The 57671-nt window shown below is 34.7% G+C and carries 52 protein-coding genes (2 of these 52 cut by a window edge); 50 read left to right on the plus strand and 2 right to left on the minus strand.

From position 1 onward, the window contains the following. The 8 genes from BCL90_RS19275 to rfbA all read left to right on the plus strand — a co-directional run. Nucleotides 1-831: the final stretch of a peptidylprolyl isomerase gene (locus BCL90_RS19275; protein WP_121285990.1), read on the plus strand. Its footprint begins 1254 nt before the window's first position; 831 of the gene's 2085 nt are visible here — the last part of the coding sequence; its start codon lies off the left edge, out of view; its stop codon occupies nt 829-831. 65 nt (nt 832-896) lie between these two features. Then, nucleotides 897-1412 (plus strand): DUF2480 family protein, encoded by a 516-nt coding sequence (locus tag BCL90_RS19280; RefSeq protein WP_121285993.1) that lies wholly within the window; start codon nt 897-899, stop codon nt 1410-1412. Nucleotides 1413-1511: 99 nt separating this feature from the next. Beyond that, nucleotides 1512-2285: a DUF3108 domain-containing protein gene (locus BCL90_RS19285; RefSeq protein ID WP_121286247.1), complete on the plus strand. Its 774-nt coding sequence runs from the start codon at nt 1512-1514 to the stop codon at nt 2283-2285. A 2-nt stretch (nt 2286-2287) separates the two neighbouring features. Then, nucleotides 2288-2851 (plus strand): DUF3109 family protein, encoded by a 564-nt coding sequence (locus BCL90_RS19290; protein WP_121286249.1) that lies wholly within the window; start codon nt 2288-2290, stop codon nt 2849-2851. Nucleotides 2852-3709: 858 nt separating this feature from the next. Next, a complete protein-coding gene (gene rfbB / locus BCL90_RS19300) occupies nt 3710-4762 on the plus strand; it encodes a dTDP-glucose 4,6-dehydratase (RefSeq protein ID WP_121285999.1) in 1053 nt (350 codons plus the stop codon). Next, a complete protein-coding gene (gene rfbC / locus BCL90_RS19305) occupies nt 4762-5310 on the plus strand; it encodes a dTDP-4-dehydrorhamnose 3,5-epimerase (protein ID WP_121286002.1) in 549 nt (182 codons plus the stop codon). Before rfbB ends, rfbC begins: the two co-directional genes overlap by 1 nt. After that, nucleotides 5307-6164, plus strand: coding sequence for a dTDP-4-dehydrorhamnose reductase (gene rfbD, locus BCL90_RS19310; protein ID WP_121286005.1), 858 nt, complete (start codon nt 5307-5309; stop codon nt 6162-6164). Before rfbC ends, rfbD begins: the two co-directional genes overlap by 4 nt. 66 nt (nt 6165-6230) lie before the next feature. Then, nucleotides 6231-7091, plus strand: coding sequence for a glucose-1-phosphate thymidylyltransferase RfbA (rfbA, locus tag BCL90_RS19315; protein ID WP_121286008.1), 861 nt, complete (start codon nt 6231-6233; stop codon nt 7089-7091). 59 nt (nt 7092-7150) lie between these two features. On the opposite strand, the gene BCL90_RS26275 is transcribed toward rfbA, so the two are convergent. Continuing rightward, on the minus strand, nt 7151-7357 hold the full coding sequence (locus tag BCL90_RS26275) for an NAD-dependent epimerase/dehydratase family protein (RefSeq protein WP_166792081.1): 207 nt from the start codon (nt 7355-7357) through the stop codon (nt 7151-7153). A 505-nt stretch (nt 7358-7862) separates the two neighbouring features. On the opposite strand from BCL90_RS26275, the gene BCL90_RS19325 reads away from it, so the two are divergent. After that, nucleotides 7863-9143: a nucleotide sugar dehydrogenase gene (locus tag BCL90_RS19325; protein WP_121286014.1), complete on the plus strand. Its 1281-nt coding sequence runs from the start codon at nt 7863-7865 to the stop codon at nt 9141-9143. A gap of 39 nt (nt 9144-9182) precedes the next feature. Here BCL90_RS19325 and BCL90_RS19330 read toward each other — a convergent pair whose 3' ends face one another. Continuing rightward, entirely contained in the window at nt 9183-9860 is a 678-nt protein-coding gene (locus BCL90_RS19330; RefSeq protein WP_121286016.1) for a type 1 glutamine amidotransferase family protein, read from the minus strand. A gap of 323 nt (nt 9861-10183) precedes the next feature. Between BCL90_RS19330 and BCL90_RS19335 the strand changes: the two genes are divergently transcribed. The 41 genes from BCL90_RS19335 to BCL90_RS19535 form a co-directional block, all read left to right on the plus strand. Continuing rightward, a complete protein-coding gene (locus tag BCL90_RS19335) occupies nt 10184-12679 on the plus strand; it encodes an SLBB domain-containing protein (protein WP_121286252.1) in 2496 nt (831 codons plus the stop codon). 54 nt (nt 12680-12733) lie between these two features. Continuing rightward, entirely contained in the window at nt 12734-13840 is a 1107-nt protein-coding gene (locus tag BCL90_RS19340) for a Wzz/FepE/Etk N-terminal domain-containing protein (RefSeq protein ID WP_121286019.1), read from the plus strand. Between the two features lie 203 nt (nt 13841-14043). Continuing rightward, on the plus strand, nt 14044-15321 hold the full coding sequence (locus tag BCL90_RS19345) for a flippase (protein ID WP_121286022.1): 1278 nt from the start codon (nt 14044-14046) through the stop codon (nt 15319-15321). A 3-nt stretch (nt 15322-15324) separates the two neighbouring features. Then, entirely contained in the window at nt 15325-16278 is a 954-nt protein-coding gene (locus BCL90_RS19350) for a nucleotide-diphospho-sugar transferase (RefSeq protein ID WP_121286025.1), read from the plus strand. Continuing rightward, a complete protein-coding gene (locus BCL90_RS19355; protein WP_121286028.1) occupies nt 16279-17388 on the plus strand; it encodes a glycosyltransferase family 4 protein in 1110 nt (369 codons plus the stop codon). Then, nucleotides 17385-18350 carry a GDP-mannose 4,6-dehydratase gene (locus BCL90_RS19360; protein WP_121286031.1) on the plus strand — a complete coding sequence of 322 codons (966 nt, stop codon included), beginning with the start codon at nt 17385-17387 and terminating at the stop codon, nt 18348-18350. Before BCL90_RS19355 ends, BCL90_RS19360 begins: the two co-directional genes overlap by 4 nt. Continuing rightward, the gene (locus tag BCL90_RS19365; protein ID WP_121286034.1) at nt 18334-19068 is read left to right on the plus strand and encodes a glycosyltransferase family 2 protein; all 735 of its coding nucleotides are present in this window, start codon (nt 18334-18336) and stop codon (nt 19066-19068) included. Before BCL90_RS19360 ends, BCL90_RS19365 begins: the two co-directional genes overlap by 17 nt. Continuing rightward, the gene (locus BCL90_RS19370) at nt 19065-20384 is read left to right on the plus strand and encodes an O-antigen polymerase (protein ID WP_121286037.1); all 1320 of its coding nucleotides are present in this window, start codon (nt 19065-19067) and stop codon (nt 20382-20384) included. The genes BCL90_RS19365 and BCL90_RS19370 overlap by 4 nt, the downstream gene beginning before the upstream one ends. Next, nucleotides 20374-21273, plus strand: coding sequence for a glycosyltransferase family 2 protein (locus BCL90_RS19375; RefSeq protein WP_121286040.1), 900 nt, complete (start codon nt 20374-20376; stop codon nt 21271-21273). Before BCL90_RS19370 ends, BCL90_RS19375 begins: the two co-directional genes overlap by 11 nt. After that, nucleotides 21267-22397 (plus strand): glycosyltransferase family 4 protein, encoded by a 1131-nt coding sequence (locus BCL90_RS19380; protein WP_121286043.1) that lies wholly within the window; start codon nt 21267-21269, stop codon nt 22395-22397. The genes BCL90_RS19375 and BCL90_RS19380 overlap by 7 nt, the downstream gene beginning before the upstream one ends. Then, nucleotides 22394-23329 carry an NAD-dependent epimerase/dehydratase family protein gene (locus BCL90_RS19385; RefSeq protein ID WP_121286046.1) on the plus strand — a complete coding sequence of 312 codons (936 nt, stop codon included), beginning with the start codon at nt 22394-22396 and terminating at the stop codon, nt 23327-23329. Before BCL90_RS19380 ends, BCL90_RS19385 begins: the two co-directional genes overlap by 4 nt. Then, nucleotides 23322-24143: a glycosyltransferase gene (locus tag BCL90_RS19390; protein ID WP_121286049.1), complete on the plus strand. Its 822-nt coding sequence runs from the start codon at nt 23322-23324 to the stop codon at nt 24141-24143. Before BCL90_RS19385 ends, BCL90_RS19390 begins: the two co-directional genes overlap by 8 nt. Next, a complete protein-coding gene (locus tag BCL90_RS19395; protein WP_121286052.1) occupies nt 24140-25033 on the plus strand; it encodes an NAD-dependent epimerase/dehydratase family protein in 894 nt (297 codons plus the stop codon). Before BCL90_RS19390 ends, BCL90_RS19395 begins: the two co-directional genes overlap by 4 nt. Nucleotide 25034: 1 nt before the next feature. Then, nucleotides 25035-26162 carry a GDP-mannose 4,6-dehydratase gene (gene gmd, locus BCL90_RS19400; protein ID WP_121286055.1) on the plus strand — a complete coding sequence of 376 codons (1128 nt, stop codon included), beginning with the start codon at nt 25035-25037 and terminating at the stop codon, nt 26160-26162. Nucleotides 26163-26213: 51 nt separating this feature from the next. Continuing rightward, nucleotides 26214-27146: a GDP-L-fucose synthase family protein gene (locus BCL90_RS19405; protein WP_121286058.1), complete on the plus strand. Its 933-nt coding sequence runs from the start codon at nt 26214-26216 to the stop codon at nt 27144-27146. Nucleotides 27147-27559: 413 nt separating this feature from the next. Then, nucleotides 27560-28753, plus strand: coding sequence for an acyltransferase family protein (locus tag BCL90_RS19410; RefSeq protein WP_121286061.1), 1194 nt, complete (start codon nt 27560-27562; stop codon nt 28751-28753). Nucleotides 28754-29000: 247 nt separating this feature from the next. Further along, nucleotides 29001-29990 (plus strand): MraY family glycosyltransferase, encoded by a 990-nt coding sequence (locus BCL90_RS19415; RefSeq protein ID WP_244094971.1) that lies wholly within the window; start codon nt 29001-29003, stop codon nt 29988-29990. Between the two features lie 258 nt (nt 29991-30248). Further along, complete coding sequence (locus tag BCL90_RS19420; protein ID WP_121286067.1) at nt 30249-32189, plus strand: polysaccharide biosynthesis protein; 1941 nt, start codon at nt 30249-30251, stop codon at nt 32187-32189. A gap of 6 nt (nt 32190-32195) precedes the next feature. Then, a complete protein-coding gene (locus BCL90_RS19425; protein ID WP_121286070.1) occupies nt 32196-33809 on the plus strand; it encodes a gliding motility protein RemB in 1614 nt (537 codons plus the stop codon). 382 nt (nt 33810-34191) lie between these two features. Continuing rightward, on the plus strand, nt 34192-34926 hold the full coding sequence (locus BCL90_RS19430; RefSeq protein ID WP_121286073.1) for a tyrosine-protein phosphatase: 735 nt from the start codon (nt 34192-34194) through the stop codon (nt 34924-34926). A 104-nt stretch (nt 34927-35030) separates the two neighbouring features. Continuing rightward, the gene (locus BCL90_RS19435; RefSeq protein ID WP_121286076.1) at nt 35031-35825 is read left to right on the plus strand and encodes a polysaccharide biosynthesis/export family protein; all 795 of its coding nucleotides are present in this window, start codon (nt 35031-35033) and stop codon (nt 35823-35825) included. 18 nt (nt 35826-35843) lie between these two features. Continuing rightward, complete coding sequence (locus BCL90_RS19440; RefSeq protein WP_121286079.1) at nt 35844-38189, plus strand: GumC family protein; 2346 nt, start codon at nt 35844-35846, stop codon at nt 38187-38189. 26 nt (nt 38190-38215) lie between these two features. Next, nucleotides 38216-39247, plus strand: coding sequence for an acyltransferase family protein (locus BCL90_RS19445; protein ID WP_121286082.1), 1032 nt, complete (start codon nt 38216-38218; stop codon nt 39245-39247). 33 nt (nt 39248-39280) lie between these two features. Beyond that, on the plus strand, nt 39281-40396 hold the full coding sequence (gene gmd / locus BCL90_RS19450) for a GDP-mannose 4,6-dehydratase (protein WP_121286085.1): 1116 nt from the start codon (nt 39281-39283) through the stop codon (nt 40394-40396). Between the two features lie 21 nt (nt 40397-40417). Beyond that, a complete protein-coding gene (locus BCL90_RS19455) occupies nt 40418-41689 on the plus strand; it encodes an MATE family efflux transporter (RefSeq protein WP_121286087.1) in 1272 nt (423 codons plus the stop codon). A 472-nt stretch (nt 41690-42161) separates the two neighbouring features. Next, nucleotides 42162-42596 carry an acyltransferase gene (locus tag BCL90_RS19460; RefSeq protein ID WP_121286255.1) on the plus strand — a complete coding sequence of 145 codons (435 nt, stop codon included), beginning with the start codon at nt 42162-42164 and terminating at the stop codon, nt 42594-42596. Continuing rightward, complete coding sequence (locus BCL90_RS19465; protein WP_121286091.1) at nt 42597-43712, plus strand: glycosyltransferase family 4 protein; 1116 nt, start codon at nt 42597-42599, stop codon at nt 43710-43712. Between the two features lie 81 nt (nt 43713-43793). Further along, a complete protein-coding gene (locus BCL90_RS19470) occupies nt 43794-44909 on the plus strand; it encodes a glycosyltransferase family 4 protein (protein ID WP_121286093.1) in 1116 nt (371 codons plus the stop codon). Nucleotides 44910-44933: 24 nt separating this feature from the next. Next, complete coding sequence (locus BCL90_RS19475) at nt 44934-45998, plus strand: acyltransferase family protein (RefSeq protein ID WP_262707553.1); 1065 nt, start codon at nt 44934-44936, stop codon at nt 45996-45998. 8 nt (nt 45999-46006) lie between these two features. Beyond that, nucleotides 46007-46603 (plus strand): acyltransferase, encoded by a 597-nt coding sequence (locus BCL90_RS19480; protein WP_121286098.1) that lies wholly within the window; start codon nt 46007-46009, stop codon nt 46601-46603. Continuing rightward, nucleotides 46603-47709, plus strand: a complete 1107-nt coding sequence (locus BCL90_RS19485; RefSeq protein ID WP_121286101.1) for a glycosyltransferase family protein — start codon at nt 46603-46605, stop codon at nt 47707-47709. The genes BCL90_RS19480 and BCL90_RS19485 overlap by 1 nt, the downstream gene beginning before the upstream one ends. Nucleotide 47710: 1 nt before the next feature. Continuing rightward, complete coding sequence (locus tag BCL90_RS19490; protein WP_121286103.1) at nt 47711-48304, plus strand: acyltransferase; 594 nt, start codon at nt 47711-47713, stop codon at nt 48302-48304. 8 nt (nt 48305-48312) lie between these two features. Further along, nucleotides 48313-49482: a glycosyltransferase family 4 protein gene (locus BCL90_RS19495; RefSeq protein ID WP_121286106.1), complete on the plus strand. Its 1170-nt coding sequence runs from the start codon at nt 48313-48315 to the stop codon at nt 49480-49482. Continuing rightward, on the plus strand, nt 49460-50842 hold the full coding sequence (locus BCL90_RS19500; protein ID WP_121286109.1) for a hypothetical protein: 1383 nt from the start codon (nt 49460-49462) through the stop codon (nt 50840-50842). The genes BCL90_RS19495 and BCL90_RS19500 overlap by 23 nt, the downstream gene beginning before the upstream one ends. Continuing rightward, nucleotides 50839-52014: a glycosyltransferase family 4 protein gene (locus tag BCL90_RS19505; protein WP_134380348.1), complete on the plus strand. Its 1176-nt coding sequence runs from the start codon at nt 50839-50841 to the stop codon at nt 52012-52014. Before BCL90_RS19500 ends, BCL90_RS19505 begins: the two co-directional genes overlap by 4 nt. A gap of 67 nt (nt 52015-52081) precedes the next feature. Further along, nucleotides 52082-53041: a GDP-mannose 4,6-dehydratase gene (locus BCL90_RS19510; protein WP_208529766.1), complete on the plus strand. Its 960-nt coding sequence runs from the start codon at nt 52082-52084 to the stop codon at nt 53039-53041. Next, on the plus strand, nt 53016-54047 hold the full coding sequence (locus BCL90_RS19515; RefSeq protein WP_121286115.1) for a glycosyltransferase family 4 protein: 1032 nt from the start codon (nt 53016-53018) through the stop codon (nt 54045-54047). Before BCL90_RS19510 ends, BCL90_RS19515 begins: the two co-directional genes overlap by 26 nt. Nucleotides 54048-54197: 150 nt before the next feature. Next, the gene (locus tag BCL90_RS19520; RefSeq protein WP_121286118.1) at nt 54198-54755 is read left to right on the plus strand and encodes a WcaF family extracellular polysaccharide biosynthesis acetyltransferase; all 558 of its coding nucleotides are present in this window, start codon (nt 54198-54200) and stop codon (nt 54753-54755) included. 1 nt (nt 54756) lies between these two features. After that, entirely contained in the window at nt 54757-55602 is an 846-nt protein-coding gene (locus BCL90_RS19525; RefSeq protein ID WP_121286121.1) for a glycosyltransferase family 2 protein, read from the plus strand. A gap of 16 nt (nt 55603-55618) precedes the next feature. Continuing rightward, on the plus strand, nt 55619-56830 hold the full coding sequence (locus BCL90_RS19530; RefSeq protein ID WP_121286125.1) for a WcaI family glycosyltransferase: 1212 nt from the start codon (nt 55619-55621) through the stop codon (nt 56828-56830). Nucleotides 56831-56867: 37 nt separating this feature from the next. Beyond that, nucleotides 56868-57671, plus strand: partial view of a UDP-glucose dehydrogenase family protein gene (locus tag BCL90_RS19535; protein WP_121286128.1) — the 5' portion only. 510 nt of this gene lie beyond the right edge of the window; the window shows 804 of its 1314 coding nt (coding positions 1-804); the start codon lies at nt 56868-56870; the stop codon falls past the right edge of the window.

The following is a 57671-nucleotide window of genomic DNA, read 5'->3' on the forward strand; positions in this document are numbered from 1 at the left end:
ACAGGAGATATTAAAGTTGTAAAATCTCAGTTTGGTTACCATATTCTTAAAATTGAAAAACAGATCGGTTCATCTAAGGTAGCTAAATTGGCTTATGTAGAAAAAGCATTGGCAGCAAGTAGTAAAACCCAGGCAGCTGCTTATAAAGCGGCAAGCAGTTTCTTAACAGATGTAAAAGGTAATGATTTTAGTAAATTTGCAACCCAAAAAGGATTGAAAGTAGCTGTAGCTGATAAGGTAGCTGCAACACAAGGATTTGCTGCAGGTTTAGATAACCCACGTAAACTAATCCAGGATGCTTACGCGGCAGATAAAGGTGATGTTTTACCTGAAATTTATACCATGAGCAATGCTTACGTGGTAGCCCGCTTAACCAACATCAGCCCGAAAGGTATTTTATCATTAGCTGATGTGAAAAAAGAAATCGAACCGATGGTAATCAATGCGGTTAAAGCAAAACAATTGAAAGAAAAATTAGCTAGTGCAGGTAAAGGAAGTATCGATCAGATTGCGGCTAAAGTTGCCCGTCCGGTTAATCCAGTACAGAACGTAGTATTTGCCAATCCTGTAATTCCAGGTGTTGCACAAGAAAATGCATTGGTAGGTAGTGTATTTGGTTCACAACCAGGCAAATTATCTGCTCCTGTTCAAGGTGAGCGTGGTGTATATGTATTTACTGTTGATGGATTTACAAACCCTGCACCAATTGCAAATATGTTTAAACAAAAAGAAAGCATGTTGTTAAGTTTAGGTCAGCGTTCATTGGGATCAGCTTTCCAGGCTTTACAGGAAAATGCCAAGATAAAAGACAATCGTGTGAAATTCTATTAATTAGAAAATACGTAATTTTGTAACCGTTCCGATGATCAGTCGGGACGGTTTTTTTATTTAAGGCCATGGAAATTCAGGAAAACATCATAAATAAAGTTGCCAATAGCGGTTTAATTACTTTAAACCTCGAAGATTTTTATCCTAAAGGCGAAAGGGTAGTTTACGATATCGTAGATAATTTGTTTCACGGATTAATGCTGAGGGAAAAAGATTTCCGGGCATTTATAAAGGAGCACGATTGGGCGCAGTATCAGGATAAGAATGTGGCCATCACCTGCTCTGCAGATGCCATTGTACCTACATGGGCATATATGCTGCTGGCCAATAAGCTAAAGCCCTATTCGAATGAAGTAGTATTTGGAGACTTAAATACATTAGAAGCTGTTTTGTTTACCAAGGCATTAGCTAAAATCAATCCGCAGGATTATGCGAACGAACGTGTGGTAGTAAAAGGGTGTGGCGAAATTGATGTGCCGGTTGCTGCTTATGTAGAAGTTACCAATTTGCTTACCCCGGTAGTTAAAAGCATTATGTTTGGAGAGCCCTGCTCTACTGTTCCTGTATATAAAAGAAAAGATTAAATTTTGGATTGCTTTTTGTATATCTTCATACAGGAAAGAACTTATTCTGGTTTTAGGAAATGGTTTTCCCTGCAACACACACAAATGCATACAAAAGCAATGAAAAAAATATTTTTAACTGTTACGGCTGGATTATGCAGTCTCTTCACCATGGCTCAGGAACTGCCCGTGAAGAAAGAAGCTATATTTCAGGAAGGCGAAGTTTTGCAATATAAACTAAGGTATGGGTTTATCACAGCCGCAGAAGCGACTATTAAGGTGGCTAATTCTGATTTAAAGTTTGATAACAGGCCTACCTATAAACTTACCGTTGATGCGCAAACTTCGGGAACTTTTGATGTTTTTTATAAGATAAGGGATCATTACGATTCGTATATCGATAAAACCAGCCTTTTGCCGTACTTCTACCAGGAGAATATCCGTGAGGCCAGTTATAAACGCCAGGATAAAGCGCGTTTTACGCAAAGTGCTAAAAAAGTAGTTTCGAACAGGGGGACATTTAACACGCCAACCGATCAGACTTTTGATCTGGTTTCGGCTTATTACTTTGCCCGGAGCCTGGATATGAGCAAAATCAAAGTTGGCGATAAGTTTAAACTGAACTATTTTTTGGGCGATGAAATTTCGGCGCTTGAAGTAGAGTATGTAGGCAAAGAAACGGTTAAGAGTAAATTGGGTAATATCCGCTGTTTGAAATTTAGCCCGTCTATTAAGCCTGGGCGTATTTTTAAAAAGGATAGCCGGTTATACCTTTGGGTAACCGATGATGGAAATCGGGTGCCTGTAAAGGCACAGGTTGAAATATTGGTGGGAGCAGTTACGATGGAATTAAAATCGGCCAATGGGCTGAAATATGCTTTAGCAAAAGAATAATGATGATAGAAGTTGAACAGGTGCTGGTGCACGAAGATGTATTGAAGGAAAACTTTGTTTGTAATTTAAGCAAATGTAAAGGAATCTGCTGTGTGGAAGGTGATTCTGGCGCACCTTTGGATCATGATGAAAAGGCTGTTTTGGAAGAGATCTATCCCAAAATAAAACACTTGTTAAACGAAAAAGGCATTAGAGCGATTGAAGAACAAGGCGTTTATGTAGTTGATGAAGATGGTGATTTAACCACCCCTTGTGTTGATAAAAATAAAGAATGCGCTTATGTGCTTTTTGAAGGCGGCATTACCAAATGCGCTATCGAAAAAGCATACGAGCAAGGTATAGTAGACTGGCAAAAACCAATTTCCTGCCACCTCTACCCTATCCGGATAACCAAATATCCGGAATTTGAGGTCCTCAATTACGATCGCTGGCATATCTGCCATGATGCCTGCACTTTTGGCCGCGAACTTAAGGTTCCGGTATATAGCTTTTTAAAAGGACCGCTTATCCGTAAATACGGAGAAGAGTGGTATAAAGAACTGGAAAGTTCAGTAGCTGCGATGTAGGTTTTCTTCCTGTGTTTGTCAGTATGAGTTGAGTAATAGTAATTATTTGCTGGGCTTACGACGCTCTATCAGACTTTTGCTTTGCATCAATTTAAATACATATTTCATTGGATTTTTTACTATATCCTTCTTTTGAAACGGTATTCTCCTGTTAAACTAAAGTAATAAGAATCTCGAAACTAATTTTCAATTTATAGGTTTATAGTTTAACTTTGTATTTCTAACTGAATATTTATGAGCAATATCTCTGATCCTAAACCGGTGAAAAAGGGTAAAAGGATGGGCAATGAACATAATAAATTTGAAGCATCTTACACTCCTTTTTCAAAACACAAATTCGAAGGGTGGCCTATTTTGTGGATTTTAATTGCCATATTTTTTATTTCTGCAATTTTATGGTATACAGGAACTGCGCCCCACCTAATTAAGTGGATAGACAATAAATAAAGATGTATTTTAAAAATAATAGAGGCTAAATTCAGCAATATGAATCATTGCGTTTCTGTAAAAAAAAGTTCAATGCATTTAAGAGAAGGTTAATTTGAGAACTGATCTTGGAGTCGATCATTTATTAATTTTTTATTATACTCTTGGTCTATTAATGATTTCTATCCGTTTGTAATATCTGAATATGCGGTATAAAGAAATTTTAATGTTTTGATGTTCATTTTATTCTTTGCTCATTCAGGAGCGTAAAGATAATTAAGATGCATATCATCTGTTAAATATAAAAAATCAATAAGTGCGTTGCTATTTATTTTTTATATTAGAGAGGAGATTAGATGTTATGAATGCCAAAATTAGTTGTATTTCAGTTAAATCTAACTTACTTTAGCAGTTGAAAAACATATAATAACTGTGAAGAAAATCTTAATCACCGGTGGTGCGGGCTTTATAGGCTCTCATGTAGTCCGCCGTTTTGTAAATAACTATCCTCAGTATGAAATTGTCAATTTAGACAAACTTACCTATGCTGGTAACCTGGCTAATTTAACTGATATTGAGAATAAGCCCAACTATAGGTTTGTAAAACAAGATATTACGGATGCTAACGCAATGTTCGATCTGTTTAAAACAGAAGATTTTGATGCCGTGATTCACCTTGCAGCAGAAAGCCATGTAGATCGCTCAATCAGCGATCCAACAGCTTTCGTAATTACCAATGTAATCGGCACAGTGAATTTATTAAATGCTGCCCGCGAATACTGGAAAGGTGATTATGACAGAAAACGTTTTTACCATGTAAGTACCGATGAGGTATATGGTGCTTTAGGTGAAGAAGGCATGTTTACCGAAACTACTGCTTATGATCCACATAGCCCCTATTCAGCGTCAAAAGCCAGTTCAGATCATTTTGTAAGGGCATATCACGATACTTATGGTATGGATTGTGTGATTTCCAATTGCTCAAACAATTATGGTTCTCATCATTTTCCAGAGAAGCTGATTCCCTTGGCGATCAATAACATTAAAAATAATAAGGCTGTACCTGTTTATGGTAAAGGTGAAAATGTGCGCGATTGGTTATGGGTGGAAGATCATGCCAGGGCAATTGATGTAATTTTCCACAATTCGAAAACCGGTGATACTTACAATATTGGAGGACATAACGAGTGGAAAAATATCGATCTGATCAATTTGCTTTGTACGATTATGGATCAAAAACTTGGTCGCGAACCAGGAGAATCAGCTAAATTAATTACTTATGTTACCGATCGTGCCGGTCATGATTTGCGTTACGCCATCGATTCCAGTAAGCTGCAAAGTCAATTGGATTGGGTGCCAAGCTTACAGTTTGAAGAAGGTTTAGCCAAAACGGTTGATTGGTACCTGCAAAATGAAGATTGGTTAAACAATGTAACTTCGGGCAATTATCAATCCTACTACGAACAACAGTACAGCAACAAATAATGGAAATTGAACAAACAGGATTAAAAGACTGTCTGATTATTAAACCCAGGGTATTTGAAGATCCAAGAGGTTATTTTTTCGAAAGTTTTAATCAATATACCTTTGAAGAGAAAACAGGTTTATCTGGCAGGTTTGTTCAGGATAACCAATCTTATTCTTCCTATGGTGTAATCCGTGGCTTACATGCTCAAACAGGAGAGTTTGCACAGGCAAAACTGGTGCGTGTAACCAAAGGTGAAGTACTGGATGTTGCCGTTGATGTACGCCCGGGTTCACCGACTTATGGCAAACATATTGCCGTACGTTTAAGTGCCGAAAATAAATTACAGTTATACATTCCCAGAGGGTTTGTACATGGCTTTTCTGTTTTAAGTGAAACCGCAGAGTTTTTATATAAATGCGATAACTTTTTCAATAAAGCATCAGAAACAGGAGTAATTTATAATGACAAGGATTTGAATATCGATTGGTTAATCCCAGAAAAGGATCAGGCAATTTCGGATAAAGATCTACTTTTAAAACCATTTGCCGAACTCCAGCATATATGAGTAAGATATTAGTAATTGGCGCTGGCGGACAGCTGGGCCAGTGTTTAAAGGTTGTAGCTGAACGAAGAGGAATTACGGAAATTGTTTTTCCTGCGGAACAGGATGCCAACATTCTAAATGAAAGTGCTTTGAACGATCTTTTGGCGAAAGAGCAACCAGGTTTTGTAATCAATTGTGCCGCATATACTGCTGTTGATAAAGCAGAAGACGAGGTTGATCTTGCTAAAGCCATTAATGAAACTGGCGCTGCTTACCTGGCTTCGGCCTGTTTGGCAAACAGTGCTACTTTAATCCATGTTTCTACAGATTTCGTTTTCGAAGGAAATGAAGTAAAATTGCTAAAAGAAAATGACGAGGCTAAACCGATCAATGTTTACGGCTTAACGAAACTTGATGGAGAAAAAGCTGTTACTTCAATATTACCGACCCATTTTATTATCCGCACGAGCTGGTTATATTCTGAATATGCCAATAACTTTGTGAAAACCATGCTTAAACTTGGAGCTGAACGTGATGAACTAAATATCATCGCCGATCAGGTAGGCACACCAACTTATGCCATTGATCTCGCAAACACCATTTTTGAAGTGATTGCTTCTTCATCAACTGCTTATGGCATATACCACTACAGCAATGAGGGAGTAACTTCATGGTTCGATTTTGCGAAGGCTATATTTGATATTAGCGAAACTGTGGTTAAAGTTAATCCAATACCAGGTTCTGCCTATCCAACAAAGGCAACACGTCCGGCATTTTCGGTAATGGATAAAACTAAAATTAAAGAAACTTTTAATTTAGAAATCCCTTATTGGAGAGATAGTTTGGTGGACTGCATAAAACAAATTAATAAATAAAAGTAATATAGATGTTTAGATAGAGTTATTAATCTCAAATCTAGTGTCTAAAATCTCAAATCTAATATGAAAGGTATAATCTTAGCCGGCGGAAGCGGAACACGCTTACACCCTTTAACTTTAGCTTGCAGCAAACAAATGATGCCGGTTTACGATAAGCCGATGATCTATTATCCTTTATCTACTTTAATGTTGGCTGGGATAAAAGAAATCCTCATTATTTCTACCCCACACGATCTGCCAAATTTCGAGAAATTATTAGGTGACGGGGCTTCTTTAGGTTGCAAATTTAGTTATGCAGTCCAGGCAGAGCCAAATGGTTTAGCCCAGGCTTTTGTAATCGGCGAAGAATTTATCGGTAAAGATAAAGTTGCTTTAGTTTTAGGTGATAATATTTTTCATGGTGATGGTATGGCCAAATTATTACAAGCCAGTTCCGATCCGGATGGTGGAGTAGTATTTGCCTATCAGGTATCAGATCCTGAGCGTTATGGCGTGGTAGAATTTGATGCAGATAAGAAGGCCATTTCTATTGAAGAAAAGCCCCTGCAGCCAAAATCTGACTATGCAGTGCCAGGTTTGTATTTCTATGATAACGAAGTGGTAGAAATTGCAAAGAACATTAAGCCTTCTCCTCGAGGTGAATATGAAATTACTGATGTTAACCGCATTTATTTAGAACGGGGTAAGCTTAAAGTAGGTGTATTAAGCCGTGGTACAGCCTGGTTAGATACGGGTACATTTACCTCATTAATGCAGGCCGGGCAGTTTGTGCAGATTATTGAAGAAAGACAAGGCTTAAAAATCGGGTGTATTGAAGAAATTGCATATAGAATGGGCTTTATCAATGCAGAGCAACTTACTGCAATTGCTACACCTTTGGTTAAAAGCGGATATGGAAGTTACTTATTGAAGCAGATAAAATAACCATACTGCCACATTTATTTTTTGTAATTGTGTTAAAAGGCCTGTATTATACAGGCCTTTTAACTTATAGACATTCGTTTCATTATAACATGAGTTCGATTAATATTTTCCATTAAGAAATAACAGGCTTCTGCAAGGTCGTCCGCAAATAAGAATTCGCGGATTGGCGATCCTGAACCCAAACCACCACTTCTTTTTCGTTGTTTACTTTTTGAATGGCTAAATTTTCTTATAAAAATATGCCTGGTAAGTATTATTGGCCACAATGCCCCAACTTTAGCTACTGCTAAAATACATAATCAGGTTTTCTTTAAAGAAAAAGTCAGCAACTGCCTGTTGGTTGCGGAGATCAAGTTCTGCTGATGTTTTGGTTAGCAGGTTCTATAACCTTCTTTTTTAAGTTTACGGTAAATAGCCGAACCAACCATACCCCCAATGTCTTAAGATAAGAGTTTTTAACCACAGATGAGCACAGATAAACACGGATTTTCATATCTGTGCGCATCCTTCCTATCTGTGGTTAAATTATTATCTTGTGCCGTGGCTTAACTTAATGACATTGACCATACCCCTTGCCGTCAATGTTAATTTTGCCGCTCTTTTCCAATGTTATTATTTTTAATGCGTGCCAAATACAATAGGTTTCTAATACAGACAGAATATGCTGATTAAAAATAGTTTTAAATTCTCATCCACTCACTTGGTTATAGAATTTCAATATTGAAGGTCTAATAACGATTTTGTATATCTTTGCCACATCATTAGAAAGATATGGATCAAGATAAGCAGATTGCAGTTATTGGACTGGGTTATGTAGGATTGCCTCTTGCAATAGCATTTGCTAAGAAATATGCTGTAAAAGGTTTCGATATTAACGAAAGCCGTGTGGCAGCGTTACAACAACTTGAAGATGGCACCCACGAAGCTAACCTGACAGATTTAAATGCTGTTTTAAAGGGAAAAGTAAATTCAGGATTGTATCTGACTTCAAACCTTGCGGATATCAGCACTTGCAACATTTATATTGTAACTGTTCCTACCCCTATTGATCACCTTAAGCAACCTGACCTTAAACCTCTTTTAGAAGCGAGTAAAATGATCGGAATTGTACTAAAAAAAGGAGATGTTGTTATTTACGAATCTACGGTTTATCCCGGTTGTACAGAAGAAGACTGTGTGCCGGTATTAGAAAAAATATCCGGATTAAAATATAATGTTGATTTCTTTTGCGGTTATTCGCCCGAGCGGATCAATCCGGGCGATAAAGTAAATACCTTAACCAAAATTAAGAAGGTTACTTCTGGTTCTACACCTGAAATAGCGATTAAAATAGATCAACTTTACAACTCCATCATTACAGCTGGTACGCATCTTGCACCCAGTATTAAAGTTGCAGAGGCGTCAAAAGCTATCGAAAATGCACAACGTGATGTGAATATATCATTCGTAAACGAACTAGCCCTTATTTTCGATCGGATGGCAATTGATACAACTGATGTATTGGCTGCCGCTTCTACAAAATGGAATTTTCTCAATTATAAACCAGGTCTGGTAGGTGGACATTGCATAGGGGTAGATCCCTATTACCTGGCGCATAAATCAGAAGCATTGGGTTATAAACCAGAAGTTATTCTGTCAGGTCGCCGCGTAAACGACAATATGGGCATGTTTGTAGCAAATAAGGTAATTAAGATGCTGATTGCAAAAGACAAAATGATTAACGGCGCTAAAGTATTGATTTTAGGTTTTGCCTTTAAAGAAAACTGTCCGGATACCCGTAATACCAGGGTAATTGATATTTACAAAGAACTTAAATCCTTTAGCTTAGCTGTTGATGTTTACGACCCCTGGGCAAATGCTGCTGAGGTTAAGGCTGATTATGGTTTTGAACTCATACAGTTGAATAAATCTGAAATTTACGATGCCATAATCCTTGCCGTAGCACACCAGGAGTTTCTGGATTTGGATTATCTTCAATATAAAAATAATGGCACAGTAATTTTCGATACCAAATCTTTTATCAATCGCGATTTGGTTAATGCCAGATTATAATCTGAAAGATTGTTTACCTATCCAGATAATTAAACTGTGCTAATTCTTGTTGCTCAGGCTAAACTGAATGCCAGCAGATACAGGATTTAATAACGACTCTAGCTTTTTGTAGGTTGTTACATCTCTTGATGCTCCATTCAGTTGCGTAATGTCTTGTTTTTCATAAGAAAAGAAGAAATCAAGACTGCTTTCTGCAAAAATGGACAGTTGTGGCAAAACATTTAGCTTAAAGCCAATTACCGGACTTACAACTAAGCCACTTTTACTGGCATCGGTCGTTTTTCCGGTGTTATTCGCCATTATATTTTTTGATGCTAAGCTGCCGGTAAACCGATTGTAGCGGTAGCCTAAGTCGAAAGCAAAATATGGCTGTATTTTAGTATAGTTAAAGCTTTTCTCAAATCCGATCTTAAAGGAATAATCGGTAACCTTTCCACTAGCGATTTCGCACGTAGCACATGTATTATCAAATGTCAGATCATCGCGGTAATAGGTTCCAGCCAGGCGGTAGCTGATTTGGTTGTCGTTGAACTTAAACATTGCCCCATGTCCGAATACTTTAGCATAGTTCTGGGAATTTGTCTGATCCAATACTTTTGGCATCTGCATAATGGTAAATGCCCTGATACCGATGGTGTAATTGTAATCCGCACTGGTTTGAGCAAATGCAGTTAGCTGTAAAAATAAGATACTAAGGATAAATAGGGATTTTCTCATGCAAACTTTGGGATGATATATTTAAATGAAACTTTATAGCAAGAAATGGGCCTAATTTTGAAGATATTTAAAATATAACTTTAAATTAATCGTTTCGTTTGAGTAAATAAAATAGAGCGTGTGAAAAATGTGATTAAGCCTGACGTTGTGAAGATAGTGGTTTTTTTAAAAATAATTAGAGTATAAGTTAACTGCTTTTTTAGTAGTTTCTGCATCAGGAAAACGTAAATGTTGCCTATATTTAAAACTCTGAATAATTTTGAATAGTTTTGCATTCTCAATACGGCTATATTAAAGTTGATAAAAGCCTGCCAGTTGCACCCATGAAAAAAAGAATATATTTATTTTTAAGTTTTTTAACCCTTATTTTCCTTTGCCATTTATCGGCTTCCGCACAAAACTATACTAACGTTAAAGTAGATGATCTTTCTGACGCACAGATTAGACAGATGATCCAGCGTGCCGAATCTGTTGGCTATAGCGATGCACAATTAGAGCAAGCTGCTGCTGCGCAAGGGATGAAAGCCGAGGAAATTCAGAAATTACGCACCCGGGTAGAAAAAATCCGTAAAGAATCGGGTACCACTGATAACGGTCAAAGCAATACAGATATAAATAGCGATGGGGCAGTTCGGAAATACAATAATCCCGACAAAGATAAAAGTGATTCTCTTGTTAAGAAAAATACACCGAAAATTGATGTCCTGGAATCTTTAAAACCAAAAATTTTCGGTGCCGACCTGTTTAAAAACAGTAATATTACCTTCGAGCCTAACTTAAGGCTGGCCACGCCCCGCAGTTATATCATTGGCCCTGATGATGAATTGCTGATTGATATTAATGGCGATAACGAAGCTAATTATAAACTTAAAGTTAGCCCTGATGGTACTATCCGTTTACAATACGTAGGTATAGTTTCGGTGGGTGGATTGAGCATCGAGCAGGCTTCATCAAAAATTAGATCTGCATTATCTACAACCTATCCGGCGCTAAGATCGGGCAGATCTACAGTCGCCATTAATTTAGGGAATATCAGGAGTATTAAAGTAGTAATGACTGGTGAGGTTGTTAAAGCCGGCACCTATACTTTATCTTCTTTATCAACCGTGTATAATGCACTCAGTGCGTCTGGAGGGCCAAATGATAATGGTTCGTATCGTAAAATTCAGGTAATCAGAAATAATAAAATTATCAGTACTATTGATGTATACGACTTTGTAACCGGTGGCATCCAACGCGGAAATATCCGTTTACAAGATCAGGATGTGATCAATATCCCGGTTTATGAAAATAGGGTGGAGATGGTTGGCGAGATTAAACGCCCCGCACTGTTCGAAACCATTAAAGGCGAAAGTTTACAAAACGTAATCAATTTTGCTGGTGGTTTTAATAATCAGGCTTATACTGCTAAAATTAAGGTTTTTCAAAATACAGATAAAGAACGGAAATTAACGGATATTTCTGCGTCGGAATTTAGTACCTATGAACCCAAAAATGGCGATCGGTTTGTAGTTGAAGCCATTTTGGATCGCTTCGAAAACCGGGTAACTATAGCGGGGGCTGTTTTCAGACCAGGGCAATACGAACTGGATAAAGGATTAACCCTGAAAGGTTTGATCAATAAGTCTGATGGTTTAACTGAAGATGCTTTTTTAAATCGTGGATATATCAACCGCTTAAATATGGATAATACACCCGCATTGATTTCTTTTGATGTGGCTAAAATTATTGCCGGTACTGAGGCAGATATTCCATTGCAGCGTGAAGATAAAGTTACTATCTCATCGATATTCGATTTAAGAGATGAATATAAAATAAGTGTTCAGGGAGAAGTGAGAGCTGCGGGTACATTCGAATACGCAGAGGGGATGACACTTGAGTCGGTAATACAGATGGCCGGAGGATTTAAAGAAGGTGCAACACCAAACCGGATTGAAATTGCCAGACGTGTAAAAAATAGTGATGCTACATCTGTATCTGCCCGTGCTGCAGAGGTTTTTATTGTGAATGTAGATCAGGATTTGAAATTATTGGGAGATCCTTTTATCTTAAAACCCTTTGACATTGTTTCGGTAAGAAACTCTGAGGGATATACGGTACAAAAACAAGTGAAGATAGAAGGCGAAGTATTGTTTCCCGGTACTTATACACTAACCAGAAAAGATGAGCGCATTTCAGAGGTAATTAAAAGAGCTGGAGGTTTAACACCATCAGCCTATCCTGATGGTGCATCGCTGAAAAGACAGGGAGCAGAAAAAGTAAATCCTACGGATAAAAATGCGATTGACAATAAAGAAGAAGAAGACAGGAAATTCTTGAATTTAAAAAGAGCCCAGGAAGCAGGTGTAAAAGATACTTTAACCTCAAATGTTGAACAAAAATTAATTCAAAGCGATTTAGTTGGTATCAGTTTGGTTAAAATTTTAAAAGATAGCCTTTCGAGATATAATCTTATCGTAGAAGATGGTGATGTAATCCGGGTTCCCAGAACTTTGCAAACTGTTAAAGTAACCGGCGAAATCTTAAATCCAAATAGCATTGTTTATTTGCCTGGCAAAAGTTTAAGGCAATACATCAACGGTGCAGGTGGCTTTACTGCTAATGCAAGAAAGGGTGGAGTGTATGTTAAATATGCCAATGGTTCTGCCGCTGCTGTAAGTAAATTCCTGTTTTTTAATAATGATCCCAAAATTAAACCCGGTGCAGAGATTCTGGTTCCGAAGCGTGCCGATAGAGAGCGCTTGACTGCACAAAGCTGGATAGGAATTGGCACGGCTGTTGCTTCATTGGGAGCAATTATTGTAAGTTTGTTACGTTAATAAGTTACCACGTTTCCTGAGTATATTTGAAGAATATTGTTTATCAAGTAGATTATGACTAACGAAAGTCAACAACCAAATATCAATCCTCAAAACGATGAGGTTTCATTAAAAAATCTTATACTTGTATCTATAGAATGGTTACGTTACTTAATATCTAGGTGGCTGATTATATTATCTATTGGTATTGCTGGTGGCGTTTTGGGCTTTACTTATGCTTATTTCAAAAAGCCAGTTTATACTGCTACAACTACCTTTGTATTGGAAGAAGAAAAAAATAGCGGTGGCTTAAGTAATTTAGCAGGCATAGCTTCAATGGCTGGAGTTGATTTAGGAGGTAGTGGTGGTGGAATATTTCAAGGAGATAATATCCTGGGACTATATAAATCCAGAACAATGATTGAGCAGACGCTCCTAACACCAATAGAGTACGACAGTAAAAAGGAGTTATTAGTAGATCGTTATATTGAATTTAAAAAGCTAAAAGACCAATGGAAAGGTAATTCAGAACTATTTAAATTGAACTTTTCAATTGGAGTAACATCTAATTCAGCAAATTTATCAAAAGAAGGCCGTTTACGAGATAGCATTCTAGGTGTAATAGTTCAGGATATCAATAAAAATTTGCTTTCTGTTGTAAAACCCGATAAGAAGCTTAGTACAATTCAAGTGGATGTAAAAGCTACAGATGAGCTATTCGCAAAGGCTTTTAATGATGAGTTGGTAACAAATGTAAATGACTTCTACATTACGACAAAAACTAAGAAAACTCAGAAGAACATTGAGATACTTCAACATAAAACTGATTCAGTTCGAAATGTAATGAATGGTGCAATTTATAGATCGGTAGAAATCTCAGATGCAACCCCTAATTTAAATCCAACCAAACAAATTCAGAGAGTTGCTCCAACTCAAAAAGCCCAATTTTCAGCTGAAACAAATAAAGCCATTCTTAGTGAAATGGTTAAAAATTTGGAAATGACTAAGTTAGGTCTTTTGAAAGAAACTCCATTGGTTCAGATTATCGATAAACCAATTTACCCATTGCAAAAAGAACAGTTAGGGAAGTCTAAAGGAATTGTATTGGGAGGTTTTTTATTCGGATTTATGGCGATTATGTCCCTTATTGTTAAAAGGACTTTTATTAGGATTTTGAAGTAAATATTGCCTTACAAATTTTAGGTCACAATTATTTTAGTATTGATTTTAATCGGTTCCAAAGATTATTAAAGTAATGATTTTTTGATCAGAATATCTCACTAATTAATGATGAGTTTTGGATTACCTGAAATATTTGGACTCAAAATATTAAAGTTAATTCGCAAATTTTAAAAACGCACAAAAAGTAGATATTAATAGGTGCAATGAAAGAAAAGATAGCAGCTTACTTAAAACTTGATACTTCCAAAAATGCATTCTGGCTATTTTTGGATAAAATTATCAGGTTAGGAATCGGAATGATTGTCGGGATTCTCGTTGCTAGATATTTAGGCCCTGAGCTTTTTGGAAGATGGAATTATGTGATTGCCTGCATAGCCCTAGTGAGCGCATTTGCAACGCTTGGATTAGACCAAATTATTGTAAAATACCTTTTAGATAAGAAACTAGATGAATTTACCCTATTAGGAACAGCTTTTTATCTGAGATTATTTGGATCTTTCATAAGTACATTAATTATTGCGTTTTATTTTTATTTTTTCAAAAACGAAAATAAACTTTTATTTATTGCTCTCCTCACAGTTTCTAATCTCTGGTTTCAAAGTACTGATGTTATAGACTTAAAGAACCAATCGATTTTGCGTTCTAAAAAAACAGTGATTGTAAAAAATATTGTTTTTATCTTAACATCCATAATTAGAGTGTTACTTGTTTACTATAAGGCGTCTTTGATGATATTCGTTATTGTAGCTTCTTTAGAATATGTACTTGCTGCTTTAGGTATGGTGTTATATTATGGTGCCAGCAAAGTCTTTAATTGGAAGTTCGACCTTAGCTATTGTAAAATATTATTACTTGAGGCGTGGCCATTAATATTATCTGGTATAATAATTATGATGTATATGCGGCTTGACCAAGTAATGATAGGGAATATATTGGGAGAAGAAAGTACAGGCCTATACTCTGTTTCTACAAGGTTTACAGAGCTATGGTACTTTATACCTAGTGTATTCGTTACTTCGTTTTTCCCCAGATTGGTAGAAAAATTCAAAATGGATAAGAACGAGTACCTTAAACTCAGCCTAAAATTATTTAAATTATTGTTTTTCATAAGCTTGTCCATTTCTTTGTTTTTTCTATTTAGTGCTGAGATTATTATTGAAACTTTATATGGAAAAGGATATGTTATGGCCATACCTTCTTTACAAATAAGTATTTGGACAGGCATTTTTGTTTTTTGGGGAGTTGCAGCCGGAAATATGCTGGTGATAGAAAATTTAAATAAACATAATTTAATTAAGTCAGTACAAGGTTTAGTTCTTAACATAATATTAAATTTTATATTAATTCCTAGATATGGCATTAATGGAGCGGCTATTGCTACATTAATATCACAGTTTTATGCATCTTATCTCTATTATATTTTGTTTAAAAAAACAAGACACATTTTTTTATTGCAAACCAAATCAATATTATTTGTTTAAACTATGTATAAAGTAAAATCACCTATACTTTTTCTGTTTTTTAATAGGTTGGAGGAGACTAAACGTGTTTTTCAGGCAATTAAAGATAGTAAGCCTGAGCAACTTTTCTTAGCTTCCGATGGTCCACGACAAGGGCAAGAGAATGAAGCCAGTACCGTTGAATCTATAAGAGAATATATTATTAATAATATTGATTGGGAATGTAATATCTTTACTTTATTCAGAGATGAAAATCTTGGTTGTAAGAAAGCTGTGAGCCAGGCTATAACCTGGTTCTTCGATCAGATAGAAGAAGGCATAATTCTTGAAGATGACTGTTTGCCAAATAATGACTTTTTCAGGTTTTGTGATTTACAATTGAATCAATATAGGTACGATGATCGTATTGGCCATATATGCGGATGTAATTTTCAGGACGGTATCAAAAGAGGAGGAGCTGATTATTATTATTCGAAATTAACGCACGTATGGGGATGGGCAAGTTGGAAGAGAGTGTGGAGTGTGTATGACATTAACATGGCTGAATTGCAAAATGCTTATAAAGAAGACATTTTATCAGCTGTAACCGATAACCAATTTGCCAAAGCAATCCTTTACGAGTCTTTTTTTAAAACAAGAAACGGTTTAATAAATACTTGGGATTTTCAATATTTTTTCTCTAACCTAATTAATGGATACTTCTCTATAATACCAAATTATAATATGATAAGTAATATCGGATTCAATGCAAACGGTACTCACACTTTTAATTCTAACAGCTTACAGGCTAATATTGATCACGAAAATTTACCATTACTAGTTAAAGAACCTTCAGTTATTTATCAGAATAGGATGGCAGATGAATATACTTTGACTAAGGAATTACCAAAAAGATATATCTTTATTACAAACAAGCTTAAACAACTCATTAAGCTGTGCTTAATCAAATCGGGACTTTATAAATCAAAATCTGCTTAAATGAAGGTATTATTTGATCATCAAACATTTACCCTTCAGAATTATGGAGGAATATCTAGGTATTACTATGAGTTATTTAGAAGATTTGAAGGTAATGCTGATGCCGATGCCGAAGTCTCTCTTTTATTAAGTAACAATGCTTATTTAAATAAAAATACTTGTACAGGTATATCTAATTTTTTTCCAAAACTTAATTTTAAAGGTAAATATAGAATTCAAAATGGAATTAATCAATTTAATAGCGTTTCTAAATTAAAAGCCAGAAATTATGATGTTTTTCATCCTACCTATTACCATCCTTACTTCCTGCCATATTTAAAAGGAAAACCTTTTGTTGTCACTTTTTTAGATATGATTCATGAAAAATTTAATGATAAATATTCAGAATTGAAGCAGGATACTAAAATATATGACAATAAGAAATTATTGCTAAAAGAATCTTCGAAAGTTATCGCGATATCGGAATCGACCAAAAATGATATTATAGAAATCTTTAACGTCAATCCTGAAAAAATAGAAGTTATATATTTAGGCAATTCTATGTTATTAGATGCCAATGGTAGCAAAATTAATAGAGTAGTTAATGATGATTATATTCTGTATGTTGGAAACCGCTCACTATACAAAAATTTTAGTTTCTATTTATCTTCCGTAGCAGAAATTATTAGACAAAAAAGAATAAAATTAATTTGCGCAGGAGGCGGAGAATTTAATTCTGAAGAAATTTTGTTGATTAGTGAACTTAAATTAAGCGAATTAGTTGAATATATTTCTATCGATGATAGTATACTCTCTAATTTGTATGCCAACGCCCTCGGATTTGCTTTTCCTAGCTTATATGAGGGGTTTGGTATACCAGTTTTAGAAGCTTTTGCTTGTAAATGTCCAGTAATGCTTAGTAAGCAAGGCTCCTTACCAGAAGTTGGCGGTGATGCAGCAATTTATTTTGACCCTGAAAATAAGGAGGAAATTAGAAACGCCTTGTTAACTTTAATTGAAAATCCAATTTATAGAGAAGAACTGATATCAAAAGGGAACAAGAGGCTGCAAAAATTTTCTTGGGATAGAACATTTGAGGAGACTGCAAATCTTTATCAACAAATATTATGAAAGTAGCTCTAATCACAGGTGTTAGTGGACAAGATGGGGCATACCTTTCTAAACTTTTAATTAGTAAAGGGTATATAGTAATTGGACTGACCAGAAGTAATCATTATATAAATCTTGATAAGCTTAGATATCTAAATATTGACAAGCGTGTAACTATTGATGAATGTGATTTGCTAGATTTATCTGCGGTTATCAATATAATAACAAAATATGAGCCAGATGAAATTTATAACTTAGCTGCACAAAGCTCGGTTGGTTTATCATTTAAGCAACCAATTGGTACTATAAATTTTAATATTATTTCAGTGCTAAACTTACTTGAAGCAATCAGGATCGTAAAAAACAATGCAAGGTTTTACCAAGCATCTAGCAGTGAAATGTATGGTAAGGTCAATATACTACCAATTACGATAAATACTCCAATGCATCCATTAAGTCCCTATGCAATTTCGAAAGCTTCAGCAAACTGGACTGTAGTAAATTATCGTGAGGCTTATGGATTATTTGCATGTAATGGTGTACTGTTTAATCATGAATCATTTCTTCGAACTGAGTCTTTTTTTGTAAAAAAAGTAATTAGTGAATGTGTCAAGAATAAAGATAATGACAAGTGGATATTAAGCGTCGGCAATATTGACATTAAAAGAGATTTTGGATATTCTCCTAAATACGTAGAAGCGATGTGGTTAATGTTACAACATAATACACCAGAAGATTTTCTCATATGTTCTGGTACAAGCATTACCTTAAGATCAATTATCGAATATGTATTTTCCAAACTTAATATTTCATTAGAAAAACTTTCCATTTCTAGCGATTTAATGAGACCGACAGATATAGAGGATATATATGGAGATAATACAGATGCTACGGTTAAGTTAGGTTGGAAGAATGATGGCGATTTCTTTAATATACTTGATATACTTATAAGTGAAGAAATTGAATATGCAAGACAAAAGTGAGAATGCTCCTTTGATTTCAATTATCATTGTATGCTATAATTCTTATTCTACAATTCGCGAAACATTTGATTCAATCATTTGTCAAGTTTTTAAAAACTATGAACTCATAGTAATTGACGGTGGTTCAACGGATGGAACTTTAAATATCTTGAAAGAATACCAAGAGTATTTTAGGTATAGTATTAGTGAAAAGGATGATGGGATATATGATGCTATGAATAAGGGAATAGTGAAAGCTAGAGGGAAATACATATATTTTATCGGTAGTGATGACGTTATCTATAATTCAAATTCATTAAATGAAGTAAGTAATCATCTTAAAGATTCTTCAACAATATATTATGGAGACGTTTTGTTTAAAACTAGAAATGTAATTTATGATGGTGCTTTTAATATTTTCAAAATAGCAACAAGAAATATCAGTCATCAAAGTATTTTCTATCCAATAACTGCTTTCCACAACCAAAAATTCGAAGTTAAGTACAAAATTTATGCAGATTACGCATTTAATTTAAAGTTGTATGGTTCTGGTGCTTTCGGATTTAAATATATTCCAGTTATTATTGCTAACTTCAATGATCTTGGTGCGTCGGGGTCGCTTACACAGGATGAATGCTTTCAAAAGGATTTTCTTTCAATAATAAAAAAAAACTTTCCCTTTTATATTTATATATATAGAATTGTTCGAACGAAAATTTCTAAACTACTTGGTAAATGAACAACTATGAGTTTTACGGTATAGCTCTAGAAAACGTATTTTTGTTTTTCGTTATACTGGCATTTTCCTTTCTATTGCACATTGTAGTATTTTCAAGGCGTGTCAGATCTGTGCTTGATCCATATTTTTTACCCGTTGTTTCGTCAGTATTTTGCTTCACAGTTGTTGGATTGTTATATTTTACAAGTAATATTTCCACTTATGTCTTCTGTAATTACCTGCTAACTCAATTTACTTTTATATTAGGTTTTTGTACGTTTTCAAGAGTTAAATTTACATCGGGTTCACAAAAAAGCTTAACTCAACCACGAAATTATCTAATAGCATTCTATTTCTTCTCAATAGTATATTTGATAAGTCAGATATCAATTTATATCCTTAAAGGAATACCCTTACTTATGGAATCTAGGTTAGAGACGTTTGCAAGTGGCGGCGGTACTGGCGTAATCGGACGTATTAGTGACGTAAGTTCAGTTTTTTCACTTTATTCCTTTTTTTTGGTTATTAAAATTGATAAGTTACGTATAAGTGAATTTCCAAAATACATAATATTAGTACTTATTTTTTTAACATTTATTTTAAGTGGGAGTAAAAGTACCTTTCTTCTTGTTCTTCAAGTTTTTTGGTGTTTTATTTTTTTCTCCAAATTAAAAGGGTGGGCTTATCTAGGTTTTCAAGAACTCTTACGTAAGAATATTAAATATTTATTAATCCTGTCTTTAATAGTTGTTACAGCCATAATATCCATACAAAGCTCAAATGTTGAACCTGATGTTGAAAATAAGCTTAACCCATTATTAGCTTTAATGCTTCGCTTTGTTCATAGTGGTGATGTATACTGGTACGCATATCCGAATGATGTATATTTATCCATACCAAGCAACCAGTGGTTTGCCGCATTATTTAATGATACCTTGGGGTTGTTAAGAATTATGGATTGGGGATCACTCCCAGAAGCTGTAGGTATAACATTAAAAGATATTCATCATCCCAGCGATATACCCCAGGGGCCTAATGCAAGACACAATGTCTTTGGCTTAATATACTATGGTTTTTTTGGAAGTTTGATCTTTTCATTTTTTATTGGATTTGTAATAAGTTTTGTCCGTAACTTATTGCCAAAGCTTTTACCCTCTACCATGTTGGGAGGATTTTTATTTACATATTTAATATGTAAGATATCAGCCTTTGACTCAGATCCTATGTTAACAATAACTTATATAAATAACTTATTTTTTATTTTTCCGATTTTATACATTATGTATCTTCTAGTTAGTGAATGCCTTAATTTGATAAAAATTGCTCATGAAAATTAGCATAATAATTCCATACTTTAGAGGAGAAATTTTATTCGAAAGGTTGTTATTATCAATAGTTAAGGCAATAACTAAATTAGATAAAGTATCAGACAACTTTGAAGTGATTACAATCATAGATTCAGTTGAAACACCTCGAGCAGAGATTGAAGAAATAAAACATACGTGTTTTGCTTCACTAAAAAATACTAATTATAAAATAATAAAAAATGAAAGCAATCTTGGCGTAGCAGCATCGCGTAACGCCGCATTGAAAATCGCTAAAGGAGAGTTCATTCATTTAATTGATCAGGATGATGAAGTTCATGAAAATTTTTATAGCAACGTACAACCAGTTTGGAGCAAATTTAATTTTATACTAAACAATGGTGTGGTGTTTTATGAAAATAAAAAGTTTAATAGCCACAAACTTTATTATGTGAAGCCCGAGTTAACATTAAAGGGTTTTCTCAAAGATGATTTTATACGATCACCAGGGCAGGTTCTTTTTAAGAAAGATTTATTAAAAGGATTCCTTTTTCCTGAGCCTAAAAGATTTAAAGGAACAGATGATAGGTTTTTTTGGATAAAAATGTTTACGGTAAATAAAAACATTAAGCCTTACTACCTTGCATATCCAGGATATATAGCCTATATCCATGAGCACAATTATAGTGCAGATTTACAAAATATGAAGATGAGTGAGCTAGAAAACTGGCTATCTTTCCCAGTAAATGAAATCCCTAAAGAATTTAACAATTTAGTAAAGAACGATATATTAAGAATAAGATTAACACTAGGTGAAAAACTTATTGTTTCGGAAAAAATAACTGCAATATATACTAAACTGTTATACTTTTGCAGGCTTAATAAAATTATAAGGTTTATAAATAAAAGAAAAAAATGGTAAAAATTTTGTATGTAATTTCTACATTAAAAAGAACAGGGCCAACAAATGTGCTGTACAATTTAATTTCGGAATTAGATAAAACTAAGTTTGAGCCATTGGTTCTAACTTTATCAGTCGAAGACGAGAGGTTTCCGAGCTTATATGAAGATTTTAAAAAATTGAACATTAGCATAAACTCGCTTAACCTCACAAGATTATCTGGTTTTTTGAGTGGTAAAAGTATGCTTAAAAGATTCGTCGATAAGCATCAAATTAACATTGTTCATTTGAATGGTTTCAGGGGGGATATATTGGTAAAGGCTGCTGACTACTCTAAGTTACAAGCGATAGTAAGTACAATCAATAGTAACATCTACGATGATTATACCATGTTATACGGTAAGCTTAAAGGTTCAATTATGGCTTGGCTACATATGAGATCACTGAAAGATAAGATTGCAATTGGATGCTCAAATTTCGTTGTAAAGGAATTGAATAAAAAATATAATTCACAGCTGACCGCAATTTATAATGGTATCCCAAAATGCAGCTATACCGTGCCTACAATTGATGAAAAAAATCAGCTTAAAAAAGAATTAGGTCTGAATATCGATGAAAAAATATTCGTATTTGTTGGTTACTTGATTTATAGAAAGGATCCATTAACTGCAATAAAGGGTTTTCTTAATGCCAAAATTGATAGTAACACAACATTTCTAGTTATAGGAGATGGGCCATTGATGGATGAGTGCAAGAGTTTGTTAATTACGGATGAGAATAAATCAGTTCGCTTTCTTGGCAATCAATCACAAACATTGAAATATTTAAAGGCTTCAGATTATTATATTGCATCATCGTATTCTGAAGGTTTACCAACTTCTGTCATGGAGGCGATGGCATGTGGTCTGCCAATTATTTTATCAAATATTCAACCACATATTGAACTAACCCAAGCGATCACCTCATGGAACTATTTATTTAACTTGAATGATTCAACAAGCTTATCGAATAAAATTGAACAGATATTAAAAGATGATTATAATAAACTAAGTAATCAATGCCGGGCGATAATTGATGAAAAAATTAATTCTACTGTTATGGCAAGGAAATACGAGGAAGTTTATATTAATGGAGTAATCAAATGATTGGAAAGTGTTTAGTCTTGGGAGGAGGAGGATTTATTGGTTCAAACTTAGTTGAGGGTTTGTTAAAATTTGGATATGATGTTAGGGTGTTTGACATTAAAAATTTCTCAAAAAAAAATATACAAGAATTTGAAAATAGAATAGAGATTGTAGAGGGGGATTTTGGTAACCCTATTGATGTCCAACGTGCGTTAGATGGAATTGATTACGTCTATCATTTGATTAGTACGACCATTCCTTCCAATTCTGTTCTTAATCCAACATACGATATTGAGACCAACGTACTTCCTACTATAAACCTTCTACAGTACTGTGCAACCTCTAAAATTAAGAAGATTGTATATATATCTTCCGGCGGTACCGTTTATGGAATTCCAGAAAAGGTACCGATTGCTGAAGGTCACAATTGTAATCCCATAAGTTCTTATGGAATTGTAAAACGAACTATTGAAAGTTATTTCCAGCTCTATAAAAAAAATTGGGGAGTCGATTGCTGTGTTTTTAGATTATCTAATCCATACGGAGAGCGCCAGAATCCCACAAATGTTCAGGGGGCTATGGCTGTTTTTAGTTATAAATCAATAAAAAATTTCGATATTGAAATATGGGGAGATGGAGAGGTAATCAGAGATTATATCTATATAGGAGATGTCGTTTCAGCCTTAATTAAAGCTATATCTATTGAAACACCTGAAGTTATTTACAATCTTGGTAGTGGTGAAGGTAAATCAATTAACGATATTCTTAATCTCATAAGATTATACTTTAATCCACAACTCAAAGTTAAATATCTAGAAGCACGCAATTTTGATGTCCCAGTAAATATTCTCAATATTTCCTTATTAAGGAAAAGATTTCAATGGGAGCCTGAAATGAAACTTGACCAAGGTATTAAGTTACTATATAATCATATTAACGCCCATAATGGATAAGCTTATTCAGTTTTCTGTATTACTATCTCTTTATGGAGGGGAAGATAGTAATAATTTTATTGATGCTTTAGAAAGCATTGAAAATCAAGTATATAAACCAGATCAGGTTGTGTTAGTTATCGACGGGCCAATAGCTAGTCAATTAGAAAAAGTTGTTCATTCATTTGTAAATAGACTGAATGATTTGACCATCTTAAGGTTAAATGAAAATGTTGGGTTAGGAACAGCCCTTAATAAAGGGCTGGAGGTATGTAAATATGAATGGGTTGCAAGAATGGATACTGATGATATATGTTATCCAGAAAGATTTGAGAAACAAATAACATATTTAATAAACCATCCGCAAATCCATGTGTTAGGTTCGGCAGTACAAGAATTTAATGTTGTACCTAACGACTTAGGAGTTTTTAGAATTTTGCCATCGAAAATGGATGAGATAAAAAAATTTTCTAAGTTTAGAAATCCATTAAATCATCCCAGTGTTATATTTAAGAAAACAGTAATAATAGATGTCGGTTCTTATTTAGATATGCCGCTTTTTGAAGATTTTTATTTGTGGACGAGGATAATCCAAAAAGGATATATCATAGAAAATTTAATTGAACCATTACTTCATTTTAGAATTGGAAACGACATGATTGGAAGACGTCATGGGTTCTCTTATTTGAAGAAGGAGATTCATTACTTAACTACAGTTAAGACAAACGGATTTATAAATTTTGGCGAATATATTGTTTCTATCCTGACTAAAGCACCTCTTAGATTAATGCCCAAAAACATACTTAAATTTATATATAGAAAATTTTTGCGATGAAAATACTAGTTACAGGTGCTTCTGGATTCTTAGGCAAATCTTTGGTTAAAAGGTTAACTATTACTGATGAAGTTTTTACACTTTCAAGGAGTTTTGCAGATCTGAATATTGATTTAACAACAATGATACCCCATACACCTGAGGTGGACGTAGTTATCCATGCAGCCGGTAAGGCGCATATTGTACCTAAAAGTGCACAAGAAAAGCAAGCATTTTTTGATGTAAATGTAAATGGAACAGCTAACTTATTGAAAGGTTTGGAAATAGCAAGATGTTTGCCTAATTCATTTATATTTATTAGTACAGTTGCTGTTTATGGGTGTGATTCTGGGGTAATGATCAATGAGGACCATCCTTTAAACGCTACAGATCCTTATGGGCAAAGTAAAATTCAGGCGGAGCGGATTGTTCAGGATTGGTGCGTTAAAAACAATGTTATTTGTGGTATATTGAGATTACCACTTTTGGTGGGTGAGAATCCTCCGGGGAATCTAGGAGCGATGATAAAAGGAATTGATAAAGGTTATTATTTTAACATTGCTGGTGGTAAAGCACGAAAAAGTATGGTTTTTACGCAAGATGTTGCAAATATCCTGCCCATCATAGCTATTAAGGGGGGGATTTATAATCTAACTGATAATTATCATCCATCTTTTGCAGAACTTGCTATCCATATCGCCAAGCAGCTAGGGAAAAAAAAGGTATTGAACCTACCTCTTATAATTGCCAAAATAATGGCGAGGATGGGTGATTTACTAGGGAATAAAGCACCCATTAATTCGATAAAAATGGCGAAAATAATTAAAGATCTTACTTTTGACGATTCAAAAGCAAAAAAACAATTAAATTGGAAACCGAATCCTATTTTACAAGGATTTAATATTAAATAGAATGAAAAAAGCATTAATTACTGGAATAACTGGACAAGACGGAGCATATCTTGCGGATTTACTATTAAAAAAAGGATATGAAGTTCATGGGATTAAACGCCGGAGTTCATTATTTAATACAGATAGGATTGACCATTTGTATCAGGATCCACATGAAGCTAATGTTCGGTTTAAACTGCATTATGGCGATTTAACTGATTCGACTAATCTTATCCGGATTGTACAGGAGGTGCAGCCTGACGAAATTTATAATTTAGGTGCGATGAGCCATGTTAAAGTTTCGTTTGATTCACCCGAATATGTAGCCAATGTAGATGGTATCGGAACTTTAAGGATTTTGGAAGCTGTGAGAATTTTAGGGTTGGAAAAGAAAACTAGAATCTATCAGGCATCTACTTCCGAATTATATGGTGGAATGCCAGAAAATAAAAACGCACAGGGGTTCTATGATGAAAATTCGCCATTTTATCCTCGGTCACCTTATGGTGTAGCTAAAATATACGGTTTTTGGATTACTAAAAACTATCGGGAAGCTTACGGCATGTTTGCATGTAATGGCATACTCTTCAATCATGAAAGCCCGCTTAGAGGCGAAACTTTCGTTACCCGTAAAATTACAAGGGCGACAGCTAAAATTGCTTTGGGTTTGCAAGAAAAATTATTTTTAGGGAATTTAGATGCTTTACGGGATTGGGGTCATGCTAAAGATTATGTAGAAGCTATGTGGTTGATCTTACAGCAAGACGTACCTGAAGACTATGTAATCGCTACGGGTGTAACGACGACTGTTAGGGATTTTGTCAAATTATCTTTTAAACATGTCGGCATAGAATTGGCATTTAAAGGGCATGGTGTGGAAGAAAAAGCTTATGTAGTATCTTGTGCAAATTCGGATCATCAGCTTGAGGTTGGAAGAGAAGTTGTGGCTGTTGATGCTACTTATTTCAGGCCAACAGAGGTGGATTTGTTGATTGGCGATCCAACTAAATCAAAAACTAAACTGGGTTGGAAGCCACAATATGATCTTGCAGGATTAGTAGAAGATATGATGGCTTCAGATGTAGATCATTTTAAAAAAGAGTTGATGTTAAAAGCTGCTGGTTATACTGTAAAAAATCAGTTTGAATAATAACTTGCAGAGGAGTTACATTTTCCCTGGAGTTTACAGCCACCAGTACGAATGAATAAAACAGATAAAATATACATAGCGGGTCATAAGGGTATGGTGGGGTCGGCCATTATGCGAAATCTACTGGCTGATGGTTATGAAAACGTCATTACCAGAACCTCATCCGAATTAGATTTACGTGATGGTATTGCCGTATCAAAATTTTTTGATATGGAAAGACCAGATTATGTATTTCTTGCAGCTGCTAAAGTAGGAGGAATCATTGCGAACAATACTTATAGAGCAGATTTTCTATATGAAAACCTGATGATCCAAAATAATGTTATCCATCAGGCATATTTAAAGCAGGTTAAAAAGCTAATGTTTCTGGGCTCTTCTTGTATCTATCCGAAGTTAGCGCCTCAGCCTTTAAAAGAAGAATATCTTTTAACTGGAGAATTGGAGCCAACAAATGAGCCTTATGCCATTGCAAAAATTGCTGGTATTAAAATGTGTGATGCCTACCGCGATCAATACGGATGTAATTTTGTTTCGGTAATGCCAACTAATCTTTATGGCCCAAATGACAATTATGACTTACATAATTCGCACGTTTTGCCTGCGATGTTAAGGAAATTTATAACTGCTAATAAAAATGGTGATACAAACGTTGTCATATGGGGAACCGGCACACCCAAACGTGAATTTCTACATGCTGATGATTTAGCTGAAGCCTGTATTTATCTGATGCGAAATTACAATGAGCCAGGCCTTGTGAATATCGGTGTGGGAGAAGATATATCTATATTAGAACTGGCCAGATTGGTTAAGGATATAGTGGGATTTGAAGGAGAAATTTTGACAGATACATCAAAACCTGACGGAACACCCCGCAAACTGATGAATGTAGATAAATTAAATGGCTTTGGATGGAAAGCAAAGATTAGTTTAAGGGATGGGATTTCTAAAGTTTATGAAGAAATAAAAAATAATGATTGGAACTAATCAAAGTACTTATGTACCTATAATGGCGGGCGGCGTTGGCTCTCGCTTCTGGCCGAAAAGCCGTAATCATTTCCGAAACAGTTTATCGATATTCTTGGGTTGGGTAAGTCACTCTTACAATTGACTTATGATCGCTTTTTAAATATTTGCCCGACAGAGAATATCTACATCATTAAACCAATGTGCATTACAAAGACCTTGTACAGCAACAGTTTACTGCTTTGTGCAGTGAACAAGTTTTGCTGGAACCGAGCCGTAATAACACTGCTCTTTAGATCGCTTATGCAAGTTATAACAATAAACTTATTCAGTTTAGCAAGGCTTAAATATTAAGATCATGAGGTTTCGTAGGGAGTAACCATTATATTGCAGCATTGAAATACATTAAAAAAAATTAAAAAATAGCATCAATAATGTCAGGAAGATTATCAACCACTAAGCATTTAATGTTTTTAGACAGCCTTCGGGGTTTAGCTTCACTATACGTCGTATTGCATCATGCAGCAGCATATTTTCCTTTTAGTCATGAGTCATCTTTCAAAAGGATTGTACTTCAAATTTTGGGCTATGGACACTGGGCCGTAGACTTATTCATTGTGCTTTCTGGCTATAGTTTAATGCTCGCGGCCATAAGGAATGACTATGCTATAAAGGGAGGGTATTTCTTCTTTATTAAAAGACGAATTATCAGAATAATACCACCATATTATTTGGCCTTATTTTTATCTATTATACTTATCTATTTTTTTATAAATGATAGCAATAATCAAAGATGGAGTTATGCCTTGCCAGTTACTTATGAAACAGTTATTTTCCATCTCATGATGATTCATGATTTTCTGAAATCTTCAGTTACCAAAATTAATTACTCATTTTGGTCTATTGGAGTTGAATTTAGAATATACTTTTTTTTTCCATTACTTTTATTGGTTTTAAAAAAAATTGGCCGACTAGGAGTTTTAGGACTTGCTTTATTAGTGACAATAGTTTGCGCCGTTTTGATGAAATATCTGGAGGGAATTAATAGCGATTTTGACTACATTGGCATAGGTGTCAATCATTATATTCTTCTATTCTGTTTTGGAATGTTAATCGCAGACCTATCATTTTCCACGGCTAACCTGGCTACTAGAATCAGACAAATATATTTTCATTACCAAAACGTAATCAATTATTCTGTTCTGTCTATATTTTTAATCTTTTTGATGCCTGGCAGAACTAACCTGACAAATCTAATCACAAAAAGTTTTGATCAGTCTAACAAATTGTTCTTCAATCCTCGTATCGAAGATTTACTCGTTGGTATATTTACATGTTTTATCCTATTTATATGTTCTGTCAATAGTGCTCCTAAATCTTATCATCTTCCTAAACTCTTAGCATGGAGGCCTCTTACTTTGCTCGGAACTTTTTCATATAGCTTGTATCTTATTCATGCGCCAATATTGCAGATTTTCGTACAGTACATCATTTCTCCATTGAAGTTGGAAAGTTTCTCAAAATGCTTGTTGTTACTATTTGTTGGAACCCCAATTATTTTAGCTCTTTCTTATTTGTTTTTCCTATGTTGTGAAAAGCCATTTCTCAAAATGAGAACAAAACAATAAAGCTTTTGAGGTATCTATTTATGTAAACCTTAAAGCGATAACTTAATTTTCGAATTCCTAAATTACTTTCACAGTATTAAATGACCGCAATGTTTTTGGACATATCAACAAATGGTTTAAAGATTTATATTTTAGGAAGATTTCAGATGGAAAGGTTCAAAGTGTTTCCTCGTTTGAGAAGGATATTTTACAGGTTCAGTTACTGCAAAAGACAACTACCGATCTTCAACTATCTTCAGTTTTATCCATGCCTACTATCATTATGAATTTACTTTTTGCATTTTCTTTTATCATTGCGTTAATACTCCTGGAAATAGTTTACTTCAAACTCGCTGATCACTTCAACATCATCGATAAGCCTAATAGCCGTAGCTCTCATACGGCGATCACCTTGAGGGGCGGCGGAATTATCTTTCCGATTGCTGCATTGCTTTGGTTCGGTTTCTTTGGTTTTGCTTATCCTTACTTCATTGCGGGACTGTCTGCAATCGCCCTAATTAGTTTTTTAGACGATTTAATCACGCTCAATAATAAGGTCAGGCTAAGTGTGCATCTTATATCTGTTTTGTTGATGTTTTACCAGTGGAATCTTTTTGAGCTAAACTGGTATTGGATTCCGATAGCCACTATTTTTGTGATCGGTACCATTAATGCGTACAATTTTATGGATGGAATAAATGGCATTACAGGTAGTTACAGCCTCCTTGCCGTTATTACGCTTTATTATATAGACATATATATATATGCCTTTACTTCACCTGCTTTATTAATTACCATTGCACTTTCACTACTGGTTTTCAATTTTTTTAATTTCAGAAAGAAAGCGAAATGTTTTGCCGGTGATGTGGGAAGTGTTGGCATAGCCTTCATTATTGTTTTTTTCATAGGTCAGTTAATTTTGGCTACTCATAACTTTAATTACATTTTGCTTTTACTTTTTTATGGTATAGATGCAGTAAGTACTATTTTGTTTAGAGTAATCAGGAAAGAAAATATTTTTGAAGCGCATAGAAGCCATTTTTATCAATTTCTTTCTAACGAAAAAAAGACTCCCCATTTAATCGTAGCAACAATTTATCTTTTTGTACAATCGATTATAAATATAATTCTTGTTTTTTTTGTTAACGAAAATATATTCTCGGCACTGTTATTGTGTTTATTTTGCATAGTTGTTTTTATGGTTGTAAGATTTAAAATGGAAGGTAAACAACGATTGCTTAAAGCCCAAGTTGTTTAATTGGTTTAAAACAGGCATCCATTAATAACGATGATCAACATTCAGTTTAAGAAAAGATTTGAAGGCCGTTGATCGAATATAATAATTATCGAATGTAGCGTTTAAGAACGATTTAACGTTTATGTATAAAAAGATAATAAATAAAGAAAATTTAATGTGGATTCGTGATTACACGATACTGAATAGTTTTTAGTTCAGTTTTATTTACATTAAGCGCATTGTTAAACTGTATATTTTTTATACTAAGCCTATTGAATTTTGTTTACACAGATTAATATTGTACCTCGCTGGATCATCTTTTTGCTCGATATCAGCATCTGCACCTTTTCTATGGTGTTTGCCTATGGTTTAAAACAAAATTTAGACCTTACGGCAGTAAATGTATTCGAGCTTTCCAGAAACCTGTTGATTTTTGCTGCCATTAATATTGTCGTTTTTCTTGCCATTAAAACTTATGCAGGAATTATCAGATATACCAGCGTTCAGGATTCTTTCAGGATATTGTTTTCCATATCACTCTCAAATGGTATATTTCTATTCATCAACCTTATTTATATTACCTTTTTTAAAGGGTTTTTGATTCCTAATACGGTACTTATTACGGCTGGTTTAACGAGCTTTTTATTACTGATTACCTATAGAGTACTGATTAAATATTTTTTTCTTTATGTTAAAAATCTAAAACTGGATAAAAAGAAAGTGATTATTTACGGTGCAGGCGAGGCAGGATTAGCAACTAAAAGAACTTTCGATCATGATCCAAGTGTGAACAAAAATATTGTAGCATTTGTAGATGACGATGAAAGAAAAATTGGTAAAACAATCGACGGTGTAAAAATTTTGGACGCTTCTAAATTGTCGGTGTTGATTCAGAAGCATGAATTAGATGAGATTATTTTTGCTTCCTATGCTATTCCTGATGAAAGGAAAAATCAGGTAATTGATTTATGTTTAGAGAACGACATTAAAGTCCTGAATATACCGCCACGTGATGTATGGACAAACGGACAGTTAAAAACAGCACAGATACAGAAATTAAATATTGAAGATCTGCTTAACCGTAAACCTATAAAAATCGACATTGATGGCTTGGGTAATATGCTCAATAATAAACGCATATTGATTACAGGAGCTGCAGGCTCAATAGGAAGCGAAATTGTTCGCCAGCTTACAAAATTCGATGTTGGTTTAATCATTCTTTGCGATCAGGCAGAGTCTGCTTTACATGAGCTTTATCTTGAGCTGGAGGAAAATAATACCAATAAAAACTTTCATGCTTTTATTGGCGATGTTCGTGATCAACAGCGCATGGAGGTCTTATTCAGTACCTATAAACCACATTATGTTTATCACGCTGCGGCTTACAAACACGTGCCTTTAATGGAAGATAACCCGGCAGAAGCAATCAAAGCCAATGTTTTGGGTACTAAAACAATCGCTGATAAGGCTGTTAAACACGGCGTGCAGAAATTTGTAATGATTTCTACTGATAAAGCTGTTAATCCTACCAATATCATGGGCGCATCTAAGCGGATTGCCGAGATTTACGTGCAATCGTTAAATAATTCGCTTCACCAGGATAACTTTATATTTAGTAACGGATTAAGTTATATCAATACCCTTGAGGTTAAACCGATCACTAAATTTATTACCACCCGCTTTGGCAATGTGCTTGGTTCAAATGGCTCTGTTATTCCGAGATTCGAGCAGCAGATCAAAAAGGGAGGACCGATCACGGTAACCCATCCGGAAATTACACGCTATTTTATGACTATCCCCGAGGCTTGCCGTTTGGTTTTAGAAGCCGGATGTATGGGTAAGGGAGGCGAGATTTTTATCTTCGATATGGGTAAATCGGTTAAAATCGTAGAACTGGCCAAAAAAATGATTCGCTTAGCTGGTCTTGAACCTAATGTTGATGTAAAAATCGAGTATACAGGTTTGCGACCTGGTGAAAAACTTTATGAGGAATTGTTAAATGATGCAGAAAATACCATGCCTACCCATCATGAAAAAATAATGATTGGAAAAGTTAGGGAATATGTGTTCTCTGATATACAAAGACAGATATATGAGTTGATTTCATCAGCAACATCTGATGATGATTGGCAGGTAGTAATGAATATGAAAAAATTAGTTCCTGAATTTATAAGTAAAAATTCGATATTTGAAGAACTTGATAAAGTTTTAAAAGATTAACTATTGATGAAAAAAATACTTTTAATGGCCGTGATGGCCATTTTTTCTTTAAAGGTTTCTGCGCAGGAAGCTACCCCGAATGTAAATATTCCTTATGATTATCAATTTTATCAAAAGCTGAATCCGGCGGTTTACGATCAGCAGAATAAGTTCCACTCGGCTATAAAAGGATTTTATAGTGATGCCAGCGAATTGCAGTTGCGTTATGATTCGTTAATGAACGCAGGCACAGACAGCTTAAACAAAAGAAGCTGGGTGCACCGCAAATTGTTTCAGGAACATCTTCTCGATTTTAAAAACGAAGACTATCATATTTATGCTGATTTTCTTCCCGACTTGCAGATCGGTCGTGATTTTTCAGGTTCACGTTCAACATGGATGAATACCAGGGGTTTTCAGGTAGGTGGAGAAGTGGGCAAACAGTTTTCATTTTATTTAAACGGGTATGAAAATCAGGGTAAGTTTGTTGATTATGTGAATCGCTTTATTGTAAATAACCAGGTTGTGCCGGGGCAAGGATATGGGAAATTAGGAACTGATAAACAAGACTGGTCGTACGTTACTGCTTTGCTATCCTACACACCGAGTAAATACCTTAATTTTGGATTGGGCTACGACAAAAATTTTATAGGCGATGGTTACCGCTCGATGTTGCTCTCTGATGTTTCTTCTAATTATTCGTTTTTCAGGGTTCGAGCTACGCTAGGCAGTGTTCAATACCAAACCATTTTTGCTTATATGTTAGACCCGGGTGCTCCAAAGTTCTCTAGCGATAGAACAACAGGAGACAGGGGAAAGTGGATGGCCGCTCATTATGTAGACTGGAACGCAACTAAAAGATTTTCTGTTGGTTTTTTTCAGGCCGTAACCTGGGCCGATGCTCAAGAGGGTGCTAAACGGGGATTTGATTTTAATTATATCCACCCCTTTATATTTTTGCGGCCAATAGAAAGTACAAATACTACTTCGCCTGATAAAATGCGGTTAGGGCTTAACCTGAAATATGAACTATTGAAAAAAACTGCATTGTACGGACAATTTATGCTGGAAGAATTTACGGCTAAAGAGTTTTTTGCAGGAAAAGGCTATTGGGCAAATAAGTACGCTATTCAGCTTGGTGTTAGGGGTTCGGACCTTTTTAAAGTGACTAACCTAAATTATTTGGCCGAGTTTAATAGTGCAAGACCCTATACCTATTCTCACTTTGATCGTCTTTCTAACTATGCCAACTATAATCAATCATTAGCACATCCACTTGGAGGCAACTTTAGAGAGTTTTTAGGTTTACTAAATTATAGCTATAAAAGATTTGATGTTCAAGGCGAGGCATCTTATGCAAGGTATGGCTTAGATCCTGCTGGTATGAACTACGGGGGCGACATATTTAAAAGCTACGATACCCGTTCTGTTCAATATGGAAGCCATATTGGTCAGGGAATCGGTACTAATCTTTACTACTTGAAAGGGCAGGTAGCTTACCTCATTAATCCAAAATATAACTTAAGATTAGAGGTTGCCGGTACCTATCGAAAAGAAAGTAATGAATTAGGTATAAATAAAGCCAGTTTATTAACCATTGGTATAAGAAGTTCTTTTAGGAATATATATCACGATTTTTAGGCTTATTACTGTGTAATTAATAAGCCTAAAAGAGATGCCGGTTTAGTTGGGGATTTCCCTTAAATAAGGAAAAAAAGTCTGCAATTTGGTCCTGTTCAAATAATGAAGGAACCCAGGTATAAATAAATTTTATAAATAATTAACTTAAGGCATCTACTGGATATAAATATTAATCTACTTTTGAAAAGCTGTAGGCTATATTTTTTGGTTAGGTAAAATATAAAGGTCATTTTGCGAAAAAAAATGATAAACGTAATGTTTTTATATATTTCTCATCTGCATAAACCATTTGTTTTTGGAGTAATTGATTGACAATTTAACAATACTAAATCCTAAAGGTTTTTTTGCATATTTTTAATCAAATTCTTATCATTACTCTTTTATGTTTAACATTTTTAGTAAAAAAAATAAAGTTACGGATATCGCCTGGCTGGGTATAGATATGCATTCGCATATTTTACCTGGCATTGATGATGGTTCACCTGATATACAAACTTCTTTGCAATTTGTAAAATCACTAAATGCCTTGGGTTTTAATCACTTAATTGCTACTCCCCATATTTTTAAAGAGTTATATCCTAATACCGCCGAAAGTATATCACTTGCTAAAGAAAAGCTGCAGGATACATTGGATAAAGCCAATATTTTAATAAAACTGGAGGCTGGTGCAGAATATATGATTGATCAGGATTTTACACTAAACGAGAAACTCTGCCCTTTAGATGGGAAACATTTGCTGGTAGAAATGTCGTATTTAACAGAAAGCCCTGGTATTAGTCAAACAATATTTGATATAGAGATAAAGGGATTTAAGCCAGTATTGGCTCATCCTGAGCGTTATACCTTTTATTTTAAAGACCTAACCCGTTTAAAGCGATTCAAAGAAAAAGGTTGCTTAATGCAATTAAATCTGTTATCTGTATTAGGATATTATGGCAAAGATGTAAAACAACTGGCAGACAAATTATTAAAAGAAAAAATGTACGATTTTGCTGGCACCGACCTTCACCACGATAAACATTTGGCAACACTAACTGAAGCAGTTCAATCAGGTCGATTGTACGAGTTGATCGGTAAATACGAATTTAAAAATCAGGAAGTGTTTGGATGTAATTAATTTGACTTTGGATCAAACCTGAATTACAAAAGTCATTTTTTTAGATATTACGATTAAATGATTAAGTTTGCAAGCTATTTAATCCTATTGGATGGTATTCCTATATGAAAAAACAAACTAATGTGAATAAAAGCTGGAGGCTGTTTCCTCTTCTTTTCGTACTGGCATTTTTTACTTCTTGTGTCAGCAATAAAAAGATAGCCTATTTTCAAGATATTCAGACGGTTAACCAGGCTAGTCTGGATAGTTCAGCAAAGTATGTTGAGCCAACAATACAAAACGATGATATTTTAACTGTAAATATTTTTACTTTGGATCCGGAAAGTGGGGCTATTGTAAATCAGGCACCTGCAACCGGGGCACTGAATAGTACATCAACTGCTGCAACAACTGGTTATCTGGTTGATAAAAACGGGGAAATCGAATTGGTGCTGCTTGGACGAATTAAAGTTGCCGGCTTAACAACATTTGAGGCAAGAGAGCTAATTAGTGGAAAAGTTAGGGAAATTTACAATAAAGCGAGTGTGGAAGTTCGATTCGCTAATTTTAAGGTTTCGGTATTTGGTGAGGTAAATTCGCCCTCAACATACACTTTCCCTAATGAAAAAACGACTATATTAGATGCTTTGAGCAGGGCTGGTGATCTTACAATTTTCGGCAAGAGAGATAATATTTTAATCGTAAGAGATAATGATGGTAAAAAGGAATTTGGAAGAGTAAATTTAAACTCTACAACAATATTTAGAAGCCCCTTTTATTACCTGAAACAAAATGATGCCATTTATATTGAGCCAAATAAGGCCAGGGTATCGGCTAATAATGCTAGCCAGGTACAAACAATTGGTATAATTTCTTCTGTCCTATCTGTATTGGTGTTGGCAATTTCTCTTTTTAAATAAATTTTACTTATCTACTATATGCAAGAATCTCTTAACCTTCAAAATAAAAGCTTTGATGCAGAAGAAGAAGGAATTGATTTTAAAAAAAATCTAAACCGTTTCCTCGAAAAATGGCCGTGGTTTGTATTGAGTGTTTCTGTTTGCTTATTAATATCCTATATTTATTATAATTATACTCCTCCTATTTATCAGGTAAGTGCCCGTATTTTAGTTTCTGATGGTGAGAGTAAAGGAGGCAGCGGAGATGGATTAATGGACCTTGGTGGCTTATTGGGATCTAAGAACTCTGTTGATAACGAGATCGAAATTTTAAAAACACGTTATTTAATGACTAAGGTTGTTGAAGAGTTGAAATTGAACATCGTTTACAGTCAAAGAGTCGGGCTTAAAAACATGGAGCTTTATCAGGCTCCTTTTCAATTGGAGATTATTAAGGGCTTAGATACCATTGGTTACAGTAGAGTTGAAGTTACCAAATTAAATTCTGATGTTGTAAAATTAAACATTGATGGTAAGGTTAGTAACGTACGCTTTAACCAGCCTTTTCAATTAAAAGGCATAGGTATGGTAAAAGTTGTTAGAAATCCAAATTTAATATTTAACGAAAAACCTTATATATGCACCATTATTTCAGTTGACAATAAGGCTGCACAGCTTTTGGGCCAGTTATCTATAGCATTGGTAAACAATAAGGTAAGTATTATTGAACTCGGACTTGCTTATCCTGACCCAAGGAAGGGAGAAGACATTTTAAATGCACTTATTAAACAATACATCAAAGCAAATTTAGAAGATAAAAATGCTATCGCTGATAGTACAACCACATTTATTAAAGGCAGATTGAGTTTAATTGCTGCAGAACTTGGTGATGTGGAAACTGATGTGGAAAATTTTAAACAGCGAAACAAGCTTGCTGATATGAGTGCCCAAAGTAAGCTACTGGTTGAAAATACAAATGCATTTGTTGATGACCTATCTAAAACGGAAACACAAATAAGTAACCTCACTCAATTGGAGTCTTATTTGAGCAATGAAAACAATAAAAGGATTCTCCCGAGTAGTATAGATATGTCTGGTGATATTGTTTTTTCTACAACAATTTCTAAGTACAATTCTTTACTTGTGCAACGAGACAAACAGTTATTAAGTGTTACAGAAACCAGTCCGTTTATACAAAATCTTGATCAACAAATATCGAATCTGCGTAAAGATTTATTAGAGAGTGTAAAAAGCAGTAAAAGTAGTTATCTGATCACCAGAAATAAGCTTAGGGATCAAATAGCTACAGTAGAGAGTAAAGTGAACGATGTTCCTAAAATCGAAAAAGATTACTTAAAACTAGCTCGAAACAAGCAAATTAAAGAAGAATTATATATTTTTTTAATGCAAAAGGCAGAGGAAACAGCTATTTCTAAAACAGCCAATATCTCTATTGCTAAAACTATAGATCCGCCCAAAACCAATAGCATGCCGGTTAGTCCGAAAAGAAATAACATTTATTTAGGAGGGCTTTTTACCGGATTGATTATTCCAATGGGATTAATTTTATTAATTAACGTTTTAAATACATCCGTATCAACAAAAGAGGATATTAGAAATGTAACCCAGGTGCCAATAATCGGCGAAATAAGCCATAACATGGACGACGATAACTTAATTGTGGCAAATAAAAGCAGGTCTGCTATTTCCGAACAGTTCAGGGCTTTACGAACAAACTTATCCTTTTACCTTAGAAATACAGATCAAAAGGTTATTTTATTAACTTCAAGTATGTCTGGCGAAGGTAAATCATTTACGGCAATAAATCTGGGTAATATTTTAGCTTTGGCAGGGAAAAAAGTACTGTTAATGGAATTGGATCTGCGTAAACCTGGCTTGTCGGCAAAGCTTGGCGTTTCAAACGATATTGGGTTTAGTAACTATACCATAAACGAAAATTTAGCTGTAAAAGATATTGTAAGGCCGTTAAATATCAATAAGAATATTTTTATTATATCATCCGGGCCTCTGCCTCCTAATCCCGCAGAAACGCTGATGAGTGAGCGGATGCCTGATTTAGTTAATGCCCTGAAGCAAGAATTTGACTATATCATTATGGATGCTCCTCCTATAGGAGTTATTGCTGATGCACAGTTGCTGGCGAATTATGCTGATGTTACCCTTTACCTGGTTCGTCAGAAAGTAACCCAAAAAGCACAGCTGAGCATTGTTGAAGATTTGCATCAAAGTAAAAAAATGAAAAACATTGGGTTAGTGATTAATGATATTAGCAATAAGTATTACGGGTATGGATATGGATATGGAACCTATGGAGAAGAAACGAAACCAGGCTTATTTAAAAAAGTAAGTAAAATGTTCAGTTAATATTTAATAAACTACATGAAATAATAATGAAAAGAATAAAGGGCCTGGATTCGATTAGATTTATTTGCGCAATTTATGTGCTTTTGGGGCATTTCGGAATCCCATTTATTCCAAATTTAATGAAAAACCCAAATATTGATGGTTTGTTGCTAAAATTGATTAAAGTTTTGTCCCTAACCTTCAATGGCCCCGCTGCTGTAATTGTATTCTTTATTATTAGCGGGTTTTGTATAAATTATCCTTATCAGCAAGAAAAGAAAATCGATTTGTTACCTTATTACTCCCGAAGATTATTAAGGATAAGCATACCGGCAATAGTTGCCGCAATGATTTGTTATAAGTTTAATACATTAGGCAAATTTCCGGACTATGGCGTTTTTTGGAGTATAATATGTGAGGTAATTTATTATTTAATTTTCCCTATTTTATTTTATATCAGAAAAAGAATAAAATGGCAGTATATCGTTATAGCTGCCTATATTATTTGTTTTACTACTTTGCTTTTAAATCCAGGTTTATTAATCGCTAAATCCAATGATTATCCTGCATTGGGGATTTTTACATGGGTAATAGGTTTGCCTTGTTGGTTACTGGGTTGTTGGCTTTCGGAGAATTATCATCGTTTTACAACTCCTACTGTCACTAAAATTTGGGTACTTCGGTTTTGCATAATAATAGGTGCTTTACTTTTAAAGCTAATTAAGTTTCACGCGCCAACTGTATTTGCGAGTAATTGTTACACGTTAAATATTTTTGCCATTCCTGCTGTGATGTGGTTAGCTTATGAGATTATGTATTTTGAGCATGCAAATCCTTATTCATGGTTAGAGAAGGCGGGGAAATGGAGTTACTCTCTATACATCATTCACCCTGCAATTATAGGTTTTTTTATGTATTATGAAATCGGTGATTTAACTAATATGCAACTACCAATTTTAATCTGCTCACTGGTTTTTGCATACGTTTTTTACCTGGCTATCGAAAAACCCTCACATAAATTTTCTTCTTTTATAAGCAAAAAATTACGCGCCAGGAGTAAATTGGTGCTACAGAATTAATATTAATTTTTTTTAAAAAAAAACATTAACAAAATGGCTAAAGTAGCATTAGTTACAGGTATTACAGGACAGGATGGTGCCTACCTTGCAGAACTTTTATTAGAAAAAGGATATACCGTTCACGGGATTAAACGCCGTAGTTCTTTATTTAACACAGATAGAATTGATCATTTATATCAGGATCCTCATGAAAAAGATGTTAGGTTTAAGCTTCATTACGGTGATTTAAGTGACAGTACAAACCTGATTCGCATTATTCAGGAAGTTCAGCCAGATGAAATTTATAATCTTGGGGCCATGAGCCATGTTAAGGTTAGTTTTGACACCCCTGAATACACGGCCAACGCAGATGGTATTGGTACTTTAAGGTTATTAGAAGCAATCCGTATACTGGGTTTAACTAAAAAAACAAAAATTTATCAGGCCAGTACTTCCGAATTATATGGTTTGGTGCAAGCGGTACCTCAATCAGAAACCACTCCATTTTACCCCCGCTCACCTTATGCTGTAGCAAAAATGTACGCCTATTGGATTACAGTAAATTACCGGGAAGCTTATGGGATGTTTGCTTGTAATGGCATATTATTTAACCATGAAAGCCCATTACGTGGCGAAACCTTTGTAACACGTAAAATTACCCGTGCAGTAGCTAAGATAGCCCAGGGTATGCAGAGTAAACTATATTTAGGTAATTTAGATGCTGAACGCGATTGGGGGCATGCAAAGGATTATGTTGAGGCCATGTGGAGGATACTACAACAAGATACTGCCGAAGATTTTGTGATTGCAACCGGAGTAACTACACGCGTAAGAGAATTTGTACGTTTGGCTTTTGCTGAAGTAGGAATTGTTGTAGAATTTAAAGGAGATGGAGCAGAAGAAAAGGGATATGTAGTTTCTTGTTCAAATCCGGACTATCAAATTGTTGAAGGTACGGAAGTAGTAGCGGTTGATCCTGCTTATTTCCGCCCTACCGAAGTAGATTTGTTAATTGGCGATCCAACCAAATCTAAAACCAAGCTGGGGTGGGAACCAAAATATGATCTTGCAGCACTGGTAAAAGAAATGGTAGCAGCTGATGTTGAGCTTTTCAAAAAAGAATCAATATTGAAAGGCCATGGCTACCATGTTAAAAATCAATACGAATAAATAAGTATTTAATTCAATTCAATGTCGGGTGCTAAAGATAGTAATCTTTTAAAGTGGATAAAATTAATTTCTATAACTGGTGGAGCGCAGGCAATAGTACAACTTACTAGTTTGCTTTGTGGTTTGTTGATCATCAGGCTATTACCTACTAAGGAATATGCGCTTTATACATTAGCCAATACGATGCTTGGAACAATGTCATTATTATCAGATGGAGGTATTTCTACAGGTGTATTGGCACTTGGAGGAAAGGTATGGGAGGATAAAAAAAAGCTTGGAATTGTTTTGTCAACAGGTTTGCAGCTGAGAAAAAAGTTTGCGTTTTTCAGCTTAAGTATTGCAGTTCCTATTTTGGTCTATTTGCTGTTACATCATGGGGCAAGTATTTTAACTACAGTATTAATCGTTATGGCTTTAATACCGTCTTTTTATTCAACCTTATCTGATTCATTACTGGAGATCATTCCAAAATTGCACCAGGATATCAGACCCCTTCAAGAAAATCAAATTAAAGTAAGCGTACTTCGTTTAACAATCAGCGCGCTAACTGTATTTTTATTCCCTTTTACATTTATAGCCATCTGGGCTGCAGGTATACCAAGAATTTTGGGCAATATAAAATTGAGGAAGATTGCAGGTAAATTCACCGAAACCAGCAATGAAATTGATCCAGGGGTTCAAAAAGAGATTTTTAAGATTGTTAAAAGAATATTGCCTGGTGCAATTTACTACTGCCTTGCCAGCCAGTTAACGGTGTGGTTGATTTCTATTTTCGGAAATACAGCTAATATTGCAGAAGTTGGCGCTTTAGGGAGATTATCGATGCTTCTTGGAGTGATATCAACTATGTTTTCGATCCTGATTGTACCCAGGTTTGCAAGAACCAAAGAGTCTGGTAAGGCTTTGCTTAAACGATATTTGTTTATTTTGGCAGCTATGCTTGTCATTTTATCCGGAATAACTTTTATTGTCATGTTATTTGCTTCCCAGTTATTATGGGTGTTAGGAGACCAGTATGCAAATTTGGAAAAAGAACTGGTATATGTTATGATTGGTTATAGTGCGAATGTTTTAATGGGGCTGGCAATAGCACTTTATACCAGCAAAGGATGGGTTATTAACCCTGTTTACGCAATCACATTAAGTGTTTTACTAATTATTTCCGGGATATTTATTTTTGATTTAACGAAAATTTCAGGGGTACTTAAATTAAACATTTTTATAGCTGTTTCGGAATTAATGATACATTTTGTTTTTGGTTTCTTTAAAACATGGTCTGTTGAAAAAGAATAAAAAAAATAAAATTTAATGCATTGGCGATAGCCATGTTCTGTTTTTGCAGGAGAAGGCAGGCTGGTTCCAATTGTGTCTGAACAAAAAAACTTTGGTTAATCATTTTGTGATATTTAGGTTAGGCCGGTAACAGCATATGATTTTTGTAAGGAAACCAGTTCTACAAATGCAAAGCAGCTGTTTGAAAAAATATTAATATCAGAAAGACGATATGATTGAATCAATAAGGAATTAATCTTAAACGGTAAAGAAAAATCAGTAAATGCGAAGGCCTTAATAGAGAAATTGTTTTTATTAAATGATATTCAGTAGAAAATTTTGACAATTATAAATTTTTAATAAAAGCAAGAAAATTCTTTTACTAATGGAAATATTAAAATCCTTTTTTTCGGACCTCAAACTCTGGATTTGCAATTTTATAATCGCTTATATTCCTTCGCATACCATCAGGTTGTTTTACTATAAATACTTTATGAAATTTAAGATAGGTAAAAATGCCAGCATTCATTTAGGCTGCAGGTTTAATACTTCAGGCTTATTTTCGATGGGTACAAATAGCACAATAAACCAGTATTGCCACATGGATAACCGCGGCGGTATTTACATTGGCAGCAATGTTTCTATTTCCGATCAGGTAAGTATTGTTACAGCAGATCATGACTTTGGAGACGAAATGTGCATAGCCCGAAAAGATGAGGTAATTATTGAAGATTATGTATTTATTGGATATGGAGCAAAAATTTTCAAAAATGTAAAAATGTATTATGGATCCGTTTTAGGCGGTGCTTCTTTGCTGACAAAAGATACACTCCCTTATGGGATCTATTATGGCGTACCGGCAAAATTCAAAAAAGAAAGAAGAAAGGATTTAAAACATACATCAATGTATAAAAGACTATTCCATTAAATGAAGATTTTATTCCTTAGTAACTGTCCCTTAATTGAATCTCAGGGATCTGGCTATGTAATTGTAAACACAGCTAAATCTTTATCGGCCCTTGGGCATAAGGTTGATATGGTTCCGCCAGAAGAGCTGATCATTTTACCAAAATTAAGTGGTACTGCTAATCTATACAGAATGGCCCTGGGCATGGGGATATGGGTAGTTAAAAACCGGAAGAAGCTTAAGCAGTATGATGGTATATTTTTGTATGGGGGCGAAAGTTACCTTGCGCTATACCTCATTAGGTCTTTTTTAAAATTAAAAGCGGCCATTATCCTGCACTCTAATGGATTGGAAATTCACGTTGAAAAAAAAATAAAGGAATTTAAATCATATTTAAAGCATACAGAAAAGAAATGGTATCATTTCAATACCGCTTTTTTATTTCAATACTGTTATTTAAATGTAGATGCGATTTTAACCCTTTCGAGATACGATGCCGATTTTGCTAAAAAATCACTAAACTTACCTGCTAAAAAAGTATTTTACATTGAGCCAGCACTGCCCGATCTTTTCTTTGAGGTGGAGCCCAATATTGCAAGAGAGCAGATAATTACATTTTGTGGTTCATGGATTGATCGAAAAGGCATTGATGCCATGATTCAGGCCATGCCGAAAATTTTAAGGAAATACAAGCAGTTTAAATTCAGGATTATAGGTGCTGGTTATGAATTTAAAGTTGACGAGGTATTTCCTGAAGATATGCTTCAAAATATAGAATTAATACCCTTTGTTGAACATAAAAAAGATTTAATTGTACATTATAATCAATCACTTATATTTATTCATCCATCAGTTTGTGAAAGCTTTGGGTTAACTGTTGCAGAGGCCATGTTTTGTGGCTGCGCTGTAATAACCGGGGCAACCGGAATTGCCTATGATCTTATTGATGGAGTAGAAGCTATAGTGCTGGATCAACCCAATGCTGAAAACTTATATAATAGTTTAGATCACTTAATTAATAATGATTTATTAATTGAAAAGTTAACCATCAATGGGAAAAAACGTGTTCAGCAATTAAACTGGAAAGCATTCGAAAATCAACTAAATCAGGTATTAGTTTCTAATAATTTAACCTAAATGGCAGCACAAGAAATATCTCTATTAATCAAAGAAAAAGATTTAAAACATACATCAATGTATAAAAGACTATTCCATTAAATGAAGATTTTATTCCTTAGTAATTGTCCCTTAGTTGAATCTCAGGGATCTGGCTATGTGATTGTAAACACAGCTAAATCTTTATCGGCCCTTGGTCATAAGGTTGATATGGTTCCGCCAGAAGAGCTGATCATTTTACCAAAATTAAGTGGTACTGCTAATCTATACAGAATGGCCCTTGGCATGGGGATATGGGTAGTTAAAAACAGAAAGAAACTTAAGCAGTATGATGGTATATTTTTGTATGGAGGCGAAAGCTACCTTGCGCTATACCTGATTAAGTCTTTTTTAAAATTAAAAGCGGCCATTATCCTGCACTCTAATGGATTGGAAATTCATGTTGATAAAAAAATAAAGGAATTTAAATCTTATTTAAAGCATACAGAAAAGAAATGGTATCATTTCAATACCGCTTTTTTATTTCAATACTGTTATTTAAATGTAGATGCGATTTTAACCGTTTCGAGATATGATGCTGATTTTGCTAAAAAATCACTAAATGTACCTGCTGAAAAATTATTTTACATTGAGCCGGCACTCCCCGATCTTTTCTTTGAGGTGGAACCCAATATTGCAAGAGAGCAGATAATTACATTTTGTGGTTCATGGATTGATCGAAAAGGCATTGATGCCATGATTCAGGCCATGCCGAAAATTTTAAGGAAATACAAGCAGTTTAAATTCAGAATTATAGGTGCCGGTTATGAATTTAAAGTTGATGAGGTATTTCCTGAAGATGTGCTTCAAAATATAGAATTAATACCCTTTGTTGAACATAAAAAAGATTTAATTGTACATTATAATCAATCACTTATATTTATTCATCCATCAGTTTGCGAAAGCTTTGGGTTAACTGTTGCAGAGGCCATGTTTTGTGGCTGCGCTGTAATAACGGGAGCAACCGGAATTGCTTATGATCTTATTGATGGAGTAGAAGCTATAGTGCTGGATCAACCTAATGCTGAAAACTTATACAACAGTTTAGATCACTTAATTAATAATGATTTATTAATTGAAAAGTTAACCATTAATGGAAAAAAACGTGTCCAACAATTAAACTGGAAAGCATTCGAAAATCAACTAAATCAGGTATTACGCTCTAATAATTTAACCTAAATGGCACAAGAAATGTCTAAAAAAATGATTCCCAGTCTTAATGGATTAAGGGCTATAAGCATTGCAATGGTATTACTTTGCCATTTTTCACAGCATAATTTTCTACCTCATAACGCGTTATTCAGATACGCAGGTATGATAATTGGTAACGGGCCTTTAGGGGTAAATGTCTTCTTCATGATAAGTGGGTACCTGATTACTACACTATTAATCAAAGAAAAAGAAAAAAAAGGATCTATCTCATTAAAAGGGTTTTATATCAGGAGAACTTTGCGAATTTTTCCTGCTTATTATTTTTTAATGTTTGTATACTATTTGCTTACCCTATTTAAATATTTTAACATCACCTCTTTAGAATGGATTGGGGTGTTAACTTATATGAAGCAATTTTTTCCAAGTGCGATGTATGAAACTGGCCATCTTTGGTCTTTATCTGTTGAAGAGGTATTTTACCTTATTTTTCCCTTTCTATTTATTTTTTTAGGTAAGAATATTAAAAAAGTATTGCCTGTACTCATTGTTTTAGGTGCCTTAAGTAGGTTTTTGTTCTTTTCTTATCCACAACCATTAATGGCAAATACCATTTTTGCAACAAGTGATGCATTGTTGATTGGATGTTTTTTTGCACTAAACCATGACAGAATAATTGAATTGATTTTTAAGTACAAATGGGTTAAATATGTTGTTCCAATAGCACTTTGTTTTTCTGTTTTGATCTATAATTATTTTTACCACCTGTGTACCTATGATCATTCTAAACTGCTTATTACTGTTACTGCAATAGCATACAGTATGTTTGGTAGTATTGGCCTTTTTACAAATTTGTGTGTCGCCGTAATCATCATGATATCTATATCGCAAAGAAATTTATGGTTTAAACTTTTGAATACCAGATTACTCAACTATATAGGTACGTTATCTTATAGCATCTATTTATGGCAACAGATGTTTACTGCCGATCGCGAGTGGTTACACCGACTGCCTTTTTTAGTTGTAATTTTAATTATTTTAATCTGTGCAAATCTTTCTTACTACTTAATAGAGAAGCCATTTTTTAAACTTAAAGACCGATATAGCAGCAAAAATTAATAGAATTTATGAAAGGTATTTATGATAAAGGGATTTTCTTTTTAAGATTCAGGATTTTTGATGCTTTCCTCAATTTCTTCCGCATTAAACTGTTTCGGTTATATGGGATGGAGATTGGAGCTGCCTGCCGTATTTCAAAAATTTTGTTTACCTGGCCTAACCAAATTTCTATCGGAAACTCATGCATACTCGAAAAAAGCACTTATTTTAAGTTTGATGGGATATGGAGAACGGGTAAGTCGATAATATTAGGCAATAATGTTTTTGTTGGAACTAATTGTGAATTTAATATCAGTAAAAAAATTGTAATCGGAGATAATTGCCTGATTGCCTCTGGTTCCAGGTTTATAGATCATGACCACGGAATGAAGACTGATACTTTAATGCGGTTACAGCCCAGTATAGAAAAGCCAATTATAATCGGAAATGATGTTTGGATAGGCGTAAATGTAGTGATACTAAAAGGTGTTGAAATTGGTGATGGTGCTATTGTTGCAGCAGGTGCAGTTGTAAATAAACCGATAGGAGCATACGAAATTTGGGGAGGTGTACCCGCAAAAAAAATTGGGCAAAGAGAAAATCATTTAGCCACTCAATCAACATAATGAAAATATTATTTATTTGTGGTTCAATTGAAAAGGGAAAAGACGGTGTAGGAGATTATACAGCCAGATTATGTGCTTCATTATCAACTTTAGGTTATGATGTAAGTATTATTTCATTAAATGACCCTTATGTGGATACCAATTTTAAAACGGTATTAAATATTGAAGGGCAAGCTATACCTGCATTAAGATTAGCGAAGAGTCAAGAAATGAACTTGAAATTAGATTTGGCCGCTCAATTTATCAGGGAGGAAAAACCAGATCTGATAAGCCTTCAATATGTTGTGTTTTCGTTTAATCCTAAAGGTTTACCTTTTTCTTTAGCAAAAAGTTTAAAGAAAATAAGTAATAATATTCCCTGGCACATCATGTTTCATGAGTTATGGGTAGGTATGGATAAGGGCGCTACTTTTAAAATGAATATCTGGGGTAAAATCCAGAAATTCATTATCAAAAGGATGGTGACAATACTTAATCCTGTAATTACGCATACGCATACCAGACTATATCAGTTAAAATTAGCCAATATTGGTATAAAATCTAACTATCTGCCCCTTTTTGGCAATGTACCGGTAACTGCCGTTACACCTCATCGTAATCAACGTCAATTCGTTGTTTTTGGGGGTATACACCCGGGAGCCGGTATTGGAGATTTAATTCATTTGAATGCCCGGATAAAGGAGAAATTTAAATATGATTTGAAACTTGTATTTATTGGTAGAAATGGTGGTGAGTTAAATCAGTGGCTACCCTTGGTTCGTAATTCAGGTATAGAAGTTGTTGTACTTGGAGAACAGTCTTTAGGTACCATTTCGGAAATATTAAGCCAGTCGGTTGTAGGTATTTCTACTACTCCACTATTATTGGCAGAAAAAAGTGGTTCTGTTGCAGCGATGCGCGAGCATGGCTTAATCATTCTGGATATATCAAGAAAATGGGAAGTAAGAGGTACTGATAATGTCCCGATTCCCAGCGAAATGATCTCTTGTAATGATTATTTTGATAACTTCGCTCATACGGAAGATAGGAACCGAACACATCCCTTCGGAATAGCAGCTGTTACTCAGATGTACTTAAATGATTTACCATGCATTAATATAATCTAATATGGCAGGTTTTAGTTATTTGTTTAAAAATAGAGCGGTATTTCCATTCGCATCCTATGCACATATTAAGGCATGGGCTAAGCGTTTTCAAACGCTGCCAGAATTAATAAGAAGAAATAGGAGGAGATCCCGCCTGGTAAAAAAAGGGGCCTGTATTGATGAAAGAGCTGAAATTGGGCAGGTAAAGGCCGGTGGAAACAAAAAAAATCTTAAAATTGGTGCATACACCTTTATAGGTCAGGTAGAATTTTCACTTCACGATCAAATTGTAATTGGCGAAAACGTTTGTGTAAATGATGGCGTATTATTTTTAACGGCATCTCACGATTTAAAAGATCCTGAATGGAAACATGTAAAATCACCAATTATTATTGAGGATTACGCATGGATTTGTACCAATTCGATAATTTTACCGGGAGTTCATATCGGCAGAGGGGCTGTTGTAGGCGCAGGTGCAGTTGTAAGTAAAAATGTTGGCGATTACGAGATTGTAGCCGGGAATCCGGCTCAGGTACTGACAAAAAAGAGAACAGAAAAATTAGAATATAATCCATGTAGTTTCTTGGCCGCAAACAGGGCTTGGTTAATTGGATAAATAAAATTATGAAAGTTGTATACACTGCTCCCAATAAGAGCCACCATTATATATACGCACTAGGATTATTAAAGGCAAATATTCTTTATCGTTTCGTTAGTGGGTTTTCGAGGTTTAGCCCAAGGGCAAAACAAGCAGAATTGGCTCCGAAAATACGAAGAGCAGATATTTTACAAACCATATATATCGCATGCTTAAAATTTAAATTACCTGATTTTTTAAGTCGGAAAATTGCATACCTGGCCAAAATTGAACAAGACCTTGCTTGCAAAAAATATGTAAAAGACTGCGACATTTTTTTATTTTATAACGGAAGCGGACTTTCGAGTTGTGCATACGCAAAAAAAAATGGAGTAATTACGATAGTAGAAGCTGTAAATTCTCATATTTCCTTCCAGGAGGATATACTTAAAACAGAATATGAGAAACTTGGCCTGGTATGGAAACCATCATACCAAAAAGAAAAAGAAAGAAGAATTAAGGAGTATCAGGAGGCTGACTTTATTTTAATGCCATCAGAATTCGTAAGAAGCAGCTTTATTCAAATGGGGTTTGCCAAAGAGAAACTACTTAAAATACCTTACGGCTTCAATAAATTTCAGGCCAGTAATCATCAGGTTGTTAAAGATAATACCAAATTTACCGTTTTATTTGTTGGAAGTATATCGGTGAGGAAAGGATTAAGATATTTGATAAATGCTTTTAATGATCTTAAACATCCAAATAAACAATTGGTTATTGTTGGCCCAACTAATCATGATACAGGAATTGCTGATCTTTCTTTATCCTCAGACATTGTTTTTCGTGGCGTTTTAAAAGGAAATGATCTTGAAGATGCATACCATAATGCTGATGTATTTTGCTTACCCTCAATAGAAGAAGGTTTGGCATTGGTACTTGGCGAAGCAATTGCATCCGGTCTTCCTATTATTGCTACCACTAATACCGGAGCCAGTGATATTATTAGTGATGGATGCGAAGGTTTTATTGTGCCAATTTGCGACGATAAAGCTATTCTTTCGAAGATGCAACTCCTTGCAGATAATGAAGAGCTTTTAACATCAATGAAACAGGCGGCTAAATTTAAATCTAAGGATTTACCCGGATGGGATGTAACCACTAGCAATTTGGTAAATACATTAACCACTATATTTAATGAAAAAAAGAACTCAAGATAGATTTCTGAAGTTAGGTATAGCCTTTAGGTATTTAATTTATGCCTTAGTGATAATGCTTGTGTTTGAAGGTTTACTAAGAAAGGTTTTACCTCCTTTTCTAGGTACGCCTGTGTTTTTTATTAAAGATGTTATTTGCTTAATTGGCCTATACGTTTTTTTGAGTAGAAAGTTTGACAAAGCAGTTAAAAATTTAAAAAATGTTTGGTTTTTTGTTTTTTTTCTATTTGTTCCGTTATTTATTATTACATCCTTTCACGGACTTTTAATAACCTGTTTTGGTGCAAAGCAGTACTTACTATATGTTATAGTTGCACTGCTAACCGTGGCAGGCTTTACAAAAGATAACGGATTTGAATTTAAGAAATTTGTTAATTTTTTCGTTTTATTATTAATTCCAACAACTGTTATAGCGGTTTTGCAAAATTCTCTGCCTGCTACTCATTGGTTAAATTTATCAGTAGCAGGAACATCACTCGAAGCCTTTTCTGCTGCGGGTTATTTAAGAGTTGGTTCCACATTCTCTTTTACCGGGCAGTATTCTTATTTTCTAAATGTTGAGGCTGCTTTTCTGATGATTCATTTTTTTATTTCTCCTCAGGAAAAAAATAATCCCTCTTTGCTTAATCGGTTAAAAATTCCAATTAATGTGTTGTTAACATTATGTTTAATTGTGGGGGCATTTATTACGGGCGGTAGAACTGCTGTTTTAGGGGTAACCAGTTGTCTTGTTCTGGGCTTTATTTTGTTAGGCTTTAAACGCCAGAAGTGGATGTTGAGTAAAGGAATTGTTTTTGCATCTTGTTTAATAATAGGCATTACAGCCTTGCGGGTTGTTAAACCTGAATATTTTGCTGCATACGAGCGACGTTCCTCCGGATCAGATAATCAAAGCCATTCTGAAGAACTCGAGGGCAGGGTTTTATCTAGTTTTACCAGTTGGACGACCTGGTTCTGGGAACAAGATCTTGGTAGTGTTATTCTTGGTAATGGTCTTGGTGTAATGAGTAATGGCGCGGAGAAAATAAGTGAATATGCTTATCAAGTCCGCTTAAAACTGTGGACTGAAACAGATTTATCTACAACATTCTGGGAAGGAGGGTTATATCTGGCCTTAATCTGGTATAGCTTTAGGCTTTATATTATTTACATGGCATATAAAATATGGAAAAGAATGCATATCGTAAATTACTTTTCTGCTGCATCCTTTTTATTGGCATACATTATCATTAATGGGATAACTGGTACCTTAGCGTTGCAGCCTCCCTTATCTATCTGGTGGTGGATGGCAGTTGGCGCTATGATAACAATCAAAAACTTAGATAGGCGGCTATATTTAAAAAATAAATCACAAACAGTTTGAAAGATATTATTTTCATAAACTCCCATCCCATACAATACTTTGCACCTATGTACAAGTATATGAATGATCATGGGGTAAAAACAAAAGCCTGGTATGAATCTGATGAATCGATTAAAGGCGGTCTGGACATTGAATTTGGTACCAGGATTAAATGGGATATACCATTATTAGAGGGTTACGAGCATAAATTTTTTAAAAATCATTCATGGAAACCTTCTCATAAAAAAGGGTTTTTTGGTTTAATTAACTTAGGGCTTATTAAAGAATTATTTCAAATTCCTAAATCAATTATCGTCGTTCATGGGTGGCATTATTTTACTCATTTTCTGGTGTTACTGATTGGCGGGCTGAAAGGACACGAAATCTGTATCAGATGTGATATTCCTTTGAAACAAGAAAAATTAAAAAAGGGTGTAAAACAAAAGATTAAATTTTTTTTCTATAAGTATTTCCTGTTCCCTCGTATTAATTGGTTTTTATATATCGGAGAACAGAACAGGCTTTTTTATAAAAGTTATGGGATTAAGGATCATAAACTCTTATTTTGCCCGTATGCTGTTGATAATGATCGGTTTGTTCAATCTAAATTACAAATCGAAAAAAGTGGAAAATCTTTTAAACAGAAGTTGCAGATTCCGGAAAACGATAGGGTAATTTTGTTTTCGGGCAAATATATTGATAAGAAACTGCCACTGGATCTTATTAATTCATTTTCACTTTTAAACGATGCACATACATGGTTGGTTATGATTGGTGAGGGAGCGTTAAGGCCTGCTATGGAAAAAAGGATAGCAGAGCTGGAACTAAAGAACGTTGTGCTAACTGGATTTATAAATCAATCTGAAATCGTAGATTATTATTCTATTGGTGATGTATTTGTAATGTGTTCGGCTTTAGGAGAAAACTGGGGCCTTTCGGTCAATGAGGCTATGAATTTTAATATGCCTTTAATTATATCAGATTTAACAGGCTGTTCAGAAGATTTAGTTGTTAATGGCAAAAATGGGTATACCTTTGAGACCAGAAATATAAACGATCTTGCAGCGAAATTAAAACTGGTAATTGCAGAGGTGAATGCAGGGATTAAATGCCATTCATTAGATATTGTTGAAAATTACAGCTATGCGAGCATACTGGTACAATTATCAAAGCTAATAGGAGTCAAAAGCTAGTTAATGTATTATTATTTCGCCTGGATTTGTTTAATGAGTATAAAAAAGGTTTTTTCTGAGTGTGTATATGATTAAAGTTGCAATTATTACAGGAATAACTGGTCAGGATGGTGCATATTTGGCCCAACTGCTTCACGGTAAGGGTTACAGAGTGATTGGCCTGATAAGGAGTTACTCTCACATTAATTTTAAGGGGCTTGAATATTTAAAATTAAAAGATAAAGTGGAGCTGGTAGAATGCGACCTTACAGATCTATCACAGGTTATGTCTATAATTAAAGAATATAACCCCAATGAGATTTATAATTTGGCGGCACAAAGCTCTGTTTCTTTGTCATTTAGGCAGCCTATTGGTACGATCCAATTTAATATTTTATCTGTTTTAAATCTACTCGAAGCCATTAGAATGCTTAATCCCGAATGCAGGTTTTACCAGGCATCTAGTAGCGAAGTTTTCGGTGAAGCAAAACTGCCAATAAAAGAAACTTCTGGTATAAATCCAATTAGTCCATATAGCATATCAAAAGCTTCTGCGCATTGGATAACCAAAAACTACCGGGATTCTTACGGACTTTTTAGCTGCAGTGGCTTCTTATTTAACCACGAATCTTATTTAAGAAGTGATAATTTTTTTATTAAAAAAGTAATTTTACAAGCGATTAAAATCAAAAATGGAGAAGCAGAAATTTTAGAAGTAGGTAACATTGATATTAAAAGAGACTTTGGCTGGGCACCTAAATATGTAGAGGCCATGTACCTGATGTTACAACAGCCTCATGCCGACGATTATTTGATCTGCTCAAACCACTCTGTTTCCTTGAGGTCAATTATTGAATATGTATTTAACTATTTAAATATATCACTTGATCGTTTGGTGATTAATGAAAAGTATTTCCGCCCAACAGAAATACTGGATATTTATGGTGATAATACAAAAGCTAAAGCAAAATTGGGTTGGGAATACGAGATGTCTTTTTATGATGTATTAACGATTTTAATTAATGAAGAAATCGAAAATGGTAAATAAAAAAATAAAAATCAACTTTTTCCAGAGAAAACCAAGAAATGGATTTAGTTTTAGCCTGGAATATATCTTTGAAGATATAAGAAAAAGGCTGATAGATAAGATTGATGCCAGGGTATTTATCTCAAAATGTTATAATGATGGATATTACTCTAAGTTTATTAATATAATAGAAGCGGCGTTTAGACAGGGGAATGATATTAACCATGTTACTGGCGAAATTCATTTTCTTAATTTATTAATGCGTAAAAAGCGCGTGGTACTAACCGTTTTAGACTGCGGCATGATGCCGAGAAAAACAGGATTAGCCAAAATAATTGTAAAATGGCTTTATCTTACAGGCCCGGTAAAAAGGGCTAAAGTAGTAACTTCTATTTCTGAGGCCACCAAAGCTGAAATTGTTGGCTATACTGGTTGTAATCCTGATAAAATAAGAGTTATACCGGTTGCAATCGCTCCTGCTTTTCAGCCAGTGCATAAACAATTCAATAAAACTAAGCCCGTAATCTTACACATCGGTACAGGTCACAATAAGAATTTACTTAGATTAATAGAATCGTTAAATAATATCGAATGTCACTTGACAATTGTTGGTAAGCTTAACCCCGAATACCTGGAGGCTTTAAGCAAATTTAATGTTGATTACAGTAATGAATATAATGTCTCAAACGAAAGGCTTTTAGAAAAGTATCACGAATGCGATATTTTGGCTTTTGTTTCTACTTTTGAAGGATTTGGAATGCCAATAGTTGAAGCCAATGCTGTTGAAAGGGTTGTGGTTACCAGTAATTTATCATCAATGCCCGAGGTTGCAAATGAAGCAGCTTGTTTGGTTGATCCGTTTAGTATTGAAGACATACGAAATGGAATTTTGAAGGTTATTAATGACGATAATTATCGTGAAACATTAATAGAAAAAGGAAGAGTGAATAAATTGCGTTTTAACCCTGATTTTATTGCGAACCAATATTTTCAACTTTACCAGGAAGTTTTGAGTTCGAAACGATGAGTATGAAAATCCTGCATATTTTATACACTTGCTTGACTTTGCCTTCAAATGATAAAGAAAAAATGGTTTCTTTGTGCAATAAATCATTTCAGGATTATTTTTCTACTTCAAGTGCCACAATAAACCTGGAGAAAGCGCTAAATTTAAATTATGCATAATACGGATACAGTAACTGGCCCATCTTTTTCTATGAAAAACAGGTTAGCGAGGTTGGTATGGGGAATTGTAGCTTTATTTTTGTTTAAATTAAGTCCAAAGCCATTTCACCAATGGCGTGTTTTTCTGTTGAAATGTTTTGGTGCCAAAATAGGAAAGGGTGTACACGTATATCCTGGAGTAATCATTTGGGCACCCTGGAATATTGAATTAGGTGATGAATGTGGCATTGCCAGTGGTGTAAATTTGTATAGTCAGGGTAAAATTACCATTGGCAAAAGAGCCGTTATTTCTCAAGGTGCACACCTTTGTGCAGGCACACACGATTATACCTTACCAGGATTTCCACTTATTGCCATGCCCATTGTGATTGGCGATCAGGTATGGGTGGCTGCAGAAGTTTTTGTACATCCCGGCATAACTATATCAGAAGGAGCAGTAATTGGTGCCAGATCGGTGGTAACTAAAAATATGCCTGCCTGGACTGTTTGTTCCGGTCATCCTTGTAAACCAATTAAAGAAAGAGTATTTCAGTCCTCAATTAAATCTTAAAATGTTATCACCTAAGCTAGATCTTACTATTGTTATTCCGGTTAAAAACGAAGAAAGGAATTTATCTGGATGCTTACAGGCAATTGGTAAAGAGCTGGCGCAAAAAATCGTAATTATTGATTCGGGCAGTACTGATGAAACGTTATCTATAGCTAAAGCCAACAATATAGAAGTAATCGACTTCAAATGGGATGGGAAATTTCCTAAAAAACGCAACTGGTATTTGATGAATTATACCCCTGCAACAAAATGGGTTCTCTTTTTAGATGCAGATGAATATATCACTCCATCATTTAAAGATGAATTGAGCCGGGTTTTAACTTCGCAAAGTAATATGGCTGGCTATTGGTTAAATTATACCATTTTTTTTATGGGTAAAAACCTACGGGGAGGATATCCACTAAAAAAGCTCGCCTTATTCAAAGTTGGCGCAGGCTTATATGAAAGAATTGATGAAGAACACTGGAGCCAACTGGATATGGAAATTCATGAGCATCCAATATTATCTGGGCCAGTTGGTGAGATTAAGGCTAAAATTGATCATCAGGATTTTAGAGGCATAAGTCATTATTTAAAAAAGCATAACGAATATGCAAATTGGGAAGCTTCGCGATATCTAAAATCTGCAGATCAGCAGGATTTAAGAAAGAGCTGGACATTTAAACAAAAACTGAAATATAGGCTTATGCGTAGTGTGTTTATTGGCCCGGTTTATTTTTTAGGTAGTTTTGTCCTGATGGGAGGCTTTTTAGATGGAAAAAGAGGGCTATCATTTGCGATGCTAAAAATGGCCTACTTCAACGAAATTTATTGTAAAATTAGAGAAGCACAAGAAGCAAAAAAATAGGTCTAAGAGATTTTAAATGAGGATATTAATATACGGCATTAACTACAGCCCTGATTTAACCGGTATAGGGAAGTATAGTGGTGAGATGGGGAAATGGCTGGCGGGGCAGGGCCACAATGTTTCAGTAGTTACTGCAGTACCCTATTATCCACAGTGGCAGATTAATGCAAAATATAAAGGCAAATTATGGCATAGTGAAATAATTGATGGTGTTAAAGTTTACCGATGCCCTTTATATGTGCCAGCAAAGCCAACAAGTTTAAAAAGAATGCTGCACGATGCAAGTTTTTTGATTTCATCTTTTTTTGTTTTTATTAAACTTTTATTCCTTCCAAAATTCGATGTGGTAATTACGGTTGCACCACCATTTCATTTAGGATTAGTGAGTTTATTTTACCGTTTTTTTAAAGGTTCAAAAATATTATACCACATACAGGACCTGCAAGTGGATGCGGCTAAAGAATTAGGTCTGATTAAATCAAAAACCTTGCTTTCTATATTAATCAGAATCGAAAGATTTATTATTAAAAAAGTGGATCATGTAAGCAGTATTTCTGAGGGGATGATATTGAAAATCAGGCAAAAAGCAAAAAGACATATAATAGAATTTCCAAACTGGGTCGACCTTAAAAATTACTATCCGGTTGCCAATAAGGCAGCGCTAAAATTACGGTGGGGTTATGAAGCAGCTAATAAAATTATTCTATATTCGGGCAACATTGGCGAAAAACAAGGATTAGATGGGATTTTAGCTGTTGCTAAAAGGTTTATTGACAGGCCAAATGTTAAATTCCTGATCTGTGGTACAGGCGCCTATAAGCCTAAGCTGGTGGATCTGGCAAGGCAAATGAATCTCCATCATGTAGATTTTTTGCCGCTTCAGGAAAATAATGTATTTAATGATTTTTTAAATATGGCAGATATTCATTTAATTCTTCAGAAGAAAGATGCAAGTGATTTAGTTATGCCATCTAAGCTCACTACTATTTTAGCTGTGGGTGGTTTGGCACTGGTAACTGCAAATAAGGACACTACCTTATACAAGGTTATTGCCGAAAATGAAATGGGTTTAATTGCTGCTCCCGAAAATGTAAATGAATTATATCAAAAAATAGAACAGGGCTTGATGATTGATGGTTCTGAAATGAGCAAAAAATCGCATATTTATGCGCTGGAAAATCTTTCTATTGATACCATATTAAAAGATCTCATCAATAATCTTTCTTAAAAGCGTTGTAGAAGTTAATCAATTTAAATATTATAAAATGAAAATAGCTGTAATAGGTACAGGGTATGTTGGTTTAGTAACCGGAACATGTTTGGCAGAAACAGGTAATGACGTTATATGTGTAGACATTAACGAAGCCAAGGTTAAAAAAATGCAGGATGGCGAGGTTCCAATTTATGAACCAGGCTTGGATCTATTGTTTCACCGCAACATTGCCCAGGGCAGATTGATTTTTACTACGGATCTTGCTATGGCCATTAAAGAGTCGAAAGTGATTTTTATGGCTTTACCTACGCCTCCGGGAGGCGATGGTGCTGCAGACCTTTCTTATATTTTAGGAGCAGCAAAAGATATCTCTAACCTTGTTACCGAGTATAAAATTATTATCAATAAATCGACTGTTCCGGTAGGAACTGCCGATAAAGTGAAAGCTGTTTTTACTGCCAATACCGATATTGAAGTTGATGTGGTTTCCAATCCGGAATTCTTAAGAGAAGGCGTTGCTGTGGAAGATTTCATGAAGCCCGATCGTGTAGTAATTGGCACCAGGAGTGAAAAAGCAAAAAAAGTATTAACTGATTTGTATGGCCCTTACGTTCGGCAGGGGAATCCAATTTTATTTATGGATGAGCGTTCATCAGAACTGACTAAATATGCTGCAAACTCTTTTCTAGCCACCAAAATTACGTTTATGAATGAGGTAGCTAATCTTTGCGAGCTTGTAGGCGCAGATGTTGATGCGGTAAGAAAGGGAGTAGGGTCTGATGACCGTATTGGTAAACGTTTCTTATTTCCGGGGATTGGATACGGGGGATCATGTTTCCCTAAAGATGTACAGGCA

This window comes from Pedobacter alluvionis (assembly GCF_003664035.1).
GTDB lineage: Bacteria > Bacteroidota > Bacteroidia > Sphingobacteriales > Sphingobacteriaceae > Pedobacter > Pedobacter alluvionis.

Coding starts and splice junctions, on each gene's coding strand:
- BCL90_RS19280 (WP_121285993.1), top strand. CDS start 897: ATGGAAATTCAGGAAAACATCATAAATAAAGTTGCCAATAGCGGTTTA.
- BCL90_RS19285 (WP_121286247.1), top strand. CDS start 1,512: ATGAAAAAAATATTTTTAACTGTTACGGCTGGATTATGCAGTCTCTTC.
- BCL90_RS19290 (WP_121286249.1), top strand. CDS start 2,288: ATGATAGAAGTTGAACAGGTGCTGGTGCACGAAGATGTATTGAAGGAA.
- rfbC (WP_121286002.1), top strand. CDS start 4,762: ATGGAAATTGAACAAACAGGATTAAAAGACTGTCTGATTATTAAACCC.
- rfbD (WP_121286005.1), top strand. CDS start 5,307: ATGAGTAAGATATTAGTAATTGGCGCTGGCGGACAGCTGGGCCAGTGT.
- rfbA (WP_121286008.1), top strand. CDS start 6,231: ATGAAAGGTATAATCTTAGCCGGCGGAAGCGGAACACGCTTACACCCT.
- BCL90_RS19325 (WP_121286014.1), top strand. CDS start 7,863: ATGGATCAAGATAAGCAGATTGCAGTTATTGGACTGGGTTATGTAGGA.
- BCL90_RS19330 (WP_121286016.1), bottom strand. CDS start 9,860: ATGAGAAAATCCCTATTTATCCTTAGTATCTTATTTTTACAGCTAACT.
- BCL90_RS19335 (WP_121286252.1), top strand. CDS start 10,184: ATGAAAAAAAGAATATATTTATTTTTAAGTTTTTTAACCCTTATTTTC.
- BCL90_RS19340 (WP_121286019.1), top strand. CDS start 12,734: ATGACTAACGAAAGTCAACAACCAAATATCAATCCTCAAAACGATGAG.
- BCL90_RS19345 (WP_121286022.1), top strand. CDS start 14,044: ATGAAAGAAAAGATAGCAGCTTACTTAAAACTTGATACTTCCAAAAAT.
- BCL90_RS19350 (WP_121286025.1), top strand. CDS start 15,325: ATGTATAAAGTAAAATCACCTATACTTTTTCTGTTTTTTAATAGGTTG.
- BCL90_RS19355 (WP_121286028.1), top strand. CDS start 16,279: ATGAAGGTATTATTTGATCATCAAACATTTACCCTTCAGAATTATGGA.
- BCL90_RS19360 (WP_121286031.1), top strand. CDS start 17,385: ATGAAAGTAGCTCTAATCACAGGTGTTAGTGGACAAGATGGGGCATAC.
- BCL90_RS19365 (WP_121286034.1), top strand. CDS start 18,334: ATGCAAGACAAAAGTGAGAATGCTCCTTTGATTTCAATTATCATTGTA.
- BCL90_RS19370 (WP_121286037.1), top strand. CDS start 19,065: ATGAACAACTATGAGTTTTACGGTATAGCTCTAGAAAACGTATTTTTG.
- BCL90_RS19375 (WP_121286040.1), top strand. CDS start 20,374: ATGAAAATTAGCATAATAATTCCATACTTTAGAGGAGAAATTTTATTC.
- BCL90_RS19380 (WP_121286043.1), top strand. CDS start 21,267: ATGGTAAAAATTTTGTATGTAATTTCTACATTAAAAAGAACAGGGCCA.
- BCL90_RS19385 (WP_121286046.1), top strand. CDS start 22,394: ATGATTGGAAAGTGTTTAGTCTTGGGAGGAGGAGGATTTATTGGTTCA.
- BCL90_RS19390 (WP_121286049.1), top strand. CDS start 23,322: ATGGATAAGCTTATTCAGTTTTCTGTATTACTATCTCTTTATGGAGGG.
- BCL90_RS19395 (WP_121286052.1), top strand. CDS start 24,140: ATGAAAATACTAGTTACAGGTGCTTCTGGATTCTTAGGCAAATCTTTG.
- gmd (WP_121286055.1), top strand. CDS start 25,035: ATGAAAAAAGCATTAATTACTGGAATAACTGGACAAGACGGAGCATAT.
- BCL90_RS19405 (WP_121286058.1), top strand. CDS start 26,214: ATGAATAAAACAGATAAAATATACATAGCGGGTCATAAGGGTATGGTG.
- BCL90_RS19410 (WP_121286061.1), top strand. CDS start 27,560: ATGTCAGGAAGATTATCAACCACTAAGCATTTAATGTTTTTAGACAGC.
- BCL90_RS19415 (WP_244094971.1), top strand. CDS start 29,001: ATGCCTACTATCATTATGAATTTACTTTTTGCATTTTCTTTTATCATT.
- BCL90_RS19425 (WP_121286070.1), top strand. CDS start 32,196: ATGAAAAAAATACTTTTAATGGCCGTGATGGCCATTTTTTCTTTAAAG.
- BCL90_RS19430 (WP_121286073.1), top strand. CDS start 34,192: ATGTTTAACATTTTTAGTAAAAAAAATAAAGTTACGGATATCGCCTGG.
- BCL90_RS19435 (WP_121286076.1), top strand. CDS start 35,031: ATGAAAAAACAAACTAATGTGAATAAAAGCTGGAGGCTGTTTCCTCTT.
- BCL90_RS19440 (WP_121286079.1), top strand. CDS start 35,844: ATGCAAGAATCTCTTAACCTTCAAAATAAAAGCTTTGATGCAGAAGAA.
- BCL90_RS19445 (WP_121286082.1), top strand. CDS start 38,216: ATGAAAAGAATAAAGGGCCTGGATTCGATTAGATTTATTTGCGCAATT.
- gmd (WP_121286085.1), top strand. CDS start 39,281: ATGGCTAAAGTAGCATTAGTTACAGGTATTACAGGACAGGATGGTGCC.
- BCL90_RS19455 (WP_121286087.1), top strand. CDS start 40,418: ATGTCGGGTGCTAAAGATAGTAATCTTTTAAAGTGGATAAAATTAATT.
- BCL90_RS19460 (WP_121286255.1), top strand. CDS start 42,162: ATGAAATTTAAGATAGGTAAAAATGCCAGCATTCATTTAGGCTGCAGG.
- BCL90_RS19465 (WP_121286091.1), top strand. CDS start 42,597: ATGAAGATTTTATTCCTTAGTAACTGTCCCTTAATTGAATCTCAGGGA.
- BCL90_RS19470 (WP_121286093.1), top strand. CDS start 43,794: ATGAAGATTTTATTCCTTAGTAATTGTCCCTTAGTTGAATCTCAGGGA.
- BCL90_RS19475 (WP_262707553.1), top strand. CDS start 44,934: ATGATTCCCAGTCTTAATGGATTAAGGGCTATAAGCATTGCAATGGTA.
- BCL90_RS19480 (WP_121286098.1), top strand. CDS start 46,007: ATGAAAGGTATTTATGATAAAGGGATTTTCTTTTTAAGATTCAGGATT.
- BCL90_RS19485 (WP_121286101.1), top strand. CDS start 46,603: ATGAAAATATTATTTATTTGTGGTTCAATTGAAAAGGGAAAAGACGGT.
- BCL90_RS19490 (WP_121286103.1), top strand. CDS start 47,711: ATGGCAGGTTTTAGTTATTTGTTTAAAAATAGAGCGGTATTTCCATTC.
- BCL90_RS19495 (WP_121286106.1), top strand. CDS start 48,313: ATGAAAGTTGTATACACTGCTCCCAATAAGAGCCACCATTATATATAC.
- BCL90_RS19500 (WP_121286109.1), top strand. CDS start 49,460: ATGAAAAAAAGAACTCAAGATAGATTTCTGAAGTTAGGTATAGCCTTT.
- BCL90_RS19510 (WP_208529766.1), top strand. CDS start 52,082: ATGATTAAAGTTGCAATTATTACAGGAATAACTGGTCAGGATGGTGCA.
- BCL90_RS19515 (WP_121286115.1), top strand. CDS start 53,016: ATGAAGAAATCGAAAATGGTAAATAAAAAAATAAAAATCAACTTTTTC.
- BCL90_RS19520 (WP_121286118.1), top strand. CDS start 54,198: ATGCATAATACGGATACAGTAACTGGCCCATCTTTTTCTATGAAAAAC.
- BCL90_RS19525 (WP_121286121.1), top strand. CDS start 54,757: ATGTTATCACCTAAGCTAGATCTTACTATTGTTATTCCGGTTAAAAAC.
- BCL90_RS19530 (WP_121286125.1), top strand. CDS start 55,619: ATGAGGATATTAATATACGGCATTAACTACAGCCCTGATTTAACCGGT.